General features: G+C 68.3%; 42 protein-coding genes and 1 rRNA gene. 21 read left to right on the top strand and 22 right to left on the bottom strand.

Going from position 1 to position 45,223, the window contains the following annotated elements; translation table 11 throughout:
* Positions 1 to 8: 8 nt before the first annotated feature.
* Positions 9 to 122, top strand: a 5S ribosomal RNA gene (rrf, locus tag WCE59_RS13605).
* Positions 123 to 529: 407 nt separating this feature from the next.
* On the opposite strand, the gene rpmG is transcribed toward rrf, so the two are convergent.
* The 7 genes from rpmG to WCE59_RS13570 all read right to left on the bottom strand — a co-directional run bounded on the left by rpmG (position 530) and on the right by WCE59_RS13570 (position 6,257).
* Positions 530 to 694 (bottom strand): 50S ribosomal protein L33, encoded by a 165-nt coding sequence (rpmG, locus tag WCE59_RS13600; RefSeq protein WP_343259313.1) that lies wholly within the window; start codon positions 692 to 694, stop codon positions 530 to 532.
* 13 nt (positions 695 to 707) lie between these two features.
* Positions 708 to 944, bottom strand: coding sequence for a 50S ribosomal protein L28 (rpmB, locus tag WCE59_RS13595; RefSeq protein ID WP_343259312.1), 237 nt, complete (start codon positions 942 to 944; stop codon positions 708 to 710).
* 311 nt (positions 945 to 1,255) lie between these two features.
* Entirely contained in the window at positions 1,256 to 3,013 is a 1,758-nt protein-coding gene (locus tag WCE59_RS13590) for a DUF885 domain-containing protein (protein ID WP_449284178.1), read from the bottom strand.
* Positions 3,014 to 3,159: 146 nt separating this feature from the next.
* Entirely contained in the window at positions 3,160 to 4,089 is a 930-nt protein-coding gene (locus tag WCE59_RS13585; protein ID WP_343259311.1) for a ParB/RepB/Spo0J family partition protein, read from the bottom strand.
* Positions 4,086 to 4,874: a ParA family protein gene (locus WCE59_RS13580; RefSeq protein WP_343259310.1), complete on the bottom strand. Its 789-nt coding sequence runs from the start codon at positions 4,872 to 4,874 to the stop codon at positions 4,086 to 4,088. Before WCE59_RS13580 ends, WCE59_RS13585 begins: the two co-directional genes overlap by 4 nt.
* 107 nt (positions 4,875 to 4,981) lie before the next feature.
* Positions 4,982 to 5,623, bottom strand: a complete 642-nt coding sequence (gene rsmG, locus WCE59_RS13575; RefSeq protein WP_343259309.1) for a 16S rRNA (guanine(527)-N(7))-methyltransferase RsmG — start codon at positions 5,621 to 5,623, stop codon at positions 4,982 to 4,984.
* A gap of 28 nt (positions 5,624 to 5,651) precedes the next feature.
* Positions 5,652 to 6,257 carry a 4'-phosphopantetheinyl transferase family protein gene (locus tag WCE59_RS13570; RefSeq protein ID WP_343259308.1) on the bottom strand — a complete coding sequence of 202 codons (606 nt, stop codon included), beginning with the start codon at positions 6,255 to 6,257 and terminating at the stop codon, positions 5,652 to 5,654.
* Between the two features lie 87 nt (positions 6,258 to 6,344).
* Here WCE59_RS13570 and WCE59_RS13565 point away from each other — a divergent pair, with 87 nt between their 5' ends.
* On the top strand, positions 6,345 to 7,739 hold the full coding sequence (locus tag WCE59_RS13565; protein WP_343259307.1) for an AMP-binding protein: 1,395 nt from the start codon (positions 6,345 to 6,347) through the stop codon (positions 7,737 to 7,739).
* On the opposite strand, the gene serA is transcribed toward WCE59_RS13565, so the two are convergent.
* A complete protein-coding gene (gene serA, locus WCE59_RS13560) occupies positions 7,733 to 8,968 on the bottom strand; it encodes a phosphoglycerate dehydrogenase (protein ID WP_343259306.1) in 1,236 nt (411 codons plus the stop codon). The two genes, WCE59_RS13565 and serA, sit on opposite strands and share 7 nt — an antisense overlap.
* Before the next feature lie 97 nt (positions 8,969 to 9,065).
* Here serA and WCE59_RS13555 point away from each other — a divergent pair, with 97 nt between their 5' ends.
* Positions 9,066 to 10,451 (top strand): FAD-binding oxidoreductase, encoded by a 1,386-nt coding sequence (locus WCE59_RS13555; RefSeq protein ID WP_343259305.1) that lies wholly within the window; start codon positions 9,066 to 9,068, stop codon positions 10,449 to 10,451.
* 249 nt (positions 10,452 to 10,700) lie between these two features.
* On the opposite strand, the gene xth is transcribed toward WCE59_RS13555, so the two are convergent.
* Together xth and WCE59_RS13545 are read right to left on the bottom strand one after the other, a co-directional pair.
* Positions 10,701 to 11,471, bottom strand: a complete 771-nt coding sequence (gene xth, locus WCE59_RS13550; RefSeq protein ID WP_343259304.1) for an exodeoxyribonuclease III — start codon at positions 11,469 to 11,471, stop codon at positions 10,701 to 10,703.
* Positions 11,472 to 11,526: 55 nt separating this feature from the next.
* Positions 11,527 to 12,903 carry a coniferyl aldehyde dehydrogenase gene (locus tag WCE59_RS13545; protein ID WP_343259303.1) on the bottom strand — a complete coding sequence of 459 codons (1,377 nt, stop codon included), beginning with the start codon at positions 12,901 to 12,903 and terminating at the stop codon, positions 11,527 to 11,529.
* A 160-nt stretch (positions 12,904 to 13,063) separates the two neighbouring features.
* Between WCE59_RS13545 and WCE59_RS13540 the strand changes: the two genes are divergently transcribed.
* Entirely contained in the window at positions 13,064 to 13,606 is a 543-nt protein-coding gene (locus WCE59_RS13540; RefSeq protein ID WP_343259302.1) for a gamma carbonic anhydrase family protein, read from the top strand.
* Between the two features lie 296 nt (positions 13,607 to 13,902).
* On the opposite strand, the gene aroE is transcribed toward WCE59_RS13540, so the two are convergent.
* From aroE to WCE59_RS13525, 3 genes are all read right to left on the bottom strand, one after another.
* Positions 13,903 to 14,763: a shikimate dehydrogenase gene (gene aroE / locus WCE59_RS13535; RefSeq protein WP_343259301.1), complete on the bottom strand. Its 861-nt coding sequence runs from the start codon at positions 14,761 to 14,763 to the stop codon at positions 13,903 to 13,905.
* A gap of 159 nt (positions 14,764 to 14,922) precedes the next feature.
* Positions 14,923 to 15,915, bottom strand: coding sequence for a porphobilinogen synthase (hemB, locus tag WCE59_RS13530; protein WP_343259300.1), 993 nt, complete (start codon positions 15,913 to 15,915; stop codon positions 14,923 to 14,925).
* A 49-nt stretch (positions 15,916 to 15,964) separates the two neighbouring features.
* Positions 15,965 to 16,990 (bottom strand): chorismate transformation enzyme, FkbO/Hyg5 family, encoded by a 1,026-nt coding sequence (locus WCE59_RS13525; protein ID WP_343259299.1) that lies wholly within the window; start codon positions 16,988 to 16,990, stop codon positions 15,965 to 15,967.
* 118 nt (positions 16,991 to 17,108) lie between these two features.
* On the opposite strand from WCE59_RS13525, the gene WCE59_RS13520 reads away from it, so the two are divergent.
* The 11 genes from WCE59_RS13520 (at position 17,109) to WCE59_RS13470 (ending at position 25,882) form a co-directional block, all read left to right on the top strand.
* Positions 17,109 to 17,378, top strand: a complete 270-nt coding sequence (locus WCE59_RS13520) for a phosphopantetheine-binding protein (protein WP_343259298.1) — start codon at positions 17,109 to 17,111, stop codon at positions 17,376 to 17,378.
* A complete protein-coding gene (locus WCE59_RS13515) occupies positions 17,375 to 18,103 on the top strand; it encodes a ketosynthase (RefSeq protein WP_343259297.1) in 729 nt (242 codons plus the stop codon). The genes WCE59_RS13520 and WCE59_RS13515 overlap by 4 nt, the downstream gene beginning before the upstream one ends.
* 69 nt (positions 18,104 to 18,172) lie before the next feature.
* A complete protein-coding gene (locus tag WCE59_RS13510) occupies positions 18,173 to 18,946 on the top strand; it encodes a lysophospholipid acyltransferase family protein (RefSeq protein WP_343259296.1) in 774 nt (257 codons plus the stop codon).
* Between the two features lie 77 nt (positions 18,947 to 19,023).
* Entirely contained in the window at positions 19,024 to 19,341 is a 318-nt protein-coding gene (locus tag WCE59_RS13505; RefSeq protein WP_343259295.1) for a hypothetical protein, read from the top strand.
* Positions 19,338 to 20,342 carry an LpxL/LpxP family acyltransferase gene (locus tag WCE59_RS13500; protein WP_343259294.1) on the top strand — a complete coding sequence of 335 codons (1,005 nt, stop codon included), beginning with the start codon at positions 19,338 to 19,340 and terminating at the stop codon, positions 20,340 to 20,342. Before WCE59_RS13505 ends, WCE59_RS13500 begins: the two co-directional genes overlap by 4 nt.
* A complete protein-coding gene (locus WCE59_RS13495; RefSeq protein WP_343259293.1) occupies positions 20,320 to 20,919 on the top strand; it encodes a LolA-related protein in 600 nt (199 codons plus the stop codon). The genes WCE59_RS13500 and WCE59_RS13495 overlap by 23 nt, the downstream gene beginning before the upstream one ends.
* Positions 20,919 to 23,288: an MMPL family transporter gene (locus WCE59_RS13490; protein WP_343259292.1), complete on the top strand. Its 2,370-nt coding sequence runs from the start codon at positions 20,919 to 20,921 to the stop codon at positions 23,286 to 23,288. The genes WCE59_RS13495 and WCE59_RS13490 overlap by 1 nt, the downstream gene beginning before the upstream one ends.
* Complete coding sequence (locus WCE59_RS13485; RefSeq protein WP_343259291.1) at positions 23,285 to 23,722, top strand: phosphotransferase; 438 nt, start codon at positions 23,285 to 23,287, stop codon at positions 23,720 to 23,722. The genes WCE59_RS13490 and WCE59_RS13485 overlap by 4 nt, the downstream gene beginning before the upstream one ends.
* A 3-nt stretch (positions 23,723 to 23,725) precedes the next feature.
* Positions 23,726 to 24,463, top strand: a complete 738-nt coding sequence (gene fabG, locus WCE59_RS13480; RefSeq protein WP_343259290.1) for a 3-oxoacyl-ACP reductase FabG — start codon at positions 23,726 to 23,728, stop codon at positions 24,461 to 24,463.
* A 100-nt stretch (positions 24,464 to 24,563) separates the two neighbouring features.
* Entirely contained in the window at positions 24,564 to 25,007 is a 444-nt protein-coding gene (locus tag WCE59_RS13475; protein ID WP_343259289.1) for a hypothetical protein, read from the top strand.
* A gap of 365 nt (positions 25,008 to 25,372) precedes the next feature.
* Positions 25,373 to 25,882, top strand: coding sequence for an REP-associated tyrosine transposase (locus WCE59_RS13470; protein WP_449284177.1), 510 nt, complete (start codon positions 25,373 to 25,375; stop codon positions 25,880 to 25,882).
* A gap of 237 nt (positions 25,883 to 26,119) precedes the next feature.
* Here WCE59_RS13470 and WCE59_RS13465 read toward each other — a convergent pair whose 3' ends face one another.
* From WCE59_RS13465 to WCE59_RS13440, 6 genes are all read right to left on the bottom strand, one after another.
* A complete protein-coding gene (locus WCE59_RS13465; RefSeq protein ID WP_343259287.1) occupies positions 26,120 to 27,376 on the bottom strand; it encodes a cation:proton antiporter in 1,257 nt (418 codons plus the stop codon).
* Positions 27,377 to 27,425: 49 nt separating this feature from the next.
* Positions 27,426 to 29,063, bottom strand: a complete 1,638-nt coding sequence (locus WCE59_RS13460; protein ID WP_343259286.1) for an NAD(P)/FAD-dependent oxidoreductase — start codon at positions 29,061 to 29,063, stop codon at positions 27,426 to 27,428.
* A gap of 4 nt (positions 29,064 to 29,067) precedes the next feature.
* Complete coding sequence (locus WCE59_RS13455; protein WP_343259285.1) at positions 29,068 to 29,892, bottom strand: glycosyltransferase family 2 protein; 825 nt, start codon at positions 29,890 to 29,892, stop codon at positions 29,068 to 29,070.
* Positions 29,885 to 30,664: a beta-ketoacyl synthase chain length factor gene (locus tag WCE59_RS13450; RefSeq protein ID WP_343259284.1), complete on the bottom strand. Its 780-nt coding sequence runs from the start codon at positions 30,662 to 30,664 to the stop codon at positions 29,885 to 29,887. The genes WCE59_RS13455 and WCE59_RS13450 overlap by 8 nt, the downstream gene beginning before the upstream one ends.
* Positions 30,661 to 31,860: a beta-ketoacyl-[acyl-carrier-protein] synthase family protein gene (locus WCE59_RS13445; protein ID WP_449284176.1), complete on the bottom strand. Its 1,200-nt coding sequence runs from the start codon at positions 31,858 to 31,860 to the stop codon at positions 30,661 to 30,663. Before WCE59_RS13445 ends, WCE59_RS13450 begins: the two co-directional genes overlap by 4 nt.
* A 119-nt stretch (positions 31,861 to 31,979) precedes the next feature.
* Positions 31,980 to 32,513: a hypothetical protein gene (locus tag WCE59_RS13440; protein ID WP_343259283.1), complete on the bottom strand. Its 534-nt coding sequence runs from the start codon at positions 32,511 to 32,513 to the stop codon at positions 31,980 to 31,982.
* Between the two features lie 277 nt (positions 32,514 to 32,790).
* Between WCE59_RS13440 and WCE59_RS13435 the strand changes: the two genes are divergently transcribed.
* A complete protein-coding gene (locus WCE59_RS13435) occupies positions 32,791 to 33,507 on the top strand; it encodes an outer membrane protein (RefSeq protein WP_343259282.1) in 717 nt (238 codons plus the stop codon).
* Between the two features lie 96 nt (positions 33,508 to 33,603).
* Here WCE59_RS13435 and WCE59_RS13430 read toward each other — a convergent pair whose 3' ends face one another.
* Both WCE59_RS13430 and WCE59_RS13425 read right to left on the bottom strand, forming a co-directional pair.
* Entirely contained in the window at positions 33,604 to 33,975 is a 372-nt protein-coding gene (locus tag WCE59_RS13430; protein ID WP_343259281.1) for a hypothetical protein, read from the bottom strand.
* Between the two features lie 318 nt (positions 33,976 to 34,293).
* Positions 34,294 to 35,550 carry a serine hydrolase domain-containing protein gene (locus tag WCE59_RS13425; RefSeq protein WP_343259280.1) on the bottom strand — a complete coding sequence of 419 codons (1,257 nt, stop codon included), beginning with the start codon at positions 35,548 to 35,550 and terminating at the stop codon, positions 34,294 to 34,296.
* 148 nt (positions 35,551 to 35,698) lie between these two features.
* On the opposite strand from WCE59_RS13425, the gene WCE59_RS13420 reads away from it, so the two are divergent.
* Positions 35,699 to 36,370, top strand: coding sequence for an SDR family oxidoreductase (locus WCE59_RS13420; protein ID WP_343259279.1), 672 nt, complete (start codon positions 35,699 to 35,701; stop codon positions 36,368 to 36,370).
* Positions 36,371 to 36,713: 343 nt separating this feature from the next.
* Here WCE59_RS13420 and WCE59_RS13415 read toward each other — a convergent pair whose 3' ends face one another.
* Entirely contained in the window at positions 36,714 to 38,744 is a 2,031-nt protein-coding gene (locus WCE59_RS13415) for a M3 family metallopeptidase (protein WP_343259278.1), read from the bottom strand.
* Between the two features lie 182 nt (positions 38,745 to 38,926).
* Between WCE59_RS13415 and WCE59_RS13410 the strand changes: the two genes are divergently transcribed.
* From WCE59_RS13410 to WCE59_RS13395, 4 genes are all read left to right on the top strand, one after another.
* Positions 38,927 to 41,596, top strand: coding sequence for a bifunctional diguanylate cyclase/phosphodiesterase (locus WCE59_RS13410; RefSeq protein WP_343259277.1), 2,670 nt, complete (start codon positions 38,927 to 38,929; stop codon positions 41,594 to 41,596).
* A gap of 82 nt (positions 41,597 to 41,678) precedes the next feature.
* Complete coding sequence (locus WCE59_RS13405; RefSeq protein ID WP_343259276.1) at positions 41,679 to 42,125, top strand: PepSY domain-containing protein; 447 nt, start codon at positions 41,679 to 41,681, stop codon at positions 42,123 to 42,125.
* Entirely contained in the window at positions 42,122 to 43,399 is a 1,278-nt protein-coding gene (locus WCE59_RS13400) for a Glu/Leu/Phe/Val family dehydrogenase (protein ID WP_343259275.1), read from the top strand. Before WCE59_RS13405 ends, WCE59_RS13400 begins: the two co-directional genes overlap by 4 nt.
* 2 nt (positions 43,400 to 43,401) lie before the next feature.
* Positions 43,402 to 44,826 carry a cryptochrome/photolyase family protein gene (locus WCE59_RS13395; protein ID WP_343259274.1) on the top strand — a complete coding sequence of 475 codons (1,425 nt, stop codon included), beginning with the start codon at positions 43,402 to 43,404 and terminating at the stop codon, positions 44,824 to 44,826.
* The last annotated feature ends 397 nt before the right edge of the window (positions 44,827 to 45,223 follow it).

Raw genomic sequence — 45,223 nt, 5'->3', positions numbered from 1 at the left:
ACCCTCTCCCTGGTGACAATAGCTGCGTGGAACCACCCGATCCCATTCCGAACTCGGAAGTGAAACACGCACGCGCCGATGGTAGTGTGCATCTAGCATGCGAGAGTAGGTCATCGCCAGGGTTTTTACCCAAAGCCCCGCAGCCACAAGCTGCGGGGCTTTTCTTTTGTCTGGCGGTTGGTGGAATGGGCTCGGGTCCTGCGTCGGCACGTTTGGGCCCCGCCGCGGGCGGCAAGCTCTTTTCGGCGAATGTCCCCCGGCCTCCGCCGCAGGCGGATGCCTCCTCCTTTATTTCGCCGAAAAGACTTCCCGCCCTCGACGGGGCTCGGCTTTGGTGGGGAGGACGGCGGGCCTCAGCGCGGATCTTGCGGGTGTCGATTGCGTAGCGCTGGTCGCGGCCGGCGATGCTGGCTGCGGGTTCCTCAGCGGTGCCAACGCCTGGCTGAGATTTTAATCTCGCCCACGAAAAAGCCCGCCTTGCGGCGGGCTTTTTGTCAGGCTGGCGGTGCGTTTAACGCACCGGCCATGATCACTTGATCTTGCCTTCCTTGTACATCACGTGCTTGCGGACAACTGGGTCGTACTTCTTCATTTCCAGTTTGCCCGGGGTGTTTTTCTTGCTCTTGTCGGTGGTGTAGAAATGACCGGTACCGGCCGACGAATTCATGCGGATCTTGTCGCGCTTGGAAGCCATGGTTCGATCCTCCTCAGATCTTTTCGCCGCGCCTGCGCAGGTCGGCCAGGACGGTGTCGATGCCGTTCTTGTCGATCGTACGCAGACCCTTGGTGGAAACGCGCAGCTTCACCCAGCGGTTCTCGGAAGCAACCCAGAAGCGGCGCTCATGGAGGTTGGGGAGGAAAGTGCGGCGGGTTTTGTTCATTGCGTGCGAGACGTTGTTGCCGGTCGTCGTACGCTTGCCGGTGACTTGGCAGACTCGTGACATGAAGCACCTCGGTGGGTCGCGGAATATTCCGCATGGGGGCTCCCCTTGGCCAGGGAAGCGTCGGCCCCGCCGGCTGTGCGGATATCCACTCAGCGGCGCGCGATTCGGGAACGTTGCCGCGGATGCGGCGGGCTGTGCAGGCCGTCCCCTGGAATCGCGCTTCCGGAGGGCTGCCGTGCCGATCTTGTGAATCGGCGGGGCACAGTGAGCCGGGCATTATCACCCGGGGACAGCTCCGCACGCAAGTTGCAACTACTTTGTAGGAGCGCGCATGGCACGCTCCTATAGACGGTGTCAGATGTCGCGTGGTGTCAGGGGGCGTCGGCGGCGGCTTTGCTTTCGGCGATGAAGCTGCGGATCTGCTGCTCCAGCACTGGCAGCGGGACGGAGCCCAGACTCAGGACGGCGTGGTGGAAGGCGGGCAGGTCGAAGTCGGCGCCCAGGGCGGCCTCGGCTTCGTGGCGCAGCTCCCAGATCTTGAGTTCGCCCAGCTTGTAGCTCAGCGCCTGCGCGGGCCAGGAGATGTAGCGGTCGACCTCGGTGGTGACTTCGTGCTCGGACAGGGCGGTGTTGTCGCGCAGGAACGCGAGGGCCTGGTCGCGGCTCCAGCCCAGGTGGTGTACGCCGGTGTCGATCACCAGGCGGGCGGCGCGCCACATTTCGTAGGTCAGGCGGCCGAAGTCCTGGTAAGGGGTTTCGTAGATACCCATTTCCTTGCCCAGCTTCTCCACGTACAGGCCCCAGCCTTCGCCGTAGGCGGAGATGTAGCTGTTGCGGCGGAAGTCCGGCTGTTCGTCCTGCTCCAGCGCAAGAGCGGCCTGGAATGCGTGTCCGGGATCAGCTTCGTGAACGGTCAGGGCGGGCAGGTTGTACAGCGGGCGCGAAGGGAGATCGTAGGTGTTGAGCCAGTAGGTGCCGCGGCCGCCGCGGCCGGCGGTCCAGAACGGCGCGATGTCGTCCGGCACAGGGATGATGGTGAAGCGTCCGCGCGGCAGCGGGTCGAAGTAGCGGCCGATCACGGCGTCCACGCGCTTGGCGATCCAGGCGGCGTGGTTGAGCAGCTCCTGCGGAGTGTCGGCGTAGAACTGCGGGTCGGTGCGCAGGAAATGCAGGAAGGCGTCGAAGTCGCCTTCAAAGCCGGTGCCGGCGATCACTTCGTCCATTTCGGCGCGGATGCGGGCGACCTCTTCCAGGCCGATGTCGTGGATCTGCTGCGGTGTCAGGTCCAGGGTGGTGTATTCGCGGATCTGGGCGCGGTAGAACTCTTCGCCGCCGGGCATTGCCTCGGCGGCCAGGGTGGTGCGCGCCTGCGGCATGTATTCATCGCGGTAGAAGGTGAGCAGCGTGTCGAAGGCTGGGATCACCGCGTCGGCGATGGCGGCGCGGCCTTCATCGCGCAGAGCTTGCTGTTCGTCGGCGGGAATGGATGCCGGCATGCGCTCGTAGGGGCTCCACAGCGTGGCCTGCTCCGGGTCGGTCAGCTCCGCGACCGCGGCGATGGAGACATCGCGTCCGTCCAGTACCGCGCGCGGCACGCTGAATCCACGCGCCAGGCCAGCGCGCATGTTGTCGATCTGCTGGTCGAAATAGCGCGGCAGGTCACGCAGGCGCGCGGCGTAGGTGCGGTAGTCGTCGGCGTTGGCGAAAGTGCCGCGGGTCATGAAGCCCAGGTTCGCCCAGAACGAGCTGTCCGAGTTGAACGGCATCTCGTAGGCGCGCAGGCGTACGTTGGCGGCCAGCGCTTCCAGCTGGGGCCGGTACACGGCCAGGTTCACCTGGTTGTGTTCCGACAGCTGGGAGGCGTCGATGGCGTCGAGCTGGCCGAGCACGTCTTCCCACATGGCCAGCCGGCGTGCCTGGGCTTCGGGGCCCACGTCGGGCATGCGCCGGGCGCTTGAATCCGGGTCATCGTCTTCGCTGGCGGCGCGGCCGGCGTCGGCCTGGCGCCAGGCCCATTCCTTCTCGTAGATGGACTGGAAGGCGGTGTCGGCGTCGGAGGTCTGTGCCCAGGCGATGGGAGCGACGAGGGACAGGGCGAACAGCAAAAGGGCGGCGCGGATCGGCTTCACGGGTGTACGGTCCTTGATGGATCAGACCGGCAATCATCGCATTGCGGGGGCGAGGCGTCCTGTTACGGAAGTCCCGCGGTCGCGCATGGGTCACGCGGCTTCGCGCGCATGGCGCGCTCCTACGAGGGGCAGGGCCTAGGCGGAGGTCAGCCGCGTGCGCGCAGGCGCTCGAGCACGCCGTCGAGGGTGTCCAGGTCGGTGTAGTGGATGACCAGCCGGCCCTTGCCGCCGCGGCCGTGGGCGATGCTGACCTTGGCGCCGAGCGTTTCGGCCAGTTCGTTTTCAAGCGTGGCGATGTCGGCCTGCTGCGGCCGGGCCTTGCTTGTGGAGCGGCCGCGCTTGTTGGGCACCCGGCCTTCGGCGAACTGCTGGGCGCGGTGTTCCACCTCGCGCACCGACCAGCCGTGTTCGGCGGCTTCGGCGGCGAGCTTGCTGGCCAGGTCCGGGGCGAGGGTGAGCAGGGCGCGGGCATGGCCCATTTCCAGGCGCCGCTCCTGCAACAGCTTGCGGATTGCCGGCGGCAGTTCCAGCAGGCGCAGCAGGTTGGACACCGCCGCGCGCGAACGCCCCACCGCCTCGGCGGCCTGGGCGTGGGTGAGCATGAATTCCTCGATCAGCCGCGCCAGCGCCTGGGCTTCTTCCAGCGGATTGAGGTCTTCGCGCTGGATGTTCTCGATCAGTGCCATCGCGACCACGGTGCGATCGTCGACCTCGCGCACCACCGCCGGGATCTCGGTCAGTCCGGCCCGGCGCGAAGCACGCCAACGGCGCTCGCCGGCGATGATTTCCCAGGTGCGGCCGCTGCCCGAATGGATCGCGCGCACCACGATCGGCTGGATCACGCCCTGGGCCTTGATCGAATCGGCCAGCTCGTCCAGCTTGTCCTCGCTCATGGTCCGGCGTGGCTGGTACTTGCCTGGCGTCAGCGCGTCGATCGGCAGGGTCTGCAGGGTGTCGCCCGGGCCGGCTTCCAGCACCGGGGCGGTTTCGGCCGCCCTGGGGCCCAGCAATGCTTCCAGGCCGCGTCCCAGCCCGCGTTTCTTGGCAGGTGCCTTCTTCGCCTTGGGGGCGGTCATGCCGCTTTCTCCTTCTGGTCACGCTCGCGTTGGCGACGGATGATTTCTCCGGCCAGCCCGAGGTAGGCGATCGCGCCGCGCGAGGAACGGTCGTAGCCGACGATGCTCTGGCCGTGGCTGGGCGCTTCGGCCAGGCGCACGTTGCGCGGCACGATGGTGCGGAACACCTTGTCGCCGAAATGTTCGACCAGCTCGTTGGACACGGCGTTGGTCAGGTTGTTGCGCACGTCGAACATGGTCCGCAGCACGCCTTCGATCTCCAGCCCGGGGTTGAGCCGCGAGCGCACCGCCTCGATCGTCTCCATCAGCGCGCTGATCCCTTCCAGCGCGTAGTACTCGCACTGCATGGGCACCAGCACCGAATCGGCGGCGGTGAGCGCGTTGAGGGTGAGCAGCGACAGCGCCGGCGGGCAGTCGATGATGATGTAGTCATAGCGCGCGCGCAGCGGGTCGAGCGCCTGCTTGAGCCGCTGCTCGCGGTTCTCGGCCGCCATCAGCTCGATTTCGGCGGCGGTCAGGTCGGTGTTGCCGGGCAGCAGGTCGTAGCCTTCGGCGGTCTCGCTGATCGCATCTTCGCCACGCAGCTCGCCCAGCAACACATCGCAGGTGGAAGCCGGCAGGTCGCGCTTGTCCACGCCGCTGCCCATGGTGGCGTTGCCCTGGGCGTCCAGGTCCACCAGCAGCACACGCTTCGGCGTGCCTGCAAGCGCGGCGGCCAGGTTGACCGCGGTGGTGGTTTTCCCGACGCCGCCCTTCTGGTTGGCAATGGCAATGATGCGGGCCATGGGCTCCCCGGTCAGATGGTTGGATCCGGACCGCAGGATGGCGGGCCGGTCGATCATTATGCCCAAGTGCCGCGGCGGCGGAAGGGAGGCGTTGTCCGGCTTTCGTCTCAGCCCGGCGCATGGACCACCACCAGGTGCCGTTCCGCGGCCAGGCCCGGCACCTTGAGCGCAGTGATGTCGCCAACCTGCCAGCCCTCGGGCAGGGCGGCGATCTCATCGTCCGGGCGCACGCCCTTGAGGGCTAGCAGGCGGCCGCCGGGGCGTAGAAGGTGCCCGCCAACGGTGACGATGTCGGTCAGGGTGGCGAGGGCGCGTGCGGTGATGGCGTCGAACTGGCCCGGCAGGTCCAGGGCTTCGGCGCGACATTCGTGCACGGTGGCGTTGGACAGGCCCAGAGTGCGCACCGCCTGGCGCATGAAGCGGGCCTTCTTGCCGGCTGATTCCACCAGCTCCACCTGCAGCGAGGGCCGCGCCAGTGCCAGCGGGATTCCGGGCAGGCCGGCGCCCGCGCCCAGATCCGCCAGGCGGGACACGCCGTCCAGATAGGGCGCCAGGGCCAGCGAATCCAGCAGGTGCAGGGTCACCATTTCCTGCGGGTCGCGGATGGCGGTGAGGTTGTAGGTGCGGTTCCAGCGCACCAGCAGGGCTAGGTAATCCAGCAGCGGCTGTGCCAGGGCCGGATCCATGCCCAGCGTCGCCAGGCCGGAATCCAGAGAAGCGCGCAGGGTGGGGTCGAAAGAGTTGGTCATGACCCTATTGTAGGAGCCGGCGCCGCGGCTACGGCATCCGATGCCCGCCAGCCCGATGCCACGCCAGAGTAGCCAGGTAGTGGGGAGCCGGTTCAAAGGACTGCAGGGTCCAGTCCGCAGGCGCGCCCAGTTCCGGATCGCAGTCCAGCAGCACCAGGCGGTCGTCGCGCTCGCCGAACTCGAGCCGGTGCAGGCCAAAGGCGATGCCGCGCCCGTGGGCTTTGAGCATGGCCTCCTTCGCGCACCAGATGCGCACGAATACCGCTTCACGCAGGGGGCCGGACAGGCGCTGCAGCCAGTCGGCCTCCGACGGGCTGAAATAGCGCCGCGCCAGCTCCAGGGCGCGGGGTCGGGGGCGCGCCCACTCCAGGTCGCAGCCCAGACGCACGTGCTGACCCAGCGCCATCAGCAGTCCTTCGCCGCTGTGACTCCAACTGGTGTCGTGGCCATCGTGGGCGGGCGCCAGGCACGGCCGCCCGCGCGGGTCGCGGTCCAGCTGCAGCGCGTCGGCAGGCAGATCCAGCTGTTCCTGCAGCCATGTGCGCACCAGCGGCTCGGCGGCTTCACCGCGGCGGTAGGGCCGCCACGCGCAGCGGACACTTTCGAATTTGAGCTGGCCTGCAGTCAGGGACATGAAGGGTGCGATGGACGGGGCGGGGGCGTGGCAGCGTAAGCTATCGCGGTTCAGGCGTGGCCACGCCAGTAGTCCAACAGCATAGACATGTCCGCAGTCATCGACGATCCAGCCCGCGAACCAACCAGAGATTCAATCCGTTCCGATTCCGACCCCACACCGCTGGCGGTGGGCGATCCCGCGCGCCTGTTTGCGCTGGTGGGCGGACGTGAGGTGGGGCTGCAGGAATTCCTGGACCAGGCGCGCGCGGTGGCGGCGCTGCTACCCGAGGCCGGCCATGCAGTGAACCTGTGCGAGGACCGCTACCGGTTCCTGGTGGCGTTCTGTGCCGTGGCGATGCGCGGACAGACCACGCTCATGCCGCCCTCGCGCACGCCGGCGGCCATCAAGCAGGCGCGCAAGCGGTATCCGGACAGTTATTGCATTGGCGACGACCTGGGCTGCGGCTGTGGGCCGGCCGAAGCGGGCCACTACCTGCGCCTGTCCGATCCACTGCCCCGGCTGGAAGGGCCGGTGCCGCTGATCGATGGTGATGCGGTGGTCGCGATCGGCTTCACCTCCGGCAGCACCGGGGAGCCGGCCGCCAACGCCAAGACCTGGGGTTCGTTCGTCCGCAGCAGCGCGCAGAACATGGCCGCGCTGGAAGACCTGTGGCCGGCTGGTGACCAGCCGCAGCTGGTCGCAACGGTTCCGCCGCAGCACATGTATGGCATGGAAATGTCGGTGCTGCTGCCCCTGCTGGGCGGGGCGGCGGTGCATGCCGGGCGCCCGTTTTTCCCGGCCGACATCGCTGCCGCGCTGCGCGATCTTCCGGGCAACCGGGTGCTGGTGACCACGCCCGTGCACCTGCGCACGCTGGTTGAATCAGGGGCCGATCTGCCGCCGCTGCGCGGCATCGTCAGCGCCACCGCGCCGATGCCGCCGGAGCTGGCTGCCGCCGCCGAGGCGCGTTTCGACACCGAGGTGCGCGAGCTGTTCGGGTCCACCGAAACCTGCATCTTTGCCCGCCGCCGCACTTCCCGTGAGCAGGCCTGGACTCTGCTGCCCGGCGTGCAGCTGCAGCCGCGCCCGGATGGCACCGGGGTCCATGCGCCGCAGCTAGCCGAACCGGTGGTGCTCGCCGATCTGGTTGAGCTGCATGGACCAGGCCGCTTCAGCCTGCGCGGTCGCAGTGCCGACCTGCTGGAGGTGGCCGGGAAAAGGGCGTCGCTGGGCGAGCTGACCCGACAGCTGCTGGCCATCCCCGGTGTGCACGATGGCGTGGTGCTGCAGCTGGGCGAGGAGGGCGCGGGCGGGGTGCGCCGGATTGCCGCGGTCGTGGTTGCCCCCGGCCTTGACGAACGCGCCATCCTGGCCGCGTTGCGATGCGTGGTGGATCCTGTCTTCCTGCCGCGCCGCCTGCGGCTGGTGCTGTCCCTGCCGCGCAACGAGACCGGAAAACTGCCCCGCACCGCGCTGTTGGAATTACTGGCGTCTCAGTAAAGCACCCGCGTGCGCAGGGTGCCGGGGATCGCGGCCAGTGCCGCACGCAGTTCGGCCGCCTGCTCCTCGCTGGCGCTCACGTCGATCACCACGTAACCCACCTTGGCGTCGGTGCGCAGGTACTGGCCGTCGATGTTGATTCCGCGCCCGCTGAACACCTCGTTGGTCTGCGACAGCACGCCGGGCACGTTGCGGTGGATGTGCAGGATCCGGCGGCTGCCCTCATGACCCGGCAGCGCCACCTCGGGGAAGTTCACCGCCGACAGGGTGGAACCGTTGTCGCTGTAGCGGATCAGCTTGGCCGCCACTTCCACGCCGATGTTGTCCTGCGCCTCCAGCGTGCTGCCGCCCACGTGCGGGGTGAGCAGCACGTTGTCCAATCCGCGCAGCGGTGATTCGAACTGCTCGTCCTGGCCCTTCGGCTCCACCGGAAAAACATCCACCGCCGCGCCGCCCAGGTGACCACTGCGCAGCGCTTCGGCCAGCGCATCCACATCGACCACGCTGCCGCGCGAGGCATTGATCAGGTGCGCGCCCGGGCGCATGCGCGCGATCTGCGCCTGGCCAATGAGGTTGCGGGTGCCCGGGGTCTCGGGCACGTGCAGGCTGACCATGTCGCTGCGGGCCAGCAGGTCATCCAGGCTGGCGGCGGTGCGAGCGTTGCCCAGTGACAGCTTGGTCTCGATGTCGTGGAACAGCACCTGCATGCCCAGCGCTTCCGCCATCAGGCCCACCTGGGTGCCGATGTGGCCATAGCCCACGATGCCCAGCGTCTTGCCGCGCACCTCGTGGCTGCCGTCGGCGTTCTTCGACCAGCCGCCGCGGTGGCATTCGGCATTGCGGCGCGGGACGCCGCGCATCAGCATGATGGTCTGGCCGATCACCAGCTCGGCCACGCTGCGGGTGTTGGAATAGGGCGCGTTGAACACCGGAATACCGGCCAGCTGGGCCGCTTCCAGGTCCACCTGGTTTGTGCCGATGCAGAAACAGCCGATCGCGATCAGCTTGCGCGCCTCGGCCAGCACCTCGGCATCAAGCTGGGTGCGCGAGCGGATGCCCACCAGGTGGGCGCTGGCGATGGCTTCCTTCAATGCATCGCCCGACAGGGACTTGTCGCGCGCATCGACCAGGCTGTAGCCGGCCCCGTGGAAGGCATCGACGGCGCTCTGGCTGACGCCTTCCAGCAGCAGCACGCGGATGTCCTGCCTGGGAAAAGAGGTCCTGGTCATGGTCGGAATACGGCGGCAGCGGGACAGGGGATGCACTATGCTTGCCCTGACGCTGCACCGCAACATTTGACGGTGGCGGAGGAACTGACGAGTCCTGATGAACGCTTCGATCGTTGAAAGCCTGCGCCGTGCGGTCCCCGGCCTGCTGTTGAAGACCGCACCGGCGGACCTGGAACACTACGGCCGTGACTGGACCCGGCGCTGGCCGCCCGCCCCGCTGGCGATTGCCCTGCCGGACAGCGTTGAGCAGGTCCAGGCCGTAGTGCGTTGGGCCAATGAGCAGCGCGTGGCGATCGTGCCTTCCGGTGGACGCACCGGGCTGTCCGGTGGCGCGGTGGCCGCCAACGGTGAGCTGGTGGTCAGCGTGGAGCGCATGAGCCGCGTGCTGGGCTTTAATGCGGTCGATCAGACCCTCACCGTGCAGCCGGGGATGGTGCTGCAGGCCGTGCATGACGCCGTGCAGGAGCACGGGCTGGCGTATCCGGTCGATTTCGGTGCGCGGGGCTCATGCACCATCGGCGGCAACATCGCCACCAATGCGGGCGGCATCCGGGTGATCCGCCACGGCAATACCCGCGACTGGATCGCCGGGTTGAAGATCGTCACCGGCAGCGGCGAACTGCTCGATCTCGGTCGCAGCCTGGTCAAGGACGCCAGCGGCTACGACCTGAGTCAGCTGGTGATCGGCTCGGAGGGGACGCTCGGCATCGTGGTCGAGGCCACGCTGAAGCTCACCGATCCAGCGCCCCCGGCGCAGACCATGCTGCTGGCGGTGCCGTCGTTCGATGTGCTGATGGACGTGTTCGCCCTGTTCCGGTCGCGCCTGAAATTGCAGGCGTTTGAATTCCTCACCGATCGCGGCCTGCACCACGTGCTGGAGCACGGCGGAACCAATCCGTTCGACGTTGTGCATCCCTGGTACGTGCTGACCGAGTACGACGCCGTTGGCGAGGCGGATGAAGCCGCCGCACTGGCCGTGTTCGAACACGCGGCCGAGCGCGGCTGGGTGCTGGACGGGGTGATCGCCGCCAGCCATGAGCAGGCCGGTCAGCTGTGGCGCCTGCGCGAGGGCATCACCGAGGCAACTGCGCGCTGGCGCCCGTACAAGAACGACGTCTCGGTGCGGGTGGCCGCCATGCCCGCGTTCCTGGCCGAGGCCCAGGCCCTGCTGGGTGAGGCCTATCCGGATTTCGACGTGGTCTGGTTCGGGCATATCGGCGACGGCAACCTGCACATCAACATCCTGCAGCCGGAGGGTCTGGAGGATGCCGAGTTCATGCGCCGCTGCGCCCACGTGACCGAACTGCTGGCCAGCGTACTGCAGCGCCACGGCGGCAGCATCTCGGCCGAACACGGGGTGGGGCTGTTGAAGAAAGCCTACCTTGGCAGCAGCCGCACTGATGCCGAAGTGGCGTTGATGCGCAGCATCCGCAGTGCCTTCGACCCCAACGGGCTCATGAACCCCGGCAAGATTTTCGACTGACCCAACCGTCCGTGTAGGAGCGCGCCATGCGCGCGAAGCCGCGTGACGATTGATTTGCCGGGGCGGTCCGGCGGGTCAGCGCCTGTCAGGACACGCAGGCAAGTACGTCCATGTACGCTTGTCGGCGACGTCCATGTCGCCGACAGTCCTGACAGGCGCTGACCCACCGGGCCCTCAACGATGTGGCGATCTGCGAGGAACAGAATTCACGCGGCTTCGCGCGCATGGCGCGCTCCTACAGAAGGGGCACTAGCCGATCTGCACCCATGCCGGGGCGTGGTCGCTGGGGCGTTCCCAGGTGCGGGTGTCGCGGTCGATGCCGGACGCCACGGCGCGATCCTTCAGCGCATCGGACACCAGGGTCAGGTCGATGCGCAGGCCCATGTCGCGACGGAATGCCGCCTGGCGGTAGTCCCACCAGCTGAAGATCCCGCCCTCGTCATGGTGCAGGCGGAACGCATCGTGCAGGCCCAGGTCCATCAGGCGCTTCAGATGGGTGCGTTCGGCGGCGGAGGTGAGGATATGGCTGTCGTCCCATTTTTCCGGGTCGTACACGTCGCGGTCGTCGGGCGCGATGTTGAAGTCACCCATCACCACCATCTCCGGATGGACCTTGATTTCGGCAGCCACCCACGCGTACACCGCATCCAGCCAGCGCATCTTGTAGGCGTACTTGTCGGTGCCCACGTCCTGGCCGTTGACCACGTAGAGGTTGATGATGCGGATGCCGTTGACCGTGGCGGCGATCACCCGCTTCTGGTCGTCCTCGAAGCCGGGGATACCCATCTGCACATCGGTGATGTCATGGCCGCGGGTCAGGATCGCCACGCCGTTGTAGGTCTTCTGGCCGTGGAACACGTTGCGCCAGCCCATCTCGTCCAGCACCGCGGCAGGAAAGCGGTCATCGTCGAGCTTGGTCTCCTGCAGCCCGACCACATCGGGCACGGATTCCTCAAGCCAGCGTTGCAGGTGCGGCAGGCGCACGTTGAGGGAGTTCACGTTCCAGCTGGCGATTTTCACAGACGATCCTTGGTGCAGGGGAGCAGGGATTGTAGGCAACTGTGCGAAAGGGTACTCAGCGGATCAGTCCGCGTATCAGCCCGTCGATCCGCGCATACGGAGGCTTGAGCAGGTCGCTGGCGGCGCGGCGGCGCTGCCACAGGATCGGCAATGCCTTGGTCATGGCGTCGAAGCCGGCGCGGCCGTGGTAGGCGCCCATGCCGCTGGCGCCGACGCCGCCAAAGGGCAGCGCACCGGCGGTGAAGTGCAGCAGGGCGTCGTTGACGGTGACGCCGCCGGCCAGGCAGTGGTGCAGGATGCGATCAACCACCGCGCGGTCGTGGCTGAAGGGGTACAGCGCCAGCGGCCGGTCGCCGGCGGCGACGTGGCCGATGGCTTCCTCCAGCGTCGAGTAGCCGATGACCGGCAGGATCGGGCCGAAGATCTCTTCGCGCATGACCTCGGCATCCCCGTCGGGCTGCACGATCACCGTGGGCGGGAACGCGCGTTCTCCCTGTACTTCGGCCAGCTGCAGCACTTCAAGACCGCGCTGCCGGGCGTCTTCGACATACCCCTGCAGACGGTCGAACTGGGACTGGCTGACGATGCGGGTGAAGTCGCTGGCTGGATCGGTGGCGTAGCGCGCGGCCGTCTCGCGGCGCAGCGCTTCGATGAGCGCATCACGGCGGTCGGCATCCACCAGCACGTAGTCCGGGGCGATGCAGGTCTGGCCGGCGTTGAACCACTTGCCCGTCGCCAGCCGCGTCGCGGCGCGTTCGATCGGGAAGTCCGCGCACACGATCGCCGGCGACTTGCCGCCCAGCTCCAAGGTGAGTGGAGTCAGGTGTTCCGCCGCGGCCGCCATCACCTTGCGCCCGACGGCGGTGGAGCCGGTGAACACCAGGTGGTCGAAAGGAAGCGCTGCAAACGCCGCGCCGATGTCCGCGCCGCCGGTGGCGACGGCCACCCGCTCGGCGGGGAACACTTCGCCCAGCAGATCGGCCAGGAACTCCGACGTGCGCGGCGTGTGCTCGGACGGTTTAAGGAAGGCGTGGTTGCCGGCGGCAATCGCGGTGGCCAGCGGGATCAGGGCCAGATTGACCGGGTAGTTCCACGGTGAGATCACCCCGACCACGCCGACCGGCACGTGGCGGACTTCGGCCCGCGCCGGCCACAGCCGCCAGCCGGCACCGACCCGGTGCGGCCGCATCCAGCCGGGCAGTTCGCGGCGCAGACGGTCGATCTCTGTCACCACGGTCATGCCGTCGGCGAGCAGTGATTCATGCACCGAGCGTTGACCGAAGTCGGCGGAGATCGCCGCGGCCATCTCCTCCAACCGCGGCTTGAACGCAGCCCGCAGACGGGCCAGATCGTCCAGCCGTTGGGCGCGGTCCGGCTTGCTCGCATGCCAGGCCTCGCGCAGACGATCCAGCGTGATGTGCAACTCACTCATCCAGCGAGTCTAGTAGGAGCGCGCCATGCGCGCGAAGCCGCGTGACATCAATCCGTGCCACGGGGCCTCGGCCAGATCATCGTGACCGAAGAGTCCCCGCAAATCATGATTCACGCGGCTTCGCGCGCATGGCGCGCTCCTACCGGATATGCTTTCGGGTATGAATATCAGACCGTATAAAGACAAGGTCCCGGCGCTCGGCGAGCGCGTTTACATTGATCCGTCCGCGACCGTCATCGGTGACGTGACCCTGGCCGACGACGTGTCGATCTGGCCAGGCACGGTGATCCGGGGCGATGTGAATCATGTGCGCATCGGTGCGCGTACCAACATCCAGGACGGCAGCGTGATCCATGTCAGCCATGCCGGCCCGCATACGAGGCTGGACGGCTATCCGACCATCATCGGCGCCGATGTGACCGTCGGCCACAAGGCGGTGGTGCATGCGTGCAGCGTTGGTGACGGCGCGCTGATCGGGATGGGTGCGTTGATCCTGGATGGCGCGGTGATTGGCAAGCACGCCTTCGTCGGTGCCGGTGCGCTGGTCGCCCCGGGCAAGAAGATCGGCGAGGGCGAGCTGTGGGTTGGCAGCCCGGCGCGCCGGGTACGCAAGCTCAGCGATGCGGAGATCGAAGGACTGATCTACAGCGCCGGGCACTATGTGCGCCTGAAGGACGAATACCTCGCCGGCTTCTCCGCATAGGATCCAATCGCCCGTGTAGGAGCGCGCCATGCGCGCGAAGCCGCGTGAATCCGGCTCCCGGCAGATAGCCGCCAACACGAGGGAGCGGTGGGCCCATCCCCGGTCAGGACTGTCGGCGCCATGGACGGCGCCGGCAAGCGTACATGGACGTATTCACAGCGGGTCCTGACCGGGGATGGGCCCACCGGTCCGCCCGGGCGGCGCCGGAAATAACTTCCTGACGATGCAGCGGGACCACAATCAATGTCACGCGGCTTCGCGCGCATGGCGCGCTCCTACACCGGCAGGTGGCGCGGTCAGTCGGCGGTGATTAGGGTGGCCTGGCGCTGTCGCAGGGTGGCGTAGACGGGGTTGGTGTCGGGGCGAACGCCGTGCCAGTAGTTGAAGCTTTCGGCGGCCTGTTCGACCAGCATGCCCAACCCGTCGATCACGTGGTCGGCGCGCAGGGCGCGGGCCCAGGACAGGAACGGGATCGCCACCTCGCCGTAATTCAGATCCACGCAGACGCAGCGGTTGCCCACCAGTCCCATCGGCAGCGATGGGAGGCCGGCGCCGCGTGCGGCCGAAGTGGCCTGGATGATCAGGGTGAACTCGCCCAGCTTGCCCATGTCGTCGAAATAGCGCGGATGCACGCGTTCCGGTTGTCCCATGGCATCGGCCAGCGCGTCCGCCCGTTCCGGTGTGCGGTTGACCACGTACAGGTCGCCGATACCGGCATCCAGCAGTGCCGGTGCCACGCCGCGCGCCGCGCCGCCGGCGCCGATCAGCAGCACCCGGCGGCCACGCAGGTCGAGCCCGTTGCGCTCGGTGAGATCGCGCACCAGGCCGCGGCCGTCAGTGTTCAGACCCAGCCAGCCGTTGTCGCGCCGCACCAGGGTATTGACCGAGCCGGCGCGGCGGGCGTGCTCGCCGAGTTCGTCGCAAAGCGCCGCGGCCTGCTGCTTCAGCGGCAGGGTGATGTTGGCTCCCGCACCGCCGTCCTCGGCGAAGCGTGCCAGCAGTTCGGGGAACTGCTCGGGCAGCGCGTCGATGGCGTCGTAGTGCATGACGATCCCGCGATCGCGGGCGAAGGCGGCGTGGATCGTCGGCGACAGCGTGTGGGCCACGGGGTGGCCGAACAGCGCATAGCGGGCGAAGGCGTCGGGGCTGGTACTCATGGCGGACCTCCCTGCACTGGTCGCTTGAGTCTACTCCCGTGGGCAGTTTGTCGGGTTTCCCCGCGAACCATGAGTCACGCGGCTTCGCGCGCATGGCGCGCTCCTACAGGTCGATGTCGTAGGTCGGCCCTACGTGGCCGACGGGGCAAGGGCGAAGGGTCAGCGCTCTTCGCGCAGCCAGCGGGCGGCGTCGGGGGCGAAGTAGGTGAGCACGCCATCGGCGCCGGCGCGCTTGAACGCGACCAGCGCTTCCATCGCGCAGGCGCGCTCGTCCAGCCAGCCGTTGGCGGCGGCGGCCTTGAGCATCGCGTACTCGCCGCTGACCTGATAGGCGAAGGTCGGCACGCCGAAGGTGTCGCGCACCTGGCGGATCACGTCCAGGTACGGCATGCCGGGCTTGACCATCACCATGTCGGCGCCTTCCTGCAGGTCCAGCTCCACCTCGCGCAGGGCTTCCTCGCCGTTGGCGGGGTCCATCTGGTATGTGCGCTTGTCGGCGTTGCCCAGCGCCGCCGCCGAGCCGACCGCGTCGCGGAACGGACCGTAGAACGCGCTGGCGTACTTGGCCGAGTACGCCATGATCCGGGTGTGGATGTGGCCTTCGGCCTCCAGCGCGTCGCGGATGGCGCCAATACGCCCGTCCATCATGTCGCTGGGGGCAATCACGTCGGCGCCAGCCTCGGCGTGGGACAGGGCCTGCTTCACCAGCACTTCGACCGTTTCGTCATTGAGCACGTAGCCGGTGTCGTCCAGCAAACCGTCCTGGCCGTGGGCGGTGTAGGGATCCAGTGCGGCGTCGGTGATCAAGCCGAGCTCCGGGAAGCGCTGCTTGAGCGCCCGCAGCGCACGCTGCACCAGCCCGTCCGGATCCCAGGCCGCGGCCGCGTCGAGCGACTTGGCGTCCGGCGCGGTCACCGGAAACAGGGCCAGCGCCGGGATCTTCAGTTCGCAGGCCTGTTCGCCCAGACGCAGCAATTCGTCGATCGATACCCGCTCCACGCCAGGCATGGACGGCACCGGTTCGCGCCCCTCGGGCTCGTGCACGAATACCGGCCAGATCAGGTCGTTGGTGGTCAGCACATGCTCGCGCATGAGCCGGCGGGAGAAGTCATCGCGGCGCATCCGGCGCGGACGGATCGGGAGTCTGTTCATCCCACCATTCTACGACGCGATGGCTGTACGGGCCCGGTGCAGCGCGGTTTCAACCATGCACGCCGTCGATTTCCACCGCCAGTTCGCGCCGGCAGATGGCAGCGTGAAGGACGATGCGCGGCACCTGGTCGCCGAAGCGCTCTTCCAGGGCCCGGGTAACCACCGGCATGTCTTCACGGTCACGCACGTACACCTTCAGCCGGGTGCCGGCACCGAAGCGGGCCGGCAGCTCCGGGCGGCTGCGTCGGGCCGAAGCCAGCAGCGCATCGAAATTGGCGAAGGTCTCTTCCAGCTGGGCCAGCAGCTGGCCTTCATGCTGCGAGGCGTGGCCCACGATGGCCGCAGTGCCGGACAACAGCAGCGGGATTTCGGCGCTTTCAGCCGGCAGCATGGCCCGGGCAAAGCTGGGCGGCTGCGGGCCGTATTGGCGCGGATAGCGGTAGGCGCTGATCTGGCGCGGGTTTTCCACCGGCGTGCCGGGCGCGGCGGCCGAGAGCCAGTACATCTGCAGGATCCGCGCGCCATCGTAGCGGCCGATGCCGGTGGCGGCGGGCAGCCGGTCGGGATCGAAACTGCCCATGCCGTCCGCGCGGCCCAGGCAGAACTGGCGATAGCGCTCCTCATCGCCTTCGCCCAGGGTGATCGCATCGAGGTAGTTCCAGATCCGCAGCATGTGCGGGGTGGCGCTGGCTGCCACGTGACGGCCCAGGGCCTGGTAGCCGTGACGTGCGGCCTGGGTGATGCCGATGCCGGCCTCGTCCACCTCGATGACGCCGAACGAAAGCCGGCCGTCGGACGCCCAGGTGATATCGCCCTCGCGGCCGTGGCGGACCGGTGCGTCGGTGCGCCACACCTCCAGCGGCGCTTCGCCCCAGGGTTCCAGCGGAATACGCAGATAGCGCGGATCGTCACAGCGCGGCGCCTGGCTGCCGAAGCCGAACACGGCCAGCACACCCGGATCGGCCAGTACGGCCTCCGGCGCTTGGCCGTCGACGTAGTCCACGCGCAGCTGTGCGCCCGGTCCGCCTGTCTGTTGCTGCGCATCACGCGCCGATTGCACCTGCTGGTTCAACATTCCTGTGCTTGTCGCTCGCCGTCTGGTCCGGCCCATGCCATCATTCCGGCGCGCATCATAGCGCGACGCTGCTTTCAGACCCTGACCCAGTCCCTGACCTTTGAACCCGGAAATAAGCATGTCCAACCAGACCCCAGCCGAAAGTGAACTTGCCGAACTGCTGGTCGAAAGCCTGAACCTGGAAGACGTGCAGCCCGGCGAAATCGACCCCGAAGCGCCGCTGTTCAACGCCGGGCTGGGGCTGGATTCGATCGATGCGCTGGAGCTGTCGCTGGCGATCAGCAAGCGTTACGGATTCCAGCTGCGTTCGGACAACGAGGAAAACCTGCGCATTTTCGCCTCGCTGCGCACGTTGGCCGAGCACGTGCAGCAACATCGGGCTGGTTGAACACCGTCCAGACCGCGGCGGTTGAACCAGCCGCCCACCCCATGGTCCTGATCGTCGAAATCGCCCTGGTGGTGGGCTACGGCGTGCTTGCCCACCTGTCCAGCGCCCGCGACAGCCATCTGCTGGCGCTGGCCGCGCTGCTGGTGCTGGTGCTGATGATGCTGGCCTCGCCGCTGGCTGCGCGTCGCCTCTGGGCGTGGATTGCGCTGCCGCTGCTGACGGCTGTCTGCTGGTCGCTGTACCGGGTCGGGCTCGCGCCGGTGCCGCTGCTGCTGGTGCCGGTGGCCTTCATCGGCGTGATCGCGTGGATGTTCGGGCGCACCTTGGCGCCTGGGCGGGTTCCACTGATCACCCGCATCGCCAGCATCGTTGAAGAGGCTCCGGACCCGGCCGATGCGCCGGCCCTGGACGCCTACACCCGCGGACTTACCAGGGCGTGGACGGTGCTGTTGCTGGTGCTCGGCACGGTCAACCTGGTGCTGGCGATGATCGCCACTCCCGAGGGACTGCTGGCACGGCTGGGGCTGCTGGCGCCGGTCACGATCACCCACGTGCAGTGGTCCTGGTTCGCAAATCTGCTCAACTACGGCATCGTGGCCGGGTTCTTCATCCTTGAATTCCAGCTGCGCAAACTGCGTTTCCCGGGCAGGTTTCCCAGCTTTCTCGGGTTCCTGCGCCAGATGGGCGGGCTGGGACCTGCGTTCTGGCGCGATCAGCTGCGTTGAGCCGGTGCAGGTTGCAGCGGCAGGCGCCACGTGGTGCCATGACAATCCGTACGAGGCAGGGAAGTGTCAATGAATCAGGGAGTTGAGGCCGCGGAAGGCCAATCGGCGCTGCCGCGCTGGGGCTGGGCGGCGCTCAACCTGCTGCAGTTTGTCTTCACCCTGGCCTGGACCATGGGCTGCGTGAGCCTGGCGCTGCTGGTTTACGCGCTGAGCGGTGGGCGACGCAGGGTGCCGCTGCGGATGGCTTCGTGGCTGTGGGCACCTGGCCTGCTGCGCGCGTCCGGCGGCAGGTTCGAAGTGGAAGGGCTGGAGCGGGTGGACTGGTCGCAGCCCTATGTGCTGGTGGCCAACCACCAGTCGGTGATTGATATCTGCGCGCTGTTCCGCGCGGTGCCGGTGCCGCTGCGGTTTCTGCTGAAGCAGGAGATGACCCGCATGCCGTTCGTCAACTGGTATGCCAAGGCCATGGGCATGGTGTTCATCCCGCGCGACGACCGCCGCGGGGCCACCCGGAGCCTGCGCCAGGCGGCCGAGCTGGTGCGCACCGGCACGGTGCTGTGCATTTTCCCGGAGGGCACCCGCAGCCGTGACGGCACGTTCGGGCGGTTCAAGCCGGGGGCCTTCCAGGTGGCGATCGAATCGGGCGCCCGGGTGCTGCCGGTATCGCTGGAAGGAACGGGCGCCGTGCTGCCGCCCGATGGCGCATTCCGCGCGCGTCCGGGCCGGATCCGGGTCCGCTTCGGTACGCCGCTGGAACTGCATGCCGACGGCGAGCCGCTGGATCGCCAGCAGCTGGCCGCCCGCGCCCAGTGCGCGGTGGAAGGACTGCTGCGCGGCGGCTGATCCGCAAGCTCTGTCCAGGGCCGGGTGCAGGCGCGGATTGGTATGCTTCCGCTGATATCCCGCTGCCTTTCGCCCGCATGCTGCTGACCATCCCGCACGATCATCCTTCCCTGCCGGGGCATTTCCCGGGGCGCCCGGTGGTGCCCGGCGTCGTGGTGCTGGAGCGGGTGCTGGCCGCAATCGAGGCGCAACATGGTCCGCTGCCCGCGTTGCGCCTGCCGCAGGTGAAGTTCCAGCGCCCGCTGCTGCCCGGCGAACAGGCCCGCATCGAGTTGGAGCAACCTGAGCCCGGTCGCTGGCGTTTCCAGGTGCTGTGCGGCGAGGCGGTGGTGGCCAGCGGCGCGGTGAGCAGTGCTGCCCCGGCCGGCGCCAACGCGGTGGCGGAGGCCGGATGAGCGCGGAATGGAAGCGCCGCCGCGAGGGCGGTGGCCGGCTGGCCGTGCGCCTGATCCTGGCCGTGGCCAAGGGCGGCGGGCGGGGGTTTGCCCGCCTGTTCCTGGTGCCGATCACCCTGTATTTCCTGCTGCGTCGCCCGGCCGAGCGGCGCGACTCGCGTGCCTACCTCAGCCGCGTGTTCGGCCGCCCGGCACGGCTGCATGAAGTGGCGCGCCACATCCACACCTTCGCCTCCACCATCCTGGATCGCAGCTTTCTGCTGAGCGAGCACTTCCAGCGTTTCGACGTCCAGGTGCACGACATTGAAAAGCTCCAGCAGCGGGTCGAAGACGGGCACGGAGTGCTGCTGTTCGGCTCGCACCTGGGCAGCTTCGAGTCCTTGCGGGTGCTGGCCCGCCAGCGGCCCGATTACAAAATCCGGGTAGTACTGGACAAGGCCCACAGCGCCGCCGTGACCCAGCTGCTGGACGAACTCAATCCCGAAATGGCCGCCACGGTCATCGACGCCGGCCAGGCCGGCCCGGCGATCATGCTGCAGATCCAGCAGGCACTGTCGGAGGGCGCCATCGTCGCCCTGCTGGTGGATCGGGCGCAGCCGGGCGGCGCGGTGGTGCGGGTGCCTTTCCTCGGCGATCCGGCGGGATTTCCGCTGGCGCCATGGCAGATCGCCGCCGTGCTCAAGGTGCCGGTGGTGCTGGCGTTCGGTTTGTACCGCGGCGGCAATCGCTACGATCTGCTGTTCGAGTCGTTCAGCGACGGCATCGACCTGCCGCGGCGTGAACGGGCTGCCGCGATTCCGGCGCTCATCCGGCGTTATGCCGCGCGGCTGGAACATCATGTGCGCGATGCGCCCTGGAACTGGTTCAATTTCTACGACTTCTGGAAGGATGATGATGCTGGCAGCGACCCGGAAAGCACCCAGGCCGGCGATCCTCGCCGCGACAATGCTGGCGTGCCTGTTGGCCCCGGCGTGGGCGATGGCACAGGCGGTCAAGGCTGACCCGATCGACACGGGCCTGGTCCTGGACCAGATGGCGCAGCCGGACACGGCGACGCACACCGCGTTCGTGGAGCTGCGCGAGTCGGAGCTCCTGGATGCGCCGCTGAAGATCTCCGGCGAGTACCGCCGCCTGGAAGGCAACACCCTGGTGCGCGAGGTGCGCTCGCCCTATGCCGAAACCACCACGCTGAAGGATGGCCGCGCCACGGTGGAGCGCGCCGGACGCTCGCCGCGCAGCTTCTCCCTGTCGCGGGCACCGGAGCTGGCCGGACTGCAGGACACCTTTGGCGCGCTGCTGGCGGGTGATCGCGAGGTGCTGGAAGAGAACTTCGCGGTTGGCGCCTGGGGCGCGATCGACGGCTGGACCATGACCATGGCACCGCGCGACCGCGGCCTGGCCCGGCGCGTGCAGGGCATCACGCTGTTTGGCGCGAATGACGAGCTGCGCTGCATTGAAACCCTGGGCACCGATGACAGCCTGCAGCGGACCCTGCTTGGCAGCGCCGCGGTAGCGGCCGCCGGGGTGGACACGGCGGAAGGGTTCGAGCGCCTGTGCCGCTCCGGCTCCGCCGACTGATGTCTCCACGGTTGCGGCTTGGTCTTGCCCTGCTGTGGCTGGGGCTGCTGGTGGTGGCCGCGCTGCTGGTGTCGCGGCACCTGCACCTGAGCGGTGACCTGCGCGCGTTCATGCCCACGCCGGACACGCCGGAGCAGAAGCTGCTGATCGACGAGCTGGGCGATGGGCCGGGTGCGCGGATGCTGCTGCTGGCCATCGGCGGCGCCGATACGGAAACCCTGGCGACGCAGTCACGCGCGCTGCAGACCGCGCTGGATGGCGATGCCCGCATCGAGCTGGTGGCCAACGGCAGTGAAGCCGAGGCCGGACTGGATGCGATCCCCGAGCGCCTGCGTCCGTATCGCTACCTGCTCAGCCCCGGTCTGGATAAGCGTCCGCTGGATGAGCAGGTGCTGCGCGAGGCGCTGGAGGACCGGCTGCAGGACCTGGGTTCCCCGGCGGGTGCGCTGGTGGAACCGCTGCTGCCGTTCGATCCAACCCTTGAAATCGCCACCCTGGCCGAAGCCTGGGAGCCGGCGGGGGCGCCGCAGCGGATCGATGGGGTGTGGTTCACCCGGGCGGCTGACGAGGCCCTGCTGCTGGTGCGCACCCGCGATGCCGGCTTCGACCCTTCCGCACAGGGCGGGGTGGTCCAGGCCATCAACGATGCGTTCGCCGAAGTGAGCGCCGGCGCGGCGTCCACGCTGGTGATGACCGGGCCGGGCGTGTTCTCAGTGGAGATCGGTGCGCGCACTGCGCGCGAGGCGGCGCGGATCGGGATCATCGGCAGCATCGGGCTGGTGCTGCTGTACGGGTTTGCCTACCGCAGCGCGCGGCTGCTGCTGCTCGGCGTGCTGCCGCTGGCCAGCGCCGCGCTGGCCGGGATTGCCGCCGTGACCGCCATGTACGGCGGCATGCATGGCATCACCCTCGCGTTCGGCTTCACCCTGATCGGGGTGGCGCAGGATTACCCCGTGCATCTGTTCAGCCACCTGCGGCCGGACGAGCCGCCGCGGGCCACCGTGCGGGCGCTGTGGCGCACCCTGCTGACCGGCGTGGTCTCGACCTGCATCGCCTATCTCACCTTCTTTTTCTCCGGCGTGGACGGACTGCAGCAGCTGGCGGTGTTCACTATCGTTGGCCTGTTCACCGCCGCCCTGACCACCCGCTTCCTCGTGCCACCGCTGCTCGATCCGCGCGCGCTGGACCCGGCCGACAGCCGCTGGGCGCGCGCGCTTGAAGGGGCCATTGATGCCATCCCGCGGCCTCGACCGCGGACCGGCGCCGCGCTGATTGCGGGGCTGGCCGTGGCCGCTATCGCGGTGACCGCGCTGGCCCCCGGCCCGTTCTGGGAAAACGACCTGTCCCGCCTCACCCCCGTGCCCGAGGCAGGCCTGATCGAAGACGGCCGCCTGCGCAGCGAGCTGGGCGCACCCGACGTGCGCTACCTGCTGGCGGTGGACGGCGCGGATGCGGAACACGCGCTGCAGGCTTCCGAGCGCCTGTTGCCGGCGCTGGAAGAGCTGGTGGACGAAGGCGCCATCAGCGGTTACGAAATCGCCGCCCGCTACCTGCCCAGTGCCGCCACCCAGCAGGTGCGCCAGGCCCGGCTGCCGACTAGCGCCGCGCTGCGCACCGATCTGGAAGCCGCCACCGCGGACAGTCCGTTCCGCGCCGGCGTCTTCGCTCCCTTTCTTGCCGATGTCGAAACTGCCCGCACCGCGCCGCTGCTGCGCCCGGGCGATCTGGCCGGCACGCCGCTGGAGGCCGTGGTGTCGAGCCTGCTGGTGCAGACCGAAGATGGCCGCACGACCGCGCTGGCCACCTTGGGCGGGCTGGAGGATCCAGCTGCCGTGTCCGCCAGGCTTGAGGCCGCAGGCGCACGGCTGCTGGACTTGAAGGAGACTTCCGAATCCCTGGTCGAAGCCTGGCGCGGCCGCGTGCTGGCAGCGCTGGGCATCGCCGGTCTGCTGCTGACGATTACGGTGTGGGTCGCCCTGCGCACACCGCGCCGCGTTGCCCGGGTGCTGGTGCCGATGGCCTTCACCCTGGTGCTGACCTTGGCACTGCTGCGGGGCTTCGGGGTCGAGCTGACCCTGTTCCATCTGGTTTCGCTGGTGCTGGGTGCCGGGCTGGGGCTGGACTACGCGCTGTTTTTCGAACGCGCCGGCAGCGACCGCCGCGAGCAGCTGCGAACCCTGCACGCGATCGTGGTGTGCGGATCGATGACCGCGCTGGTGTTCGGGCTGCTGGCGCTGTCCTCGATCCCGGTGCTGCGCGCGATTGGAGTGACGGTGGCGATCGGCGTGGTGGGCAACTTCATCCTGGCCCTGCTGATCGCCCGGCCGGGCAGAATGGATGGGGCAGGGTTGATGGAGCGGGGCGCATGATCGGACGCGAACAGATTCTGGCGATGATTCCCCACCAGGGCGTGATGTGCCTGTGGGACCGGGTGCTGGAGTGGGACGCCGACTCCATCCGGCTTGAAGCGGGCAACCATCGCAACGCGGACCATCCGCTACGCGCTGATGGCCGCCTGCATGCGGTGCACCTGTGCGAATACGGTGCCCAGGCGATGGCCGTGCATGGCGGCCTGCTGGCGCGTGAATCCGGCGGTGTTGCTCCGCCCGGCATGCTGGTGGCGCTGCGCGGGGTGGAGCTGCACGTGTCGGGCCTCGATGGCCTGACCGGTGAGCTCGAATGTCACGCCCAGGTGCTGGCCCAGTCCCCGACGACCCAGCAGTACGGCTTCCGCATTACCCATGCCGGCCAGCTGCTGGCCGAAGGCCGCGCCGCCGTCATGCTCAACCCCGGGGATAATTGACCGATGACTGCACACACAACACAACGGCGCGCGCTGGTGACCGGCGGCAGCGGCGATATCGGCGGCGCGATCTGCCGCCAGCTGGCCGCAGACGGCCTGCACGTGATCGTCCACGCCAATGCCAACCTCACGCGTGCCAATGCGCTGGTTGAAGAGATCCAGACCGCCGGCGGCAGTGCCGAAGCCGTGGCCTTCGACCTGACCGACGGCGAAGCCGCCACTGCCTGCATCGAAGGCCTGCTTGAAGCCGGCCCCATCCAGGTGCTGGTCAACAACGCCGGCATACACGATGACGCGCCCCTGGCCGGGATGAGCGATGACCAGTGGCGGCGCGTGATCGACGTGTCCGTGCATGGCTTCTTCCACGCCACCCGGCCGCTGTTGCTGCCGATGGCACGTAAGCGCTGGGGCCGGATCGTCAGCGTGTCCAGCGTGGCCGCAGTGACCGGAAACCGCGGCCAGGTGAACTACGCCGCGGCCAAAGCGGCCCTGCACGGAGCCACGAAATCGCTGGCCCGGGAAATGGCCTCGCGCGGAATTACCGCCAACGTGGTGGCGCCGGGAGTCATCGAGGGCAGCATGGCCAAGGACGCATTCCCGGCGGAGATGGTGAAGCAGATCGTTCCTGCGGCCCGCGTCGGCCGGCCCGATGAAGTCGCCGCGCTGGTCGGTTTCCTGTGCTCGGATGCCGCTGGCTATGTGAACGGTCAGGTCATCGGCGTCAACGGTGGAATGGGCTGAGCGTCGGCATGCACACGCGCTTCAGGCCAGCGCACCGATAATCAGGCCCACAGGTCCGGTCGCTGAATGGAGCGGTCGGCCGCTTGAAGAGGATTTCGCCATGCGCACCCTGCGACCGTTGCTGTTGATCCTGCTCGCGCTGGCCCTGGCCGGCTGCGCCACCTCGCACATGCTGACCGGCACGGCCCGCGCGCCGATCGATCCGGCGCAGGTACGCATCTATCACGGCCCGCCGCCGGCCGGTTACGAGGAAATCGCCGTCCTGCAGACCCGCAGCGGCGGGCTGACCTACGGCGAGCAGAACAAGGTCGACTCGGTGCTGCGCAAGCTGCGTGAGGAGGCCGCCAGCCTCGGCGCCAACGGCGTTCTGCTGCAGGGCACCGCCGATGGCTACGGCAACAGCGGCGTCAGCGTCGGTGCCGGTGGTGGCCGGATTGGTGGGCGCGGCTACGGCGGCCTCGGCGTGGGCGTCAACATCAGTCCCACCCAGGTCCACGCCACCGGCATCGCCATCCACGTCCCCAACCCGCCCCCCATCGACTGACCACCTGCACGGCCCAACCCTTGTAGGAGCGCGCCATGCGCGCGAAGCCGCGTGACGTTGGTTGTGTTTCTGCTGCATCGGCGGGAAGTTGTTCCCGGAGCCGCGTGGGCGGATCTGTGGAGCCATCCCGGTCAGGACCCGCTGTGAATACGTCCATGTACGCTTGCCGGCGACGTCCATGTCGCCGACAGTCCTGACCGGGATGGCTCCACAGGTCCCTGATGTTGGCGGCTATCTGTCGGGGGACTGGATTCGCGCGGCTTCGCGCGCATGGCGCGCTCCTACTGGGCAACGGCGCGTTTACCTACTGGCTTGCAGCCGGTTTGCCGATGGCGCAGACATGACCGCTCGGCAAGCATGGAGTCATGAATACATCCACGCTTCGAACCGAACCCACTGCCGGTCACGCTGCGTTGCGGGCCGGCCGCGTCGAAACTCATTCCGGACAAGTTTGGCATTTGACCTTCACCACCCACGAACGCGAGCCGCTGTTCGAGGACTTCAAGGCCGCCCGCGTTGTTGCCGGCTGCCTGCATGACTCAATGGCGATTACCGATGGCCGCGTGCTTGCCTGGGTGGTGATGCCGGACCACGTGCATTGCCTGCTGCAGCTGGATGGCGGGCAATCACTCAGCGCTGCCATTGGCGCGTTCAAGTCCGGCTGCGCGCGTCGGGTCAACCGGGCGCTGGAGCGCACCGGTCCGCTGTGGGCCCGCGCCTATCACGATCACGCGATCCGCCAGGACGAGGATCTGCGCAGCGTGGCTCGCTACATCGTTGCCAATCCGCGGCGCGCGGGCCTTGTCGAACGCATCGCCGACTACCCGTTCTGGAATGCCGTCTGGATGGCGGATCCCAAGCCAACCCCACTGTAGGAGCGCGCCATGCGCGCGAAGCCGCGTGACTTCAACTACGGAATGATGGCCGCAAACTCAGGAGGCCGGCGGGCCAATTCTCGGCGGGACTGTCGGCGACATGGACGTCGCCGACAAGCGTACATGGACGTACTTGCCTGCGTGTCCCGCCGAGAATTGGCCCGCCGGCCTGCCCACGCAAGTTTCGACCCACCAGGAGAGCCGGAATTCACGCGGCTTCGCGCGCATGACGCGCTCCTACGGGCGGAGTGATCTTGCCCCCGGGAGGGGTTCGGCGGGGCGGGGGCCCATGAACAGGCTGAGCAGGGGGCCGGTCATGACGGTGGTCAGGATCGCCATTACCAGCAGCAGGGTGAAAGCCTGCTGGCCGATCACGCCGGCGTCCAGCCCGATCTTGATCACGATCAGCTCCATCAGCGCACGCGCGTTCATCAGTGAGCCCACCGCAAAACTGTCGCGCCAGCCCAGGCCGGCCAGACGCGCGCCTGCAGCGCCGCCGGCGATCTTGCCGACCACCGCGGCGGCCATGATCAATCCCAGCGCGCCCAGCCCCGCGCCCACAAAAGCGTCGCCGGTGGTGTTCAGCCCGGCCAGGGCGAAGAAGATCGGCATCAGCACGATGATCGCCAGGTGCTCGATGCGCTCCATCAGGGTGCGCAGCAGGCGGTCATCGCGTGGCAGGCAGGCGCCGAACAGGAACGCGCCGAACACCGCGTGCAGCTGCAGCCAGTCGGTTACCGCCGCGCAGGCGAACAGGCCGACGAACAGCGCCGCCAGCACCATTCCGCTCGGCACGCCATCGGCGGCGTGGCGTGCCAGCAGCCGTGCATACAGCGGGCGCAGCACGCCGAACACCACCGCGCACAGCACCGCCAGGCCGATGATGATCCTGAAGAAGCCGGCGTAGCCCGCACCTGCCCCGATCAATGCCACCACCAGCGCCAGCAGGATCCACGCCAGCACGTCGGCGATCGCCGCAGCGCTGAGCGACAGCTGGCCCAGCCGGGTGTGGGTGATGTTCCGTTCCTTGAGGATCCGGGCCAGGATCGGAAACGCGGTAATCGCCATTGCCGAAGCCATGAACAGCGCGAACGGCCAGAAGCCCACGCCCTCTGGCGCCAGCGATGGGTGCAGCGCCGGAGAGATCGCAATGCCCAACGCCATCGGCGCGAGCACGCTCAGCACGCCCACCCAGCCCGCAGCCTTGAACTGCGCGCGGACCCCTTCGGGCGGCGTACGCAGTTCCACGCCCACGATGAACATGAAAAGCACCAGCCCCAGCGTGGCCAGCGACGACAGTGCGGACAGCGATTCCGGCGCGAACAGCTCGCCATGGAACCCGGGAAACAGCGCGCCGAACACGATCGGTCCGAGGATGATGCCCGCCGCCATCTCGCCAATCACCGGCGGCTGGCCAACGAAGCGCAGCAGCAGCCCGCACACCCGCGCGGTGGCGATGATCACGACCAGTTGCAGCAGCAGCGGGTTTTCCATCGGCTGGGAGTTCGTCAGATGAAGTAGGGCGCTTGAAGCCGGCCGCGCTTCAGGCGGTGGCAGCGTACCAGTGCGGTTCCAGCGACACCGGCACCGCGCTGTCATTTTCACTGTCGGTCAGCGCCTCCAGTCCGTGCGCACCGATGTCCGCATGATCATTGCGGGCGCGTTGCAAAATCTCGCCGGCCAGCCAGCGCATCCGCTCCACGTTGGCTTGCATGCGCGCATCGAACGTGGCGTCATCCAGCTCATCGGACAGGGCGCGGTTGAGCGCGTGGAACCAGTCGATGCTGGCCTGGTCGAGCAGTCGGGCCTCCTTTTCGGCCAGCCCCGTTGCGGCGTTGCGCTCGCCCCACTCGCGCAGCATCGGCTGCATTGCCTCGTTGAGCGCGCGCGCGGCCAGCAGCGGTTTGCGCAGGCGGTGGAAGGTGCCCAGGTCCGTGATCCGACCGGAGAAAAACAGCGGCGCCAGCAGCGCCCAGTAGTAGGTGTAGTCCCAGATCACCTTCACCGGCATCACCCTGGCGTCGCCAAACAGTGCGTACTGGCCCTGATAGATCGGCAGCATGCTGTCGTAGAAGGAGCGGTACAGCTGCTGGTAGATGCCGGCCCACGGCGACACGGGTCCGCCCGCGCGATCGCGCGCCACCAGATCGCAGATAAAGGTGTTGGCGATCGCGATGTAGTCGCTGCCGGGCGAATAGAACGGATCCAGGAACAGCCCCGCATCGCCGGTGATCGCCCAGCGGTCGGTGGAAAACTGCTGCTGGCAGGCGTGGGAAAAATGACGCAGGAACAGGAAGTCCTTGACCGCGTGCGCGCCCGAATCAAGGCTCGCCGCGACCCGCGGCTGGTGCCGGCGCAGCCATTGCATGGCCTTGTCGTGGGTGTTCATTGTTTCCAGCGGATGCATCTTTGCGTCGCACACGATCCCCACCGAATGCGCGCCGGACGCCAGTGGAATCAGCCAGAGCCAGTAGCCCGGCCCGCACATGTGGTTGGTCGAGCGCCAGCGCTCGGGCGGGTCGCAGCGCTGCAGCCAGTCCGCGTCCTCGGACCATTCGGCGGGGTCCACGATCCCGTCCACCCGCCACCACACCGCATTGGTGTCGTGATCGTTGCTTTCAGCCAGGCCAAGCTTGCGCTTGAGCAGCCCGACACGGCCGGAGGCGTCCACCAGCCAGCGCGCCGACAGCGTGTGTTCGCCACCATCGGCGGCGAAGCTGACCTCATGTGGGGATTCCCCTTCGCCGACATTGATCGTGCGCACCACCGTGCCGTCGCGGAATTCAATGCCCAGTCCGCGCACCCGGTCGCCAAGGAAATTCTCGAAGCGGCCACGGTCGATCTGCCACGAGGGTGTTGGCAGCAAACTCCTGACCCCCAGTTCGGTGCAGGCATCCACGTCGCTGCGGCCGTCGGAAAAGAAGAACCGGAAGCCGAACTTGCGGATCTGCTGCTCGTCCAGGTGCTCACGCAGGCCCAGCACGCTGGAAAAATAACGTGCGCCGATCTCCACCGTCGACTCGCCCACCTTGTGCGTCGCCTCGGCCACCGGATGGCTGCGCCGCTCAAGAATGGTGATTCGCAGTGCCGGATCCTGCCGACGCAGCTGCAGGGCCAGGGTCAACCCCGCCAGCCCTCCGCCCAGAATAAGAACGTCTGTGTCCGGAGGAGCCTGGTCCATGGTCTCAGCCTGTATGGGTTGAAGGGCGTGACGCGGAGTCCGCGCTGAACTCGCCCGTTGGATCGTCGATCACCGGCCGCGTCCGGCGCGTGCGCCGATACTCGCCGAACATATTGCCGTGGCCAAGGACCTGCCGCACAACGTGCGAAGTGATCAGCCGCAGGTCGTGCCAAAGCCTGAAGTGGCTCTTGCGGAACTCGTGCTCGGCGTCCGCATAGCGGGTGTCCACCGGCAGCGCCACCACGCCCAGCCCCAGCCGGCGGGCGGAGGAAATCAACATCTGCGCCTCGAACACAAACCCTTCGCCAGGCACGTCCTGCATCGCGCAGGCGGCGGCCGGATACAGGCGCTGGCCGCTCTGCGTATCGACCACGCGCAAGCCACACGCCCAGCTGATGCCCCAGTCGCCAAAGTCATTGCCGATCCGTCGGTACCAGGGCTGGCATCCGCGCTTGCGCAGCCGCGCGCCGACGATCACGCAGCCGGGATGGCGGTTGAGTGCATCAATCATGCGCGGCAGATCATCGGCCGAATGCTGGCCATCGCCGTCCATCGTCGCCACCGCCCTCGCGCCCTGGCGCAGCGCTTCGGCAAACCCGTCGCGCAGGCTCGCACCCTTGCCCATCCGCCGGGGGTGGCGCAACACGGTAACGGGCAGATCGGCGATCAGGTCCGAGGTGCCATCGTCGGAACCGTCATCAACCACGATCACCCGCGCGCAGTGCGCCAGTGCATCCTCGACCACCTCGCGGATCCGCAGCGACTCGTTGAGCGCCGGGATCACCACTGCAACGTCTTCGGCGCGCAGCCCGGGGCCGGTGTCAGCCATGTGCCAGCTCCACCCGCAGTATCCGTCCCGGGCCCGCCTGCAGCAGCGCCAGGTCGCCGCCGCCAGCCAGGGCGTCGAACAGCGGCAGCATCGGGGCCATGGCGTTGCCCGCGGCAAGCGTGGCCAGTGGGCCTTCGGCAAATTCAGGCGTGCCTTCGATGAAGCTGGCGCGCAGGCGGGTGCCACCGGCGCCGTCCGAGAGCACCAGCGCCCCGCCAAGCAGGCCTTCGCTGGGTGCCATGGTGCCCAGCGGGCCGGTCGCGCCAATGTCATAGGCGGTCAGCAGCACCGCTTCGTCACCCGTGGCCAGCTGCACCAGCGCCTCCAGCAGTCCCTGGGCGAAGGTCGCCGGACCGGCGCTGATCGCGGTGGCAGCGGCCATGCAGCCGACGCCGATGGTCCAGTAGCCGGCGGCGGCGTTGTGCACCGAGTTGTGGAAGCGGATGGGTGAGATCGCGCGAGGATCATCGGCCAGGGTGGTGGCCATGTAATCGGTGATTGCCAGGTCGCCGTGGGTGGAGGCGAACACCGATGGGAGGGTTTTGGGGTCGCGCCCGGCGTCCTGGCAGGCGGCCAGCGCCACTTCCAGCGCGACCGTCACGGTGGCCGGCGCGCGCCGGCGCTCGTTGGCGGCCAGCAGCTGGGGTGAGGGCTTGCGCGGCGCGTCCTCCACCTGCGATCCGCCGCCGGCAAATTCCCGTGCGGCCTGCCACGAGGGCAATCCGCCGGTCCAGAAGCCGATGCCGTCGATCCTCGCCTCCAGCCCCGTCATTGCGCCACCGCCTTGCCGAACACCAGCGAGCAGTTGTTGCCGCCAAAGCCGAAAGAATTGTTCATTGCGTAGCTGATGTCGCCGCGCGCGTTGTCCAACTGCAGCTGCGGGCCGCACGCCGGGTCCAGCGCCTTGCTGTTGAGGGTGCCGGGCAGCAGTCCATCTTCCAGCGCGATCAGCGCGAACACCGACTCCACGATGCCCGCCGCGCCCAGCGTGTGCCCGGTCCAGCCCTTGGTGGAACTGGCGTGCAGGCCCGCACCGAACATCGACGCCACGGCCTTCGCCTCGATCGTGTCGTTGGCCGGCGTCGCGGTGCCGTGCAGGTTGAGATAGCCGACCTGGTCGGCCTGGATGCCCGCGCGCTGCAGCGCGTCGGTCATGGCCATCCGCGCGCCGAGGCCTTCGGGATGCGGCGCCGACATGTGGTGGGCGTCGCTGGATTCTCCGTAGCCGCGCAGCTGCAGCCCGGTCTCGTCCGGTTCGCAGCGCTCCAGCAGCGCATAGCCGCCAGCTTCGCCCAGTGACAGCCCGTCGCGCGCGGGGTCGAACGGCCGCGCCGGCTGCGCCGACACCAGTCCCAGCGAGTTGAAGCCGAACAGCACGCTGCCGCACAGGGTGTCGATGCCGCCCACCAGTGCCGCATCGGCCAGTCCCGAATGGATCAATCTTGCGGCCTGGGCGAACACCTTGGCGCTCGAGGAGCAGGCCGTGGCCACGGTCATGCACGGCCCACGCAGCCCGGTCGCCTCCTGCACGAACCCGCCCAGCGAATGCGGGGTGTGTACACGGGGGCGCGCCAGATCAGCGGGGAAGGTGCCGTCGTCAAGCCGGGCATAGGCCTCTTCGGTGGCGCCAATACTGGAAGTGGAGGTGCCCAGCACCAGGGCCACGCGCTCCGCGCCATGACGGTCGACGGCCGCGGTCACGGCTTCCAGCATTCCGTCCTGCTGCAGGGCCAGCCAGGCCAGGCGGTTGTTGCGGCATTCCCAAGCACCAAAGCGGGCAGGCAGCGGTTCGTCTTCAACGCCGCTGACGCGGCCGATCCAGGTGTCCAGCGGTTCGGGTCCGAAATCGTTGCGGCGCAGGCCGCTGCGGCGCTCGTCCAGCGCCTGTGCCTGTGCGGCACGTCCGCGCCCAAGCGCGGTGGTGGCGGTATAGGCGCGGATCGCCAGCGCCGGAATCGGTAAGAGCATCGGGCGCGCAGGCCTCCTTGTTCACTGGCCGCGAGTATAGGCGGCAGCAGCCAGGCGCCGGTGACGCCCTGTTCACAACGGCGTGATCACAACGGGGTGATCACATCACAAGGTTGCGGTCACAGCGTGCGGATTGTGTCGCCGCCCGCCTTGTCCAGCCCGTCCTGTGCAGCGTCGCGTTGATTGGCATTGAAGGCGTGTACCACCACCGCCGAACGCCCTTCGGCCAAGGCCTCCCGCACCTTCTCGATATACGGGTCATGGTCGGGCCGCAGCGACACCAGGCCGCCCGCCATCAGGCCGAATACCCCGCCGTAGCCGATGATGAGCGCGGCCGCAAAGCGCGGCGAGGCGGTCACCAGTTCCAGGCCGCTTGCGTACAGCAGCGCGAATACCAGCACGCCCAGCACCAGTCCGGCCACCCCCAGCTTGGCGTGCGCGGTGATGATCGTGCGGAAGATGCCACGCCCTTCCGGCTCCATCTTGCGGCCGGGATGACGGTCGTGGCGGGTGATCACCTGCACTTGTGACTGGCGCAGACGGAGCGCGTCGCGCAACTGGCGTGCACAGCTCCGTGCGTTGCTTTCGCTGTCGAAGATGGCTGCGACCTTGCTGTCGGAAACCTCCCCGGTAAGCGGCGACAGGGCATTCATAGGTTGGGACCGCGTTGTGGATACGGGCTCCATCCTCGCGCCGCCGCCATCAAAGGGCCGTGATGCGCGGGAGGGGTTGTTTGCACCCCGGTCAGCCCCGCCATCACCCCTTCCATGCACAGCTGAATTCCGCTTGAAGCGCTGGCGGAAATCGGCGTGCAGAGGGCGTGAACATTTGCCTCATCTTCAGGCGCCCCCCGTTACTACTGCGCCCCGGGTCAAGACAACAACAACCGGAACCAGACCACCCGGAACCAGACCAAATGGAGCAACCCCGATGAAAAAACTTCTTATTCCCGCTGCGATTGCAGCTTTCGCACTCTCCCCGGCCGCCTTCGCCCAGACCGCTGCTGGTGCAGGCGGAGATACCTATCGCCCCGACCTGCAGACCGGTGACGGCCACTGGTTCGTGGCCGGTAACGTCGGTCGCACCGATGCCAGCACCGGGTCGCGCTTTGGCTCCGGCGATTTCGACTTTCAAAGTCGCGATGGCAGCAAGACCGGCTACGGGCTGACGGCCGGCTACCGCTGGAAAGTCTCACCGATGTGGGGCGTGGGTATCGAGGGTGGCTATTCCGACCTTGGCAACCTGCGGGTACGCAATGCGTTCCGCGATGACTCGGTTGACCAGACCGACGCCACCAATGCCCTGCGCGGCTGGCAGCTGGGCGCCAATGCGCGCGTCAATATCAATCCGGCCTGGTACGTGGGCATGCGCGGTGGCTACTTCCGCGCCTCCGACAACAACATGCGCTACTACAACCGGGTCGGCGAAGATCTGGGCTGGGACAGCGGCCGGCGCGACGGCCGCAACAGCTGGTACGCAGGCGTAGGCACCGGCTGGAACGTCACCGACCAGTTCAGCCTGGGCGTGCACTACGACTACTTCCGGGCCAAGGCCGGTGAAGTGCGCGTTCCGGATACCAACTTGCGGTTCGATGGTCCCAAGCGCTCCACCGCACTGCTCAGCCTGACTGGCGAATACACGTTCTGATCGACAGGCTCGTGTGAACGACAGCCGGCCCAAGGCCGGCTCGGGCCGCGCCCTCCCTGCTCCGTGCGGGGAGGGCGCGATTCATCTGGTGGACTCTCAGCGGATCCAGCCGCGCAGCTCGTCGCGGCTGAGCAGCCCGTCGCCATCCACGTCCACGCCGTTGAATTCCTGCCGCAGGGTGGGGTGCTCGCTTGCTTCGTGGAGGCTGATGAAGCCATCGCCGTCCGCATCGAGCGCTTCGAAATCGATGCTGTAATCACTTGAGAGCAGCGTGGTCGGCTCGAACGAGCGGATGATCACCTGCTGGCCGCCCGCCTCACCGAAAGTAACCATCCCCGTCTGGCGCTCCGCGCGGTCCGGCCGCGTAGCCGGTTCGTCGGGCACCGGCAACGGCGCAGTCTGCACCTGCGCGAGTGCCAAGGCCGGCACTGCCAGGGCAAGAAAAAGGAGCGATCCGGATAGCTTCATGACCTGATGTCCAGCTTGGAATTGGGTCAAGACTACCGCCCCCGCTGCCCACATGAAATTTGCACCGCCGCTGTCGCGTGCACGCCCGCCCATGCTTGCCTCCCCGCTTCTGTCCGCACCGGCGCTGTTTGTAGGAGCGCGCCATGCGCGCGAAGCCGCGTGACGTTTGTCGTGATCCTGTTGGCTCGTCGGCGACTATGTCCCAGGATCCGCCCGGACCGGCCGGCGGGGAGAGCCCCGCCGGCCTCGCAGACTATGTGGCGGCAGGACGCTTGCGGGAGTGCGTCATTCACGCGGCTTCGCGCGTATGACGCGCTCCTACAGCGAGCCCTGGGCGAGGGTTTCCTCTATTGCGGTGAAGGCGGAGGTGCTGCCGGGTGCGGCTTCGGTCATGCCGGTGGCGTAGTAGACAACGCCGGTGCCGCCTTCCATGTCCACCCACAGCCCGGACAGCAGCCCGTAGGCGTTGCCCGCATGACCAACGCGCCGCACGCCGTCGCCGAATGGATCGTCGCGGCAACCCTCATGCGAGGTGGCCAGGGTCTGGGTGGACAGCCCGTAGCTGCAGTAGAAGCCTTCCTGCGCATGCCCGCCCGCGTCGGGTTCAACGGTGTTGCCGCCTGCCGACGCCAGTGACCACTGCGGCTGCAGCATGATCTGCACCGACGCTTCGCTGAGCAGGCGCACGCCGTCCACGCTGCCGCGTCCCAGCAGCAGCCGTCCGATCTTCGCCAGGTCCGTGGCAGAAATACGCATGCCGCCCTGCGGCCCGAACAGCGCGCCGTTGGCGCCCGCGCGCCACAGGTCCAGATCACAGCTGCCGTCGCTGGCGCGGTTGACCGGACACGCCGGACGCCCGCCCTGGTTGTTGTCGGCGCTGGGCGTGCGGTCGCCGCGGTACTGCACCACCGCGTTGGCCACGGTGTCGTCATCGCAGGCGGCCCAGCCATAGCAGCCGGCCAGGTCGAGCGGATCGAACACCAGCCGCTTCATCAACAGGTCGAAGCGCTCCCCGGTGGCGTTCTCCATGAGCGCCGCGACCAGCGGGAAATTGAGGTTGGTGTACTGGAACCAGGTGCCGGGCGCGTGCTCGTCGTTCCAGGCGCGCGGGTCATCGAGCAGGTCCTTGAACTGGCCATCCAGCGGGGTCTGCCAGTAGCCCGCATCGTCGGTCAGGCTGCTGGTGTGGGACAGCAGGTGGCGCAGGCTGATCGGCGTATCCGGGAACCGCGGGTGGCGCAGCTGCCAGCCCAGTCCGTCCGACACGTCCGCGTCCAGATCCAGCAGACCTTCTTCCACCAGCTGCATCACGCCGATCGCGACCACCAGCTTGGAGATCGAGGCCATGCGCGTGGGCGAGTCGGCAGTGACTTCGCGGCCGCTGGCCACATCGGCCAGGCCCTGGGCATGGGATGCGGTGATCCCGTCCTGGTCGAAGGCGACCCGCACGGCGGCCACCGGTTCAGTGGATGCGGCGGGCGCGTCGTCGGCGACAAAGGCAGGTCCACAGGCACACAGCAGCGTGGCCAGCAGGGCACCGCCTGCAGTCTTGCGGGAAATCAGGGTGTTCAACATGTGCATCCGGCGTTTGCGTTCAGGTAGCCGGAGCCTAGAACATTTCAGCTTGGACTGGGCATGACGAAGGCTGGGGCGGGCCGCTTCCGCGCTTGAAGACCACGTGCCCCGACGCCATCCCTTGCTGACAGCCATTGCGGAGAACCCCATGCAGACCATTCTTGTCACCGGTGCCAATCGCGGCATCGGCCTGGCCCTTGTGCAGCGCTATCGCGAGCGCGGTGAGCGCGTGATTGCAGTCTGCCGCACCAGCAGCGAAGCGCTTGAGGCCACCGGCGCCCGCATCGAGGCCAATGTGGACGTGTCCGACGACGCGGCGGTGGCTTCGCTGGCCCAGCGACTGGCGGGCGAACAGCTGGACGTGGTGGTGCTCAACGCCGGCATCCTCACCCGGCAGTCGTATGGTGAAATCGACGCGGCCGGCTTTCAGGCCATGCGCGACCAGTTTGAAGTCAATGCGCTCGGGCCGTTGCGGGTGCTGCAGGCGCTCGATGCGAATCTGGCGAAGGGCAGCAAGGTCGGCATCATCACCAGCCGCATGGGTTCGATGGGCGACAACGGTTCGGGAGGGCGCTACGGCTATCGCGCGTCGAAGGCGGCGGTCAACGCGATTGGCCGGTCGCTGGCGGTGGACCTGAAGGAGCGCGGCATCGCCGTGCAGCTGCTGCATCCGGGCTTTGTGGCCACCGAGATGGTGGGCGGGCGCGGTGAGGTGTCACCGGAGCACGCCGCCGCGCAGCTGGTCGAGCGCCTGGATGCGCTGGATTTGGAATCCACCGGCACGTTCATGCACGCCAACGGCAGCGAGCTGCCCTGGTAGCGCACGACCCCGCCCGGACGGAAACGATCCCGCCCCTGTAGGAGCGCGCCATGCGCGCGAAGCCGCGTGAATCCACTTCCCGGCAGATAGCCGCCAATACCAGGGACCGGTGGAGCCATTCCCGGTCAGGACTGTCGGCGCCATGGACGGCGCCGGCAAGCGTACATGGACGTATTCACAGCGGGTCCTGACCGGGAATGGCTCCACCGGTCAGCCCGCGTGGCCCCGGAAACAACTTCCCGACGACGCATCGGAATCACAACCAACGTCACGCGGCTTCGCGCGCATGGCGCGCTCCTACAGAGGGGTGGCCGGCCCGGGGGCGTGGCCGAGGGGCGGGTGGTTATGCGGTCATGCCGCTGTGGCGCAGGAGGGGTTCGATTTCCGGCTCGCGGCCGCGGAAGGCTTTGAAGTTCTCCAGTGCCGGGCGGCTGCCGCCGCGGGCCAGGATCTCGCGGCGGAAGCGCGCGCCGGTGTCGGCCAATGCGTCAGGCGCCTCTTCAAACGCCGCATAGGCGTCCGCGCTCAGCACCTCGGCCCACTTGTAGCTGTAGTAGCCGGCCGCGTAGCCGCCGGCGAAGATGTGGCCGAACTGGTGCGGGAAGCGGTGCCATGACGGCGGCCGGATCACCGCCACCTCGTCGCGCACCTGCTCCAGCAGGGCCAGCACCTGTGCGGCGTCGGTGCCGGCTTCGGCCCCGCTGTGCAGCAGCATGTCGAACAGCGCGAACTCCAGCTGGCGCACGGTCTGCATGCCGCTGTGATAGTTCTTCGCCGCCAGCATGCGATCAAACAGTTCGCGCGGCAGCGGCTCGCCGGTGTCCACGTGCGCGCTCATCGCCCGCACCCGCGGCCATTCCCAGCAGAAGTTCTCCATGAACTGGCTGGGCAGCTCCACCGCGTCCCATTCCACCCCGTTGATGCCGGCCACCGGCAGCTCGCCGACTTCGGTCAGCAGCTGGTGCAGGCCGTGGCCCATTTCGTGGAACAGGGTCACCACTTCGTCGTGGCTGAGCGTGGCCGGCTTGCCGTCCATGCCCTTGCCGAAGTTGCACACCAGGTACACCACCGGGGTCTGGTCACCGCCCGCAAGGCGGCGGCGGTTGCGACAGTCGTTCATCCACGCGCCGCCGCGCTTGCCGCTGCGCGCATAGGGATCCAGGTAGAACTGGCCCACCAGCCTGCCGTCGCCATCCACCAGGCGGTACAGGCGCACGTCTTCGTGCCAGGTCGGCGCCCGGTCGGGCTCCACGCGCAGGCCGTACAGGTCTTGGATCAGCCCGAACAGCCCGTCCAGCACCTTGGGTTCGGTGAAGTACTGCTTTACCTCCAGCGCCGAGTAGGCGTAGCGCGCCTGGCGCAGCTTCTCGCTGGCCCAGGCCAGGTCCCAGGGCTGCACGGTGTCCAGGCCCAGCTCGTCGCGGGCGAATTCTTCCAGCTCGGCGCGATCGCGGCGAGCGTGGGGCAGAGCCTTGCCGGCCAGTTCGCGCAGGAAGCCGAGCACGTCATCGGGCGCGTCGGCCATCTTGGTGGCCAGCGATACCTCGGCGTAATTGGCAAAGCCGAGCAGCCTGGCCATCTCCGTGCGCAGCGCCACGGTGCGCTCGATCAGGTCGGAGTTGTCCAGCTCCGCCGGGCCGGCTTCGGAGGCGCGCACCCCATAGCTGCGATACAGGGTTTCGCGCAGCTCGCGGTTGTCCGCATAGGTCTGCACCGGCAGGTAGCAGGGCATGTGCAGGGTCAGCTTCCAACCCTTGCGCCCGTCCTCGGCCGCGGCGGCGCGACAGGCATCCAGCACATCCGCCGGCACGCCGGCCAGCTCGGCTTCGTCCTCGACGTACAGGGCGAAGTCGTCAGTGGCATCCAGCAGGTTCTCCGAGAACCGCGCCCCAGCTGCGGCCAGATCCTCCTGCAGCTGGGCGAAGCGCGCGCGCTGGTCTTCTTCCAGCTCGGCGCCGCCCAGGCGGAAGTCGCGCAGCGCATTTTCCACTGCGGTCCTGCGTGCCTGGTCGAAGCCGGCGAACTCCGGCGACTGGGCCAGCGTGCGGTACTGGGCGTACAGCGCCTGGTCCTGCGCCAGCGCGCTGAAAAAGCGGGTCACCCGCGGCAGGGCGGCGTTGTAGGCCTCGCGCAGCTCGGGCGTGTTCACCACCGCCTGCAGGTGGCCCACCACGCCCCAGGCGCGGCCAAGCCGCTCGGTGGCATCTTCCAGCGGCGTGATGAATCCCTCCCAGGTCACCGGCGCCACCGTGCGGCCGTGCGTCACCGCCGCCTCGGCTTCGGCCAGCAGCGCGTCCATGGCCGGGGCCACGTGCGCAGGCGTGATCGCGTCGAAACGGGGCAGGCCGGAAAAGTCGAGCAGGGGATTGGTCATGGGGGGCACCGATGGGGGAAACAGACCCGTCATTCTAACGGCGCCGCTCTGACCGCCCCCGACCGCCCCGGACCGGTGCCAGCCGGCAGGACCAAAGGCTGGCCCGCTTTTATGGATCTCATGCGATCATCGATTCCAGTCCCACCAGCCAGATCCCTGCCGGGCCGCCGGAAGTCGAAACCATGTCCACCGAGGTGCCACAGGCCATCGCCGAGCCGGGTGTCGAGAAAGCCGTGCCGCATCAGCGCTTTGGCCTGTTCCACGCGCTGCCGCCGCTGGGGTGGGCGCTGCTGGTGCTGCTGGCGGGGCTGGTGTTGACCGGGGCGATCGCCCTGCACGAGTGGCGCGATGCCCAGGTGCGCGCGCAGGCCATGCACGCCTCGCTGGCCGATGCCGCGCGGGGCCGCGTGCGCGAGCCGCTGGAAGGGGCCGCCGTCGCCCTGCGCGCCATGCAGACCGTGTTTCTTGCCCAGGGCGAAATGAGCCAGGCCGCTTTCAACCAGTACCAGGAAAACCTGCGTGCGGTCGGCAACGTGCCCGGCTACCTGGTGACTGCGTTCGCGCGGCGGATCGAGCCGTCCGACGGCACGGCGCACCATTACCGCTACGAACTGCTCTCGCCAGTGACGGGCAACGAGGCGCTGCTGGGGTTCGACCCGGCCACCCAGCCGGGCAACCTGGCCACCCTGGCGTTGGCGCGTGACAGTGACCTGCTGTCGATGTCGGCGCCATTGCAGCTGATCCAGATGGAAGACGCCGGACTGGCCGGCCGTGGTATCACCCTGCGCCTGCCGGTGTATTCGCGCGGTCCCGAGCCGGTGACCGTCGAGGAGCGGCGCGAGCGCGAGATCGGCGCGCTGGCGATCAGTCTGCAGCTGGATACGCTGGTGCGCACCGGCCTGCAGGGACGCATTCTCGAGTTCATGCACGTGGCCATCCATGACCCCGACGCGGTCGGGGACGGCCGGGTGTTCGTATCCGGGCCGGCGCCGCAGCACGATGTGCCGGCGCTGGTGCGCCAGCTGGAGTTCGGTGGGCGCCGCTGGGAGCTGCACCTGCGTCCGTACGCGGCCCACGCCGGATTCCAGAAGTCGGTGTCCATCCTCGCCATCGGCTCGCTGATCAGCACGCTGCTGTCGCTGCTGCTGTGGTCGATCGCCTCCACCCATCGCCACGCGCTTGCCCTTGGCCAGCGCATGAGCGCGCGCTTTGCCGAGAGCGAGGCGCGCTTCCGTGCCCTCAACGAACTGCTGCCGGCGCTGGTACTGCTGGCTGACGGGCCGGGCAACATCACCTACGCCAACCAGTTTGCGCGCAAACGCCTGGGCGAGGTGGTCGGGCGTCCGCTGGCATCGGTATTCGCCGACGACGCGTTGGGCAGCGAGCTGGCCAGGGACACGCAGGGCCAGTCCGGATGGGAAGACCGCGAAGCCGAGCTGTCGGCGCCGGGGGGCGGGTTCTGGGCGTCGGTGTCACTGGCTCCCGTGGTGGTGGATGGCCAGCGCCACCGACTGCTGGCCGCCAGCGATATCAGCGAACAGCGCGAACTGGCCGCACGGCTGGGCTACCAGGCCAGCCACGACGCGTTGACCGAACTGTGGAACCGGCGCGAGTTCGAGCGCTGCCTGGCGCGCGCGCTGGAGCGCCAGCGTGTCGATCCCGAGAGCGGCCGCTTCGCCCTGCTGTATTTCGATCTCGACCAGTTCAAGGTCATCAACGATCTGTCCGGCCACCGGGCCGGTGACCAGCTGCTGGTGGAGCTGGTGATGACCCTCAGCCGCGAGCTGCGCGACGGCGACCTGATCGCGCGCCTGGGCGGCGACGAATTCGGGCTGCTTGCCTACGGCGTGGGCGAGGCCGAGGCCATGGTGCTGGCCGAGCGCCTGCGCCGCAGCATCGACAGCGTGCGCTTCATCTGGAAAGGCCGCACCCATTCGGTCAGCGCCAGCATCGGCGTGGTGGTGCTGGACCGCCCCGGGGCGACGCTGCAGGACGCCATGACCTGGGCCGACAGCGCCTGCTACCTGGCCAAGGAAAACGGTCGCAACCGCGTGCACCTGTACCGCGAGGACGATGAAACCACCCGCCGCCACGGTGAGATGGAGTGGGTGCACCGGCTGGCCAGCGCGCTGGAAGAGGACCGGCTGGTGCTTGACTACCAGGAGGTGGTGCCGCTCAGTCCCGAGGCCGCGGAAGGTCCGTATATCGAGCTGCTGCTGCGCCTGCGGGAGAAGGACGGGCAGCTGGTGCCCCCGGGCACCTTCCTGCCGGCCGCCGAGCGCTACGGGCTGATGCCGGCCGTCGACCGCTGGGTGATCCGCACGGCGCTGGCCAACTTCAACCGTCTGCATCCTGCGGGCGCGGGCCTGGAAACCTGCGCGATCAACCTGTCCGGCGCCACGGTGGATGACGAGGGCATCGCCGATTTCATCCTCGGCTGCCTGGACGAATACGGGGTGCCGGCCGATGCGGTGTGCCTGGAAATCACCGAAACCGTGGCCGTGCGCAGCCTGCTGAAAGTGGCCCGGGTGATCGAGCGCCTGCGCGCGGCCGGGTGTCGGATCGCGCTGGATGATTTCGGCGCCGGCATGTCGTCGTTCGGCTATCTGAAGAACCTGCCGGTGGACGTGATCAAGATCGATGGCAGCTTCATCCGCGAGGTCGACAAGGACCCCATGAGCCGCACCATCGTCAGCGCGATCGTGCAGATCGGCCACCAGCGCGGCCTGAAGGTGGTGGCCGAATGGGTCGATGACGAGGCCATCCGTGAAGTGTTGTGGATGCTGGGGGTGGATTACGGTCAGGGGTTCGTGCTGAGCATGCCGGAGCGGGTGCTGTTTCAACGGGATTGACCAGCGGGATTGACGGTTTCACCGGCCGTTTGCAGCACATTGCACACAATGTCGTCTTCCCCCGCACCTCAGGAGTCGTGACATGCACAGCTCAATCCTCCGTACCACCATCCTCGCCGCCGCTCTGGTATTTGCCGGCGCCGCCTGCGCAGGTGATCCCGGCCAGGGCGGCCAGGGCGGCATGAGCGAGAACGAAGTGCGCGACGCGCTGACCAACGCCGGCTACACCGATATCGATGACCTGGATCGCGACGATGGCCTGTGGGAAGCCGATGCCCGCAATGCGGACGGTCGCCGGATCGATGTGCGGGTGGATCCGCGCACCGGCACCGTCTATCCCGACACCGCCCAGACTTCGCTGACCGAAGACGAGGTGCGCGCCAGTCTCTCGGCCGCCGGCTACGAGCGCATCCGCGACGTGCGTTTCGACGACGGCATGTGGGAGGCCGATGCCCACCATGAGGGCGTCGAATACGACCTGTACATGGATCCGGCCACGGCCGAGGTCGTGAGCCGGAAGCGCGATTGAGCCGGGCCGGCGGCGAATCGGAGGCGTCCAGCGACCTGTTCGCGGACGCCTTCTCCCGACTGCGCGCCACCGCGGAGCGCATCGGCACCCACGCCGATGTGCTGACCGTGCTGAGCCGCCCGAAGGAGACACTGTCGGCCAACGTGCTGCTGCGTCGTGACGATGGCAGCCTGGCCGGCTACGAGGCCTGGCGCTGCCGCTATTCCGACCTGCTGGGGCCAACCAAGGGCGGCCTGCGTTTCCATCCGGCCAGCAACCAGCGCGAAGTCATGGCGCTGGCACTGTGGATGACGCTCAAATGCGCGGTGGTCGATATTCCGCTGGGCGGCGGCAAGGGCGCGGTGTGCGTTGACCCGAAGGACCTGTCCGATACCGAGCGCCAGCGCTTGGCCGAAGCCTGGGTGCAGGCCTTCGCCGGCATGATTGGTCCGGAGCGCGACATCCCCGCGCCAGATGTGGCCACCGACGCCCGCACCATGGCCTGGATGACCGCGGAATACGGGCGACTGCGCGGCCAGCCCGAGCCGGCGGCATTCACCGGCAAGCCGCTGGCCTTGGGCGGAATTCACGGCCGCGAAGAAGCGACCGGGCGCGGCGGCTGGCTGGTGCTCGAAGCCCTGGCCGAGCGGCTGCAGCTGACGCCGGGCAAGACCCGGGTGATGATGTCCGGCTTCGGCAATGTGGGTCGGGCCATGGCCCGGTTCCTGGAGAACGCCGGCTACCGCATCGTCGGGGTGGGTGATTCCGGCGGCGCAGTGATCTGCCAGGACGGACTGGACGTGGATGCGCTGTGCAATACCAAGCGCTCCCAAGGCACCGTGGCCGCGCTGGAGGGCGAAGGCGTGAAGCAGACCCGGGACCCGGATGCCCTGCTGTGCGGCGACTGCGACCTGCTGGTGCTGGCCGCCATGCAGGGCCAGATCCACGCCGGCAACGCGGCGCAAGTGCAGGCCAAGGCGATCATCGAGCTGGCCAACGGCCCGATCACCTCGGACGCCGACGCGATCCTCGACGACCGCGGCGTGCAGGTGGTGCCCGATATCCTCGCCAACGCCGGCGGCGTTACTGTGTCGTGGTTCGAATGGCGACAGAACCGTCAGCGGGGCAGCTGGAGCGCCAAGCGCGTGGATGACACGCTGGCCGAGATCATGCGCGGTGCCGCGGAGCGTGTGGCGCAGACCGCCGCCGAGCTCGACTGCAGCCTGCGTGAAGCGGCCTGTGCCGTCGCCCTGCGGCGGCTGGAAGCGGCACTCCTGGCGCAGGCCAGCCGCTGAGCATGCCCGCCGTTGCCCTGGTCTGGTTCCGCAACGACCTGCGGCTGCGGGATCATCCCGCGCTGCAGGCCGCCCTGCGGGCCGGTCTGCAACCCATGCCGGTGTACATCCACGCCCCCCACGAAGAAGGGGCGTGGGCACCCGGTGCCGCGTCCAACGCTTGGCGGCACCGCGCGCTGGCGCTGCTGGATGCGGACCTGCGCGCCATCGGTTCGCGCCTGCACGTGTTTGCCGGCGACAGTCTCGCCACCCTGCAGGCGGTCGCGCGACATACCGACGCACAGGCCGTGTACTGGAACCGCCGCCACGAGCCGGCCGTCGATGCACGCGATGATGCCGTTCGCCGCGCGCTGTTATCCAACGGCGTGCGCGCCGAGGCGTGGAATGGCTCGCTGTTTTTCGAACCCTGGCAGCTGGCCACCCGGGCCGGCGATCCGTTCCGGGTGTTCACTCCGTTCTGGAAGGCCGCGCTGGCCGCCTGGAAAACGCTGATGCTGAGTCCGGCGCCCGAGCAGCTGCCCGCGTTCCAACCCGTCCCCGGAGAAACCACCCTCGATGCCCTCGGCCTGCAGCCGGCCCCGCGATGGGATGCCGGCTTCTGGGACAGTTGGACCCCGGGTGAGGAGGGTGCCAACGCGGCGGTGCGCGCTTTCATGGAAGAGGGCCTGCATGCCTACCCGGAAGGCCGTGATCGGCCGGACCGGCAGCTCACTTCGATGCTGTCGCCGCACCTGCATTTCGGCCACATCACCCCGTGGCGGGTGATCGACATGCTGGGCGACAAGGCACCCGCCCAGCGCGCTGCCTTCGTGCGCGAGCTGGGCTGGCGCGAGTTCGGCCAGCACGTGCTGCACCACTTCCCGCACACGCCGGCAGACAACTTCAACCGCCGCTTCGATGACTTCCAGTGGCGCGATCCTGACCCCGGCGAACTCGAGGCCTGGCAGCAGGGACGCACTGGCGTGCCGATCGTGGATGCCGGCATGCGCCAGCTGTGGGCCACCGGCTGGATGCACAACCGGGTGCGCATGATCGTGGCCAGCTTCCTGACCAAGAACCTGCGCCTGCACTGGCAGCACGGGGCGCGCTGGTTCTGGGACACGCTGGTGGATGCCGATCTGGCCAACAACACCCTGGGCTGGCAGTGGTCGGCCGGTACCGGAGTGGATGCGGCGCCGTATTTCCGCGTGTTCAATCCGGTGCTGCAGGCGCAGCGCTTTGATCCTCAGGGGGACTACATTGCGCGTTGGGTGCCCGAGCTGCGTGCGCTGCCGCCGGCGCTGCGGCATGCACCCTGGGAAGCGCGGCCCATCGAGCGTGCGGGCCTGGGCGGTTATCCCGCCCAGCCAATGGTGGATCTCGCCGAGAGCCGGCGCGCGGCGCTGGATGCGTTCGCCCAGCTCAAGGCGCGCCCGCGGGCGACTTGAGAAAAGTTCTTCTCTCAACTTCGGGTGTGTTTCTTTGCTTTACCTCGCTGTGACCTGACGGGCCCCGCCGCGGCCGGCAGGCCTTTGCGCTTCATGTCCCCCGGCCTCCAAAAAGCCGGAGGCCTCCTCCTTTACTTACGCGCAAAGGCCTCCCGGCCACGTCGGGGCTCGGCTCCGGGAGGATTGTGTGCCCGAGCCCGGTTTGCGGTTCGAACCCGGGGTTTTTGTAGGAGCGCGCCAGGCGCGCGAAGCCGCGTGAATCCTGGGAGCCGGGGGGGGGGGGGGGGGGGGGGGGGGGGGGGGGGGGGGGGGGGGGGGGGGGGGGGGGGGGGGGGGGGGGGGGGGGGGGGGGGGGGGGGGGGGGGGGGGGGGGGGGGGGGGGGGGGGGGGGGGGGGG

This window comes from Luteimonas qiangzhengi, assembly GCF_039548515.1.
GTDB lineage: Bacteria > Pseudomonadota > Gammaproteobacteria > Xanthomonadales > Xanthomonadaceae > Luteimonas.
This window is presented reverse-complemented; position numbering and strand designations above follow the sequence as displayed.

Excerpts from the sequence above, each read along its gene's own strand:
- rpmG (WP_343259313.1), bottom strand. The coding sequence starts at position 694 with ATGGCTTCCAAGCGCGACAAGATCCGCATGAATTCGTCGGCCGGTACC.
- rpmB (WP_343259312.1), bottom strand. The coding sequence starts at position 944 with ATGTCACGAGTCTGCCAAGTCACCGGCAAGCGTACGACGACCGGCAAC.
- WCE59_RS13585 (WP_343259311.1), bottom strand. The coding sequence starts at position 4,089 with ATGACCGCCCCCAAGGCGAAGAAGGCACCTGCCAAGAAACGCGGGCTG.
- WCE59_RS13580 (WP_343259310.1), bottom strand. The coding sequence starts at position 4,874 with ATGGCCCGCATCATTGCCATTGCCAACCAGAAGGGCGGCGTCGGGAAA.
- rsmG (WP_343259309.1), bottom strand. The coding sequence starts at position 5,623 with ATGACCAACTCTTTCGACCCCACCCTGCGCGCTTCTCTGGATTCCGGC.
- WCE59_RS13570 (WP_343259308.1), bottom strand. The coding sequence starts at position 6,257 with ATGTCCCTGACTGCAGGCCAGCTCAAATTCGAAAGTGTCCGCTGCGCG.
- WCE59_RS13565 (WP_343259307.1), top strand. The coding sequence starts at position 6,345 with ATGTCCGCAGTCATCGACGATCCAGCCCGCGAACCAACCAGAGATTCA.
- serA (WP_343259306.1), bottom strand. The coding sequence starts at position 8,968 with ATGACCAGGACCTCTTTTCCCAGGCAGGACATCCGCGTGCTGCTGCTG.
- WCE59_RS13555 (WP_343259305.1), top strand. The coding sequence starts at position 9,066 with ATGAACGCTTCGATCGTTGAAAGCCTGCGCCGTGCGGTCCCCGGCCTG.
- WCE59_RS13545 (WP_343259303.1), bottom strand. The coding sequence starts at position 12,903 with ATGAGTGAGTTGCACATCACGCTGGATCGTCTGCGCGAGGCCTGGCAT.
- WCE59_RS13540 (WP_343259302.1), top strand. The coding sequence starts at position 13,064 with ATGAATATCAGACCGTATAAAGACAAGGTCCCGGCGCTCGGCGAGCGC.
- aroE (WP_343259301.1), bottom strand. The coding sequence starts at position 14,763 with ATGAGTACCAGCCCCGACGCCTTCGCCCGCTATGCGCTGTTCGGCCAC.
- hemB (WP_343259300.1), bottom strand. The coding sequence starts at position 15,915 with ATGAACAGACTCCCGATCCGTCCGCGCCGGATGCGCCGCGATGACTTC.
- WCE59_RS13525 (WP_343259299.1), bottom strand. The coding sequence starts at position 16,990 with ATGTTGAACCAGCAGGTGCAATCGGCGCGTGATGCGCAGCAACAGACA.
- WCE59_RS13520 (WP_343259298.1), top strand. The coding sequence starts at position 17,109 with ATGTCCAACCAGACCCCAGCCGAAAGTGAACTTGCCGAACTGCTGGTC.
- WCE59_RS13510 (WP_343259296.1), top strand. The coding sequence starts at position 18,173 with ATGAATCAGGGAGTTGAGGCCGCGGAAGGCCAATCGGCGCTGCCGCGC.
- WCE59_RS13505 (WP_343259295.1), top strand. The coding sequence starts at position 19,024 with ATGCTGCTGACCATCCCGCACGATCATCCTTCCCTGCCGGGGCATTTC.
- WCE59_RS13500 (WP_343259294.1), top strand. The coding sequence starts at position 19,338 with ATGAGCGCGGAATGGAAGCGCCGCCGCGAGGGCGGTGGCCGGCTGGCC.
- WCE59_RS13495 (WP_343259293.1), top strand. The coding sequence starts at position 20,320 with ATGGCACAGGCGGTCAAGGCTGACCCGATCGACACGGGCCTGGTCCTG.
- WCE59_RS13490 (WP_343259292.1), top strand. The coding sequence starts at position 20,919 with ATGTCTCCACGGTTGCGGCTTGGTCTTGCCCTGCTGTGGCTGGGGCTG.
- WCE59_RS13485 (WP_343259291.1), top strand. The coding sequence starts at position 23,285 with ATGATCGGACGCGAACAGATTCTGGCGATGATTCCCCACCAGGGCGTG.
- fabG (WP_343259290.1), top strand. The coding sequence starts at position 23,726 with ATGACTGCACACACAACACAACGGCGCGCGCTGGTGACCGGCGGCAGC.
- WCE59_RS13475 (WP_343259289.1), top strand. The coding sequence starts at position 24,564 with ATGCGCACCCTGCGACCGTTGCTGTTGATCCTGCTCGCGCTGGCCCTG.
- WCE59_RS13470 (WP_449284177.1), top strand. The coding sequence starts at position 25,373 with ATGAATACATCCACGCTTCGAACCGAACCCACTGCCGGTCACGCTGCG.
- WCE59_RS13465 (WP_343259287.1), bottom strand. The coding sequence starts at position 27,376 with ATGGAAAACCCGCTGCTGCTGCAACTGGTCGTGATCATCGCCACCGCG.
- WCE59_RS13460 (WP_343259286.1), bottom strand. The coding sequence starts at position 29,063 with ATGGACCAGGCTCCTCCGGACACAGACGTTCTTATTCTGGGCGGAGGG.
- WCE59_RS13455 (WP_343259285.1), bottom strand. The coding sequence starts at position 29,892 with ATGGCTGACACCGGCCCCGGGCTGCGCGCCGAAGACGTTGCAGTGGTG.
- WCE59_RS13450 (WP_343259284.1), bottom strand. The coding sequence starts at position 30,664 with ATGACGGGGCTGGAGGCGAGGATCGACGGCATCGGCTTCTGGACCGGC.
- WCE59_RS13445 (WP_449284176.1), bottom strand. The coding sequence starts at position 31,860 with ATGCTCTTACCGATTCCGGCGCTGGCGATCCGCGCCTATACCGCCACC.
- WCE59_RS13440 (WP_343259283.1), bottom strand. The coding sequence starts at position 32,513 with ATGAATGCCCTGTCGCCGCTTACCGGGGAGGTTTCCGACAGCAAGGTC.
- WCE59_RS13435 (WP_343259282.1), top strand. The coding sequence starts at position 32,791 with ATGAAAAAACTTCTTATTCCCGCTGCGATTGCAGCTTTCGCACTCTCC.
- WCE59_RS13430 (WP_343259281.1), bottom strand. The coding sequence starts at position 33,975 with ATGAAGCTATCCGGATCGCTCCTTTTTCTTGCCCTGGCAGTGCCGGCC.
- WCE59_RS13425 (WP_343259280.1), bottom strand. The coding sequence starts at position 35,550 with ATGTTGAACACCCTGATTTCCCGCAAGACTGCAGGCGGTGCCCTGCTG.
- WCE59_RS13420 (WP_343259279.1), top strand. The coding sequence starts at position 35,699 with ATGCAGACCATTCTTGTCACCGGTGCCAATCGCGGCATCGGCCTGGCC.
- WCE59_RS13415 (WP_343259278.1), bottom strand. The coding sequence starts at position 38,744 with ATGACCAATCCCCTGCTCGACTTTTCCGGCCTGCCCCGTTTCGACGCG.
- WCE59_RS13410 (WP_343259277.1), top strand. The coding sequence starts at position 38,927 with ATGTCCACCGAGGTGCCACAGGCCATCGCCGAGCCGGGTGTCGAGAAA.
- WCE59_RS13405 (WP_343259276.1), top strand. The coding sequence starts at position 41,679 with ATGCACAGCTCAATCCTCCGTACCACCATCCTCGCCGCCGCTCTGGTA.
- WCE59_RS13395 (WP_343259274.1), top strand. The coding sequence starts at position 43,402 with ATGCCCGCCGTTGCCCTGGTCTGGTTCCGCAACGACCTGCGGCTGCGG.